Here is a 55,142-nt window from a genome sequence, read left to right as displayed (position 1 = left end):
AGCAGCTCCGGCTTCGCCAGCCAGGCCTCCACCGCCGCGATGCGCGCCTCCAGCGCCGCCTTGTCGCCGTAGCCGTCGGCGATCATCTTCCGCATCAGCGCCACGTTCGAGCGGAGGTAGGTCGCGACGCTCTTCTCGGAGAGGTCCACCGCGGCCGCCGCGGCGCTGCGCTCCGCGGCCGCGTCGGTCAGCTCGAACGCCTGCTCGACGGTGAGGTCCGGCAGGCCCTCCATCTCCAGGATGCGGCCGTTGAAGACGTTCTTCTTGTTCTTCTTCGGCACGGTGAGCAGGCCCTGCTTGATGGCCCAGTACGGGATCGCGTTCACCACGTCACGCAGCGTGATGCCCGGGTTGAGCTTGCCCTTGAACCGCACCAGCACGCTCTCCGGCATGTCGAGCGGCATGAAGCCGAGCGCCGCGCCGAACGCCACCAGGCCGGAGCCGGCCGGGAAGGAGATGCCGATGGGGAAGCGGGTGTGCGAGTCGCCGCCGGTGCCCACCGTGTCGGGGAGCAGCAGGCGGTTCAGCCACGAGTGGATCACGCCGTCGCCGGGGCGGAGCGCCACGCCGCCGCGCTGCTGGATGAAGGACGGCAGCGAGCCGTGCATCTTCACGTCGGCCGGCTTCGGGTACGCCGCGGTGTGGCAGAACGACTGCATCACCATGGGCGCCTGGAACTTCAGGCAGGCGAGCTCCTTCAGCTCGTCGGCGGTCATGGGGCCGGTGGTGTCCTGCGAGCCGACCGTGGTCATCCTCGGCTCGTAGTAGCCGCCGGGCAGCGCGCCGGCGATGCCGCACGCCTTGCCGACCATCTTCTGCGCGAGCGAGTAGCCCTGGCCGGCCTTCGGCTGCGGGTTCTTCGCGACCGCGAACAGGTCGATCTCCTTCAGCCCGAGCGCCTTGCGCGCCTTGTCGGTGAGCGCGCGCCCGATGATGAGCGGGATGCGACCGCCGGCGCGGAACTCGTCCGGCACGGTGACCGGCTCGAGCTTGAAGGTGGAGAGCACCTCGCCCTGCTCGGTGCGGACCTCGCCCTTCTTCGTGTCGATCACCACCACGTCGCCGGTCTTCAGCTTGGTGACGTCGGTGCGGATGGGCAGCGCGCCGGAGTCCTGCGCGGTGTTGAAGAAGATCGGGGCGATGACGCCGCCGATGATCACGCCGCCGCGGCGCTTGTTCGGCACGAACGGGATGTCCCCGCCGATGGCCCAGAGCACCGAGTTGCAGGCCGACTTGCGGGAGGAGCCGGTGCCCACCACGTCGCCCACGAACGCGACCTGGAAGCCCTGGGCGCGGAACTCCGCGATGGTCTTCAGGCCGCCCGGGAAGCGGGTCTTGCCCATGGCCAGCGCGTGGAGCGGGATGTCGGGGCGCGTGGAGGCGTCGCCGGCGGGCGAGAAGTCGTCGGTGTTGATCTCGCCGTCCACCTTGAAGACCTTGACCTTGATGGTCTCGGGCACGCCGGGGCGCGACGAGAACCACTCGGCCTTGGCCCACGCGTCCACCACCGACCTCGCGGCGGCGTTCGTCTTCGAGAGCGCCAGCACGTCGTCGAACGCGCCGTAGACGTAGGTGGTGTGCGAGAGCGCCTTCGCGGCCGCGGCGGCCAGCTCCGGGTCCTTCAGCGCGGCGACGAGCGGCGGCACGTTGTAGCCGCCCATCATGGTGCCGAGCAGCTCCACCGCCTGGGCGCGCGAGACGAGCGGGGACTTCTTCGCGCCGGAGACCACGTCGGCGAGGAACTTCGCCTTCACCTCGGCGGCCGGGTCCACGCCGGGCGACACGCGGTCGCGCAGCAGCCCGAGGAGGAACGCCTCCTGGCCCTTCGGCGGCGCCTCGAGGAGCTGGACCAGCCCCTTCGTCTGCTCGGGGTCGAGGGGCTTCGGCGGGATCCCCTGGGCCTTCCGCTCGGCCTCGTGCTTCAGGTACGCCTCGATCACAGGGCTCCTCCTTCGGAACTGGTGCGGGTGGAAAGATCGGAAAAAGCGATGCCGTATAGCACGACCGGATGCGGGTGTCAGCCGCGCCCACCCGCCGAACACCGCGGAAGCACGTCGCTTTTCGGGACCTGACCGGTCCACATTGGGGCCGGAGCGAGCGTGCGCCCGCTACCGGTCGCGGTCGGGCGCGCGCGGCTCCGGCGGCGGCGGCGCCGGCCGGGCGGTCGGCTCGTCGTCGTCGTCCAGCATCCGGTACTTCGGGCCCTCGGGATCGTCGTACTGCCCGCTCTTCACGGACCAGAGGAAGAACAGCCACGCCGCCAGCCCGAGCGACAGGGACAGGACGATGAGGAAGCCGATGGTGCCCATGCGCTCCCCCTCTTACAGGGCCCGCCGGAGCCGCGCCGAGTTGCCGACCACGAACAGCGAGCTGGCGGCCATGGCGCCCGCGGCGACGATGGGGTGGAGCAGGCCGGCCATGGCGAGCGGGATGGCGACCGCGTTGTAGAAGAACGCCCAGAACACGTTCTGCCGGATGACGGCGTAGGTCCGGCGCGAGAGGCGCACCAGGTCGGGGAGCAGCCGGAGGTCGTCGCGCACCAGCACCGCGTCGGCGCTCTCCATCGTGACGTCGGCGCCGCGGCCCATGGCGGCGCCCACCTCGGCCTGGGTCAGCGCCGGCGCGTCGTTGATCCCGTCGCCGGCGAACAGCACCCGCCGGCCGGCCCGCTGCCGCGCCGCCACCGCCTCGCGCTTCTCGACCGGCGACGCCTCGGCCACCGCCTCGACGCCGAGCGCCGCCGCCACGGCGCCGGTGGTGACGCGGCCGTCCCCGCTCACGATCGCGACGCGCAGCCCGAGCGCGCGCAGCGCGGCGATGGCGGCCGGCGCCTCCTCGCGGATCGGGTCCGCCACCGCGACGAGCGCGAGCGCGCGGCCGCCGCGGGCCAGGAACGCCACCGTGTCGCCGTGCGCCTCCAGCGCCCGCGCGCGCGCGTCCGCCTCCGGCGCGAGCGCCACCCCGCGCTCGGCCAGCAGCGCGCGGTTGCCCACCAGCACCTCGGCGCCGCCCACCTGGGCGATCACCCCGCGGCCGGGCACCGCGCGGAACCCGGCCGCCTCCGGCTCGGCGCCGGCCGGGAGCGCCCGCGCGGCCTCGGCCACCGCCCGCCCGACGTGGTGCTCGCTGCGCCGCTCCACCGCGGCGGCCAGCGCCAGCGCCTCGTCCGCGCCGACGGAGGGATCGAGCGGCACCAGCGCCCGGAGCGCCGGGCGGCCGCGCGTCACGGTCCCGGTCTTGTCGAGCAGGACGTCGGTGGCGCGACCCGCCCGCTCCACCACGTCCCCGCCCTTCACGAGCAGGCCGCGCGCGCTGGCCAGGCCGGTCGAGACGAGCACGGCGATGGGCGTGGCGAGGCCCAGCGCGCAGGGGCACGCGATCACCACCACCGAGATCCCGGTCATGAGCGCCCGCTCGACCGGCGCGCCGCGCGCCAGCCAGGCCGCCACCGTGAGCGCCGCCAGCACCAGCATGGCCGGCACGAACCCGCCCACGACCCGGTCCGCCACCGCCTGGATGCGCGGCTTCTGCGCCTGCGCCTCCTCCACCGCGCGGACGATCCCGGCGAGCACGGTGTCCTTGCCCACGCGCGTGACCTCGACCACCAGGGCGCCGTGCTGGTTGACGGTGCCGCCGATCACCGCCGCGCCCGCGCCCTTCGCCACCGGCCGCGACTCGCCGGTGACGAGCGACTCGTCCACCTCGGAGGCGCCCTCGCGCACCACGCCGTCGAGCGGGATCCGCTCGCCGGGGATCACCTCGATCCGGTCGCCCGGCCGGATCTCCGCCACCGGGACCGACCGCCGCTCCGCGCGGCCGCCGGGCCCGCGCTCCAGCCGGCGGGCCTCGCGCGGCGCCAGGCTGGCGAGCCGCGCCACCGCCTCGGAGGCGCGGCCCTTGGCGGCCGCCTCCACGTAGCGCCCCACCAGCACGAGCGTCGGGATCATGGCGGCGGTGTCGAAGTAGACCTCGCCCCCGCGCAGCATCCCGTGCACGCTGTAGGCGAGCGCGGCGAGGGAGCCGATCACCACCAGCGAGTCCATGTTGAAGCGCAGGTGGCGGAGCCCGCGCCAGGTGGCGCGCAGGAACGGGGCGCCGGAGTAGAAGACCACCGGCAGCGCGAGGCCGAGCGAGATCCACTCCATCAGCCGGCGCGTCGACGCGTCGATGCCCTGGAAGTACCCGGCGTACAGGGCCGCCTGGTAGATCATGAGCTGCGAGGCGAGGAACAGCGCCGTCCCGAGCCGGACGAGCAGGTCCTTCGCCTCGGCGCGCCGCGCCCGGAGCTGCTCCGCGTCCGACCACGGCTTGGGCTGGTAGCCGGCCGCCTGGATGCGCCCGAGCACGCGCTCCAGGCCGACCGCCGCGGGATCGAAGCGGATGCGCGCCCGGTGCGTGGCGTAGTTCACCCGGGCCGAGAGCACGCCCGGCGTGCGCTGCAGCAGCTTCTCGTTCAGCCAGACGCAGGACGCGCAGCGGATCCCGTCGATGGCCACGTCCAGCTCGGCCGCGCCGTGCCCCTCGCGCACCGCCTCGCGGAACGCGGCCAGGTCGAGCGCGGCCGCGGCCTGCGGGCCCACCTCGGTCCAGCGCCGGCTGTCGTAGTAGGCGCCCAGCCCCTCGCCCTGGATCAGCTCGAACACGCCGCGGCACCCGGCGCAGCAGAACACCTTCGGCGCCCCGGCCACCTCGGCGCGCACCGCCTCGCGCTCCGGGAACTCGAGCAGGCAGTGGTCACAGCGCATCGACGCCGAGCCCGCGCAGCAGGAAGAGGACGCCGAGCGCGATCACCAGCACGCCCCCGGCGCGGTAGAGGACGCCGCGCGCGCGCGCGCCGACGAGCGTCGCCGCCGCGCCGGCCAGCAGCAGCGCCGGGAGCGTCGCCACCCCGAACGCGAGCGCGAGCAGGAACCCCTGCCCCGCGCTGCCGGTGCCGGCCGCGCCCACGAACAGCGACCAGGAGAGCCCGCAGGGCAGCAGCCCCAGCACCAGGCCCACCGGGTAGAGCCGCCCCGCGCCGCCGCCCTCGAGCAGCCCGCGCGCCAGCGCCGCCACCCGCCCCGCCGCGCGCGCCTCGAGGCGCTTCACCGCCAGGCTCAGCCCCGCGGCGCCCAGCCCCATGGCGATCATGAGCGCGCCGGCGATCACCGAGGCCACCGCCGCCACGCCGGCGAGCCGCCCGGCCAGGTTCACGAACGAGCCGGTGAGCCCCATCACCGCGCCCACCAGCGCGTAGGTGGTGATGCGGCCGGCGTGGTACGCGAGCTGTCCCTGCAGCGCGCGCCCGGTCCCGCGCGGCCCCGCGGCGAGCGCGAACGCGCCCACCAGCGGCCCGCACATGCCCAGGCAGTGGCCGAAGCCGCCCAGGAGCCCGGTGGCGAGCGCGGTGGCGAGCGCGGCGGTCACTCGGCGGCCTTGAACCCCAGCTCGGCGGTGGCGCCCGGCGCGCCCGGGCGGGCGAGCGACACGGTCGCGGTCCAGTCGGTGCGTCCGCTCGGGCACCGGACCAGCACCGCCTTTCCCTGGTAGCGGCCCGGGCCGGCCGGCGCGAGCCGCGCCTCGGCCGGGAACATCTCCATGCCCTTCATGCCGAAGCGCACCGAGAGCTCGGCGCCGTCCACCGGCGCGCCGCCGGCGCGGACCTCGGCGGCGACCCCGAGCTCCGTGAGCGCGCGCGGCGGGCGCGGCGAGAGCTCCAGCGTCACCGCCGCGCCGCCGACCTCGACGGTGCACGGCCCCGCGGCGAGATCGCAGGCCGCCGCGGCGGCGGGCACGTCCACCGTGCGCGTCAGGCGAACGCGATCGGCGCCGCGGCGCACGTCGAAGCGGATCTCCCACGGCCCGGGCGCCGGGAAGGCGAGGTCCGCGGCGTAGCCGCCCCCGTCGCGCGGCCGCGCGGCGGCGGTCCACTGCCCGCGCCCGCTGTCGGGCCGGCCCACCGTGAGCGCGACCTCGGCGCCGTCCAGCGGACGCCCGGCGCCGTCGCGGATCGCGAAGGCGAGCGCGCCCGCCCCTGCCGCGGCAGGCGCCACCTCCACGCTCCAGCCGAGCGCCTCGCGCCCGCGCCGCTCGCGGTCGTACTCCAGCCCCTCCTCGTAGGGCTGGGCCACCACGGTGTCCTCGCGGACCAGGCTGCCGATCCAGATGGTGCCGCCCACCGCGCCGAGCGCGGCCAGGACGGCGAGGGCGATGACGGGCTTCACTTCACCTCCGGTGCAACGAGGGAGACGGCGGCGGAGGCGGCCTCGCCGGGCGCCTCGCCGTCCGGCCGCGGGCGCGCGACGACGCGGGCGGCGCTGCGCCCCTCCGGCAGCCCGCGCACCGCGGCGAGCACGCGGACCCGGCGACGCTCGCCGGCCGCGAGCGCGACGCGCGCCGGGCGGAGCTCGGCCTCGCCGCCGGCGCCCGGCTCGAGCGCCAGGTCCACCTCCACCGGCCGCCGGCCGCGGTTCTCGAGCCCGACCGAGAGCGTGTTCAGCACGCGGCCGTCGGGCGTGCGGCGGGGCGCGTAGGCCTCGTCGCCGAGCACGGTGAGCCCGAGCGGCGCCCGGCCGGCGACGGTGGCGACCAGCACCGCCAGCGTGACCGCCGTCACGCCGGCGAGCACCAGGGCGGCGGGGCGCGCCAGGCGCGGCCGCCCGCCCGGCTCGCCGTAGACGTAGCCGATGAGGTCCGGCGCGCGGCGCAGCTTGCGCATCACCGGCTCGCAGGCGTCGATGCAGGCCGCGCAGGCGATGCACTCCATCTGCAGCCCGTGCCGGATGTCGATGCCGGTGGGGCACACCCGCACGCAGGCGCCGCAGTCCACGCAGTCCTGGGCGCGCCGCGCGTCGTACGCGACCACCAGCGTGCTGCGGTCGAACAGCACCCCCTGCAGCTTCGCGTACGGGCAGGCGGTGGCGCAGAAGCGCTGGCGCAGGAACGCGAGGTCGAGGAACAGCACGGCGAAGCCGGCCGCCCACGAGCCGGCCACCACCGGGCCGAGGGCCCCGGCGGCGAGGCGCCGGAAGAACTCGGCGGGCGGCACGAAGTACCAGACCAGGTTGGCCGAGGCGACCGCCGACACGAGCGCCACCGCCGCGAACCCGAGCGGGCGGCGCCACCGGCGCGGGCGCTTGCGGCGCTCCGGCTCCACCCAGGCGGTGAGATCGCCGAGCAGCGTCTGCGGGCAGGACCAGCCGCACCACACGCGGCCGAACAGCAGCGTCACGAGCAGGAGCGCGGCGGTGAGCGCGAGCGTGGCGGCGAGCACCACGAACATCTCGTCCACCGCGTACGACGCGCCGAACGCGTGGAGGCGGCCCGCCGGCACGTCGAGGCGTAGCGCGCTCTCGCCGCCGACGGACACGAAGGGCAGCCCCAGCACGATGAGTGCCTGGGCTGCCCCCGCGATGCGCCGCCACCTCTGGAACCGCCTAGTCGTCGTCATCCTCGAGCATCTTGTACTTCGCCTCCTCCACCCGGTCCTTCCGCCTGCGCGAGTAGTAGAAGACGATGATCCCCAGCAGCGCCACGCACATCGTGCCGCCGAAGATCGCGTAGGCGAGCTCCTGGCTTCCCATCGGGCCTCCGCTACCGCGCCTTCTTCTTCTTCTGCGCGAGCCCCATCCAGATCGCCACCAGCGCCGGGACGGCGGTGAAGGCGATGGTCCAGAGCAGGTTCGCGCCGGCGCTGGCGCCGCCCGTCTCCAGGTCCTTCGCCTGCGACCAGCCGCCCAGCGCCGGGGAGTACGCCCAGTAGTAGTAGGCGCCGAAGACGATCAGGCCCCAGAACAGCGCCAGCCAGCCCACCGGCAGCGTGTGGGACGTGTCCTTCGCCTCGAACTTCGTCAGGTCGTCCAGCTCGTCGGACATGGTGGACCTCCTAGTGGCCGCCGGGGTGGCCCTCGGCCGCCTCGTGCGCCTTCTGGTTCCGGAGCCACGCGACGATCGCCCAGATGTCGTCGTCGGACAGGTCGCCGCCGAACGCGGCCATGCCGCCGTCCGGCACGCCGGGCCGTCCCAGCGCCTTCTTCGCGTCGCTGCCGCCCTTGATCATCGCGAAGTACGCCGCGTCGGGCAGGTCGGGCGAGACGCCCAGGAACTTGTCGTCGATGAGGTTCGGGGCCACGCCCTCCTGCCCCTGCGCCTCGTCGCCGTGGCAGGCGGAGCAGGCGTTCGCGTCGAACAGCGCCTTCCCCTTCGCGATCGCCGCCACGTCGGTGGCGAACGGGTTCGGCGCCTCGAGGTCGACCTCGCCGCCGCCGGCCGCGGCGCGGTTCACCGCCTTGCCCAGCGACACGGTGTACGCGACCAGCGCGTCCATCTCGGTCTTGCCCTCGACCGCCGCGGGCACCGCCGCGAGGTCCGCGTCGCCGTACGGCACGCCGAGCGTGCGCAGCCCGCGCATGCTGGCCTGGACCTTCGCGGCCTCGAGCGCGTTGCCGCCCAGGAACGCGTACCGCGGCATGTTGGAGCGCGGCACCACCTTCTGCGGGTCGGCGAAGTGGGCGTAGTGCCAGTCCTTCGACGGCTTGATCCAGCCCTCGAACGCGAGGTCCGGGCCGGTGCGCTTCGAGCCCCAAAGGAACGGGTGGTCGTAGGCGAACTCGCCCGCCAGCGAGTACTGGCCGGACGGCTCCGGCGCGCGGTTGCCCTTGTACCGGACCACCTCGCTCTTGAGCGGCCGGACGGTCTGCGTGTGGCAGTTCACGCAGCCCTCGCGCTGGTAGACGTCGCGCCCCGCCAGCTCGAGCGGCGAGAGCGGCTTCAGGCCCTCGACCTTCGGGTGCAGGTCGGGGCGGAGCATGGGGTACGCCATGGTGGCGATGGTGCCGGCGAGGACCACCACCGTCGCGAGCGCCGCGAACGCCACCGGCTTCCGGTAGATGCTGGATTCACTCATGGTCATCCCCTCCTACGCCGCCACCGTGGTCGGGGCCGCGCCGGCCTGCGCCTGCGCCACCTTCCCCTTCCGGATGGTCATGAGCACGTTGTAGACGAACACCACCATGCCCGCGGCGAAGATGATCCCGGCCAGCGTGCGCGTGTGCCAGTACGGATAGTTCCCGATCACCCCGTCCATGAACGTGTACTGGAGCTTGCCGGCCTCGTCGGTGGCCTTCCACATCCAGCCCTGCCGGATGCCGGTGATCCACATGGTGATCGAGAACAGGAGCTGGCCGACGAGCACCAGCCAGAAGTGCACGTTGGCGAGCTTCTCCGAGTACAGCTCGGTCCCGTTGATGCGCGGCACGACGTGGTAGATCGACGCGCAGATGATCATGGTCACCCAGCCCATCGTGCCCATGTGCACGTGGCCGGGGACCCAGTCGGTGTAGTGGATGAGCTGCGACACGACGCGGAGCCCCTGCGTCGGCCCCTGCACCGTCTGCAGGCCGTAGAACGTGATGCCCAGGATGAAGAACTTGGTCAGGTAGTTCGACCGCATCTTCGTCCAGTCCTGGCCCACCGTGTAGTAGCCGTTCACGACCGAGCCCCACGACGGCGCGATGAGGAACATCGTGAACACGATGGCGAGCGTCTGGATCCAGTCCGGCAGCGGCGTGTAGACGAGGTGGTGCGCGCCGGTCCACAGGTACGCGAAGATCAGCGACCAGAACGCGACGATGGAGAGCCGGTGGCTGTAGATGGGCAGCCCGGTGGACTTCGGGAGGAAGTAGTAGAACATCGCCAGGATCGGCGTGGTGAGCAGGAAGCCGACCGCGTTGTGCCCGTACCACCACTGCACGTTGGCGGAGTTCACGCCGGCGAACAGCGGGTAGCTCTTGCCCAGGCTCACCGGCACCGCGAGGTTGTTGACGACGTAGAGGATCGCGATGGTGATGACGGTCGCCACGATGTACCAGAGCGACACGTACATCTGCTCCTCGCGCCGCTTCAGGATCGTCCCGAAGACGTTCACCGCCAGCATCACCCACAGCACCACGATGGCGAGGTCGAGCGGCCACTCCAGCTCGGCGTACTCGAGCGACTGGGTCTGGCCGAGCAGCAGCGTGACCGCGGCGGCGAGGATGCCGGCGTTGAACAGCCAGAGCTGCACGCGCGCCAGGCGCGGGAACAGCAGCGGCCGCTTACAGAGCCGCATGGTGATGTAATAGAAGAGGCCGAAGATGGCGCCCGCGCCCAGGCCGAAGATCAGGCCGTTGGTGTGCACCGGGCGCAGCCGGCCGTAGGTCAGGTACGGCGCGAAGTTCGCGGCGGGCGCCCACAGCTGCACGCTGATGAGGAGCCCGAGCAGGATCCCGACGACCCCCCAGAACATCGCCGAGAGGATGAACCCCTGGACGGTCTGGTAGTCGTACCGATAGTCGTTCATGTGCCCATTCCTTCCCGAGAAACGGGAAATGATCGCGCGCAAGATACAGGAGAGGGCGTCCGATCGGCAAAAATGGGGAGCCTCTACCCTTCCTGGTGCCGTTCATGAAACCACAAAGGCCGGCGAGAACATCCGCGGCCCAAGGTCTCGCCCCCGCGCGATCCCTCGACGGGCACGGCTCGCCCGTCCGGGCGAGAGCCGGCGGGGGAGCGGAACGGTTCGGGACGGGGTCGCGGCCCCGGGCGGCCTACGCCGCCCGGACGTCCACGCGGTTGTCGTAGAAGGTGGAGCCGCCCGCCTCGTCGGTGAGCCGCTGCGAGGTGAGCGCATTCACGTTCCGTGCGCCCGGAGCGTGCGCCAGCCAGAACACGCCCTCCGCCACCGCCACGCCCGCCGGGACGCCGTCGGCGACGCGCAGCACGAACGCCGCCTCGCCGAGACCGTTGAAGGCCACCACCCGCTGCCCGTCGGCGAGCCCGCGCGCGGCGGCCTCGGACGGCGCGAGCTGGAGCTGCATGCCGCCGGCCTTGGCGCGCAGCTCGGGCCGCTCCTGGAAGGTGGAGTTAAGCGTGTACAGCGCGGGCGCGGTGACGAGCCTGAGCGGCAGCGGGTCGCGGTCGGCGTGGGCAGGGAGCGGCCGCGGCACCGGCTCGCGCAGCGCCGGGTTCACGAGCTCGATGCGGCCGGAGGCGGTGCGCCAGCGCGGGCCGGGCGGCGGCGCGATGCGGACCGCCTTCCCCTCCGCGAGGCGCGAGCGGTCCACCGCGTCCCACCACGCCGAGCGCTGCGCGAGCAGCTGGTCCGCCATCTCGGCGGCGCTGGTCCGGAACACCGGCTCGTCGAAGCCCATGGCGGCGGCGAGGAGCTGGAAGACCTCCCAGTTCGGCTTCGCCTCGCCCAGCGGCGGGATCACCGCGGCGGCGCGCTGGACCGTGTAGTGGCCGTAGGAGCGGTAGACGTCGAGGTGCTCGAGCGAGGTGGTCGCCGGCAGCACCACGTCCGCGTGGCGCGCGGTGTCGGTGAGGAAGCGCTCGTGCACCACCAGGAACAGGTCCTCGCGCGAGAGGCCGCGCAGCACCGCGTTCTGGTCCGGCGCGACGGCGGCCGGGTTCGAGCACCACACGTACATCGAGCGGATGGGCGGATCGCGCAGCTCGTTCAGCGCCCAGCCCAGGCGGTTCATGTTCACCTCGCGCACCGGGCGCGCGAGCAGGTCCTCGCGGCGCACCGGGGACAGGTCGAACGCCTGCGACGAGGCGGCCGAGGTGAGGCAGCCGCCGCCCTCGCGGCCGAACGCGCCCAGCACCGCCGCGAGCGCGACCACGCTCCGGACCGTCATGGCGCCGTTGCCGTAGCGCGAGGGGCCGCCGCCGATCCGGAAGAACGGCGCGCGCGCCCGCGCCAGCGTCCGCGCCAGCGCCACGATCGCCTCCGGCGCGAGCCCCGTCGCGGCCGCGACCGCGTCCGGCGGGCACTCTGCCAGCGCGACCGCCTTCAGCTCCGGCCAGCCGGCCGCCTCGCTCGCCAGGAACGCCTCGTCGGCCAGCCCCTCGCGCGCGAGCACGTGGACGAGGCCGAGCGCGAGCATGCCGTCGGAGCCGGGCCGGACCAGGATCACCTCGTCCGCCAGGGCGGCGGTGTCGTTCCGGTAGGTGTCCACCAGCAGCACCCTGGCGCCGCGCCGCCGCGCCTCCCGGGCCCGCTGGGCGAAGTGGATGCTGGTGGCGACCGCGTTGATGCCCCACAGCACCACCAGGTCCGAGCCGAGCACCGTGTCCGGGTCCGGCCCGGGGGTGGCGCCCATCACCGCGGTCCAGCCGGCGTCCTGGGCCGGCGTGCAGATGGTGCGGGCCAGCTTCGTCGCGCCCAGGCGATGGAAGAACGGGTAGCCGGCGTTGCGCTGCACCAGGCCCATCGAGCCCGCGTACGAGTAGGGCAGGATCGCCTCGCCGCCGTCGGCGGCCAGGATCTCCTTCCAGCGCGAGGCCACCCGCGCGACGGCCTCGTCCCAGGTCGCGCGCCGGAACGCCCCGGCGCCCTTCGGCCCGGTCCGGATCAGAGGATGGGTGAGCCGGTCGGGCGAGTGCACCGTCCGGTCGTAGCCGTTCATCTTCGGGCAGAGGGTGCCCTGCGAGTACGGGTGCTCCGGGTCGCCCCGGACCTTCGCCGCGCGCCCGTCCTCGACCTCGACGAGCAGGCCGCAGGCGTCGGGACAGTCGAACGGGCAGACGGAGCGTGCGAGCGTGGGCATGGCGTGCGCGAGGATAATCGACGCCCGCCGGCGGCGCGACCCGTCCTGCGGCCCGTCGTGCGACGGGGCCGCGGATCGCGCGCCGGGCGCGGGGGCGCCCACCTCCGTCCCCCGCGCCCGACGCAGCCGCCTCAGAACCTCCCGGCCACGAGCGAGAACGTCTCCTGCCGCGACTGGTCACGCCGGCGGAGGTCCATCGTGAAGGACTGCCCGTCCCGCACCGGCTTGCGCATCGCCGCCGTGCGCGCCGCGTAGTCCGGCGCGGTCGCCACGTCCACGATGCCCCACACCAGGCCGACGCCGGCGCCGATCAGCGCGCCCCAGGCCAGCGTGCGGCCCCAGTCGTAGTTGTCGTTCCCGTCGATCCCCATGTTGTAGAGGATGATCCCGCCCGCCACCGCGGAGCCGGCCACGCCGCCCGCGATGGTGTCGCGCGCCACCGTGCCTACCGGGTTGGCGTGCCGCCGGACGTACACGTCGTCCGCCCTCGCTGCCTGGGCGCCCACCGCCACCGCCACCACCGCCACCAGGGCCCTCAGGTATCTCATCGCCTTCCCCCCTCCTGTCCCGGCGGACCTCCCGTCCGGGTTCGGATCAAGCTGGGGCCCGGGACCAGCGGGGGACAAGGGGGCGGCGCCGGCCCTCGGCCGGGTTGACGGGCGCCGGATCGCGTGGTTCACATCCGGGCGTCCATGCGAGCCCTCGTCACCGGCGCCGGCGGCTTCCTCGGCATGGCGCTGGTGCGCGCGCTGGCCGCCCGCGGCGACCGCGTGCGCGCGCTGGTCCGCCGCCCGTCGGAGGCGCTCGCCCAGGCCGGCGCCGAGGTGATGGTCGGGGACGCCACCGATCCCCGCGCGCTCCGCGCCGCCGTGGCCGGGCAGGAGCTGGTGTTCCACCTCGCCGGCGTGCGGCGCGCCGCCGATCCGGAGGAGTTCCTGCGGGTGAACGCCGGCTCGACCCGGCTCGCGCTGGAGGCGTGCGTGGAGCGCGCGCCCGGGCTCCGGCGCTTCGTGCTCGCCGGCTCGCGCGCCGCCTGCGCGCCGTCGCGCGAGCCCATCCGCGAGGACGCGCCGCTCGCGCCGGTGGAGCCGTACGGCGCGTCCAAGGCCGAGGCGGAGCGCGTGGCGCTGTCGTTCGCGGCGCAGCTCCCGGTGGCGATCGCCCGCCCGCCCCGGATCATGGGCCCCGGCGACCGCGAGAACCTGCTGTTCTTCCGGATCGCGCGGGCCAGGCTCGCGCTCGACCTGGGCGACCGCCCGCTGTCCTGGATCGACGTGGACGACTGCGCCCGCGCGCTGCTGCTGCTCGGCGATCGGGACGCGGCGCGCGGGGAGGCGTTCTTCCTGGCGGCGCCGGAGCCGGTCACCGCGCGAGGGCTGATGGAGGAGGCGGCGCGGGCGCTCGGGGTGCGGGCGCGCCGGCTGCCGGTCCCGGAGGCGCTGCTGCGCGGGATCGGGCGCGCCGGTGACGCGGCGGGCCGCGCGCTCGGGAGACGGCTGCCGGTCGGATCGAAGCTCGTGGCGCAGGTGCTCGCGCCGGGCTGGGTGTGCGATGCGTCGAAGGCGCGCGAGCGGCTCGGCTTCGAGGCGACGACTTCACTCGCCGCGTCGATGGCCCGCGCGGCCGCCTGGTACCGCGCCGCCGGCTGGCTGTAGGCCGCCGAAGCCCCCGCTACGCCCTTGCCAACCGGGTCGTCCATTGCGTATGCCTCGCGGGTCATGGCGGATCCCGGCAAGGCCGCGTTCTTCGACATCGATGGGACGCTCGTGCGCACGAACATCGTGCACGCGTTCGCGTTCTACGCGATGAACCAGGGGACGATCCTCGGCACCGCCTGGCAGACCGCCCGCACCCTCCTGTCCGTGCCCCTCTTCATGGCCGCGGACCGGGTGAACCGGAAGGCGTTCAACGAGCTGTTCTACGGCTACTACCGCGGCCAGAGCGAGGACCGGCTCGAGACGCTCGCGGCCGAGCTGTTCGAGGACGTGCTGAGGCCGGCGGTCCACCCCGGCTCGCGGCGCCTGGTGGACGAGGCGCGGCGCGCGGGGTGCCGGGTGGTGTTCGTCACCGGCGCGCTCGACTTCACGGTGCGGCGCCTCGCCGACCACCTCGGCGCCGACGACCTCATCGCGAACCGGATGCGCTTCGTGCAGGGCGTGGCCACCGGGCGCGTGATGCCGCCCATCATCGAGGGCGCGCACAAGGCGCTCGTGATCCGCGACTGGTGCGTGCGGAACGGCGTCGCGCTCGAGAAGAGCTTCGCCTACTCGGACTCGTTCTCCGACTATCCCATGCTCGCGGTGGTGGGCCACCCCGCGGCGGTCAACCCGGACGCGCGGCTCGCCCGCGTCGCCCGGGCGTACGAGTGGCCCGTCCTGCGCACCACGGAGGGTTGAGACACCATGCGCGAGCCGCGGAGCCTCTCCCGCTTCTACGAGGCGACCGAGCAGATCGTCACCATCGACCGCGACTCGCCGCCGCGCGTGCTCTTCTCCGGCGAGGACCTGCTGGTGGAGGACCTGCCGGTCGGGACCCGGGTGATCTACCCGAAGCCGCCGGTGGAGGGGCTGCCCAACGTGAAGGCGGCCATCCGGAGCGCCATCAACCGGCCGGAGGGGTGCGAGCCGCTCCACGCCATGCTGCGGCCCGGCATGAAGGTCACCATCGCGCTCGACGACATCTCGCTGCCGCTGCCGCCCATGCGCACGCCCGACGTGCGCCAGCAGGTCCTCGAGGTGATCCTGCCGCTGCTGGCGGAGTCCGGCGTGGACGACGTGCACCTCGTCGTCGCGGTGGCGCTGCACCGCCACATGACCGAGGCGGAGATGAAGCGGATGGTGGGCGCGGAGATCTTCGACGCGTTCTACCCGGACCGCTACTACAACCACGACGCCGAGGATCCCGACGGCCTGGTGACGCTCGGCACCACCGAGCACGGCGAGAAGGTCATCATCAACCGGCGCGCCGCCGAGTCCGACCTGCTCATCTACGTGAACGTGAACTTCGTGCCCATGGACGGCGGGCACAAGTCGGTCGGCACCGGGCTCACCAACTACGAGGGCGTGAAGGCGCACCACACGCCGCACCACATCCGCAAGAGCCACTCGTACATGGACCCCGAGCGCTCCGAGATGCACCGCTCGGTGGACCGCATCGGGCGCTACATCGACCGGTCGCTGAAGGTCTTCCACGTCGAGACCACCGTCAACAACCGCATGTTCGACGGCCCGCTCGACTTCCTCATGAAGCGCGAGGAGGCGTACGGCGAGACCGACCGGCTGAAGCTCGCCGCGATGCGCGCCGCGCTGAAGGGGCTGCCCGCCGCGGCCAAGCGGAAGATCTTCCAGGCCGTGCCCGCCGCCTACGACATCATCGCGGTGGCCGCCGGCGTCACCGAGCCCACCCACGCGAAGATCCTGAAGGCGAGCTGGGCCCAGTACGCGGTGGACGTGGACTACCAGGCCGACGTGCTGGTGTACGGGATCCCGTTCGTCTCCCCGTACAACGTGAACTCGATCCTGAACCCGCTGCTGGTCCAGGTGATGGCCTGCGGCTACTTCTTCAACTTCTACCGCGGCAAGCCGCTGCTCAAGCCGGGCGGCACGCTCATCCTCACGCACCCGTGCTCCGACGTGTTCGACCCGGTGGCGCACCCGAGCTACATCGAGTTCTTCCACCGGCTGCTGCCCGAGACGCGCGACGCGAAGGTGCTCGAGGCGAAGTACGAGCGCGAGTTCGCCGAGAACCCGACCTACGTGCACCTGTACCGGACCGGCCACGCGTACCACGGGGCCCACCCGTTCTTCATGTGGTACTGGGGCGAGAACGGGCGCCAGCACATGGGGCGCATCATCGCGGTGGGCGCGGACAACGCGCAGGTGCCGCGGCTGATGGGCTGGGACACGGCCGAGACGCTCTCCGAGGCCATCGACATGGCGCGCTCCGAGCACGGCCGGGGCGCCCAGGTCACGATGATGCACCACCCGCCCATCGTCATGACGCAGAACCTGGGCTGAGCGATGAGCGGCCACGGCAAGAGGACGCGCGGCCCCCACGGTCACCCGCACCCGGCCCGCCCCGGCGGCGCGCCGGCGGGCCCGCCCCCGCTGGACGTGGCGCGGCTGCTGGCGGGGCGCCGCGTGCTCGTCACCGGTGCCACCGGCTTCGTGGGCAAGGTCGCGCTGTCGATGCTGCTCGACCGCTACCCCGAGGTCGGGCGCGTGTTCGTGCTGGTCCGCCCGGGCGCGGGCGGCACCGCCGAGGGCCGCTTCTTCGACAAGGTGGCGCCGAGCCGCCCGTTCGACCCGCTCCGCGCGCGCCACGGGGCCGGCTTCGAGGCGTTCCTGCGCGAGAAGTGCGTGCCGCTCGCCGGCGACGTGTCGGATCCGCTGCTCGGGCTGTCCGAGGCCGACCTGGCCCGGCTCGACGGGCTCGACCTGGTGATCAACTCCGCCGGGCTGGTGGACTTCGACGCCTCGCTGGAGCTCGCGCTCGGCGTCAACGTGGACGGCGCGCGCCACGCGGCGGAGCTGTGCCGCCGCACCGGCGCCGGCCTGGTGCACGTCTCGACCTGCTTCGTGGCCGGCAACCGCGACGGGGTGGTGTTCGAGGACGAGGAGATCGCCGGCTACTTCCCGCGCCGGGAGGGCGTGGAGGGCCGCCCGCGCGCCGCCGCGCTGGACGGCGCCGACTTCTCGCTCGACACCGAGCTCGCCGACGCCGCCCGGCGCATCGCCGAGGTCCGCGCGCTCGCCGACGACCGCGTGCGCCAGTCGGAGTTCCGCGAGCGCGCGCTCGGGCGGCTCCGCGAGGAGGGGCGCGCCGCCGCCGACGAGAAGGCGCTCCGGCTCGCCATCGGGCGCGAGAAGCGGCTCTGGGTCTCGCAGCAGCTGGTCGAGATCGGGCGGACCCGCGCGCTGCACTGGGGCTGGCCCAACACCTACACGTACACGAAGTCGCTCGGCGAGCAGGCCATCGAGGCGGCCGGCGTGCCGTACGCCATCGTGCGCCCGTCGATCGTGGAGAGCGCGCTGCGCTACCCGTTCCCCGGCTGGAACGAGGGCTTCACCACCAGCGCGCCGCTCGCGTTCATGGGGCTGAAGGGGCACCGCTCCTTCCCGGCCGCCGAGAAGGCCATCCTGGACGTCGTCCCGGTGGACCTGGTCTGCGCCGGGATCGTCGCGGCCGCGGCCGAGCTGCAGGAGCGCCGCGGCACGGCGGGCGCCGCGCGAGGCCGCGTGTACCACCTCGCCTCCGGCGACGTGAACCCGCTCTGGGCCCGGCGCGCGGTGGAGCTGACCGCGCTGTACCGGCGCCGCTTCTACCGCGAGCGCGAGGAGGGCAACCGCACCTGGAACCGGCTGCTGTCGCGCATCGAGCCCTACCCCGTGACCCGCGCGCAGTACGAGGCGTTCTCGGCGCCGGCGCTGGCGGCGCTGGCGCGCGGCGCCGGCAAGCTGCTCCGCGAGCGGGCGCCGGCCTGGGGCGCGCCGCGCCTGAGCGCCCTGGCGCACCGGGCCGGCGAGGCGCTCGACGAGCTGACCAGCCAGCTCGAGAAGACCGAGGCGATCTGGGCGATGTACCTGCCCTTCACCTGGGACAACCGCTACGTGTTCCGCTGCGCCGGGATGCGCGAGCTGCGCGAGCGGCTCTCGCCCGACGACCGCGCGCGCATCCCCTGGGATCCCGAGGCGCTCGACTGGCGCGCCTACTGGCTCGACGTCCACCTGAAGGGCATGGAGGAGTGGGTGTTCCCCGGCCTGGAGGAGGAGGCGGAGAAGCGGGTCCACGCGCCGAAGGCGCACCGCGACCTGCTCGAGCTGCTCGACTCCGCCTGCGAGCGCTGGCGGGACCGCACCGCGCTGCGCCTGGAGGGCGCCGCGAAGGACCGCCTCACCTACGGCGAGCTGCACGCGCTCTCCGGCCGGGTGGCGGCGTTCCTGGCCGCCGCCGGCGTGGTGAAGGGCGACCGGGTCCTGCTCGCGAGCGAGAACCGGCCGGAGTGGGCGGTCGCGTACTTCGGCGTCCTGCGGGCCGGCGCCGCGGTGGTTCCGGTGGACCCGAAGCTCTCCGAGCCGGAGCTGGCCAACCTCTGGAGGAGCGCCGGCGCGCGCCTCGCGCTCCTCTCCGACGACGCCGCCGACGCGCTGCCCGGCCTGGCCGCGCTCGCGGCCGCGGCGGTGCCCGAGGCGCGGGTGGTCGCGCTCGGGGAGGCGCTGCGCGGCGGCCCGGCGGTGCCGTCGATCCGCCTCTCGCCGGACGACCTCGCCTCGCTCATCTTCACGAGCGGCACCACCGGCACGCCCAAGGGCGTGATGCTCTCGCACCGGAACTTCGCCTCGCTGGTCGCGAAGCTGGTCACCGTGTTCGACCTCGGCCCCGGCGACGGGATGCTGTCGGTGCTCCCGCTGCACCACACGTTCGAGTTCACCTGCGGCCTGCTCGTGCCGCTCTCGCGCGGCGCCGAGGTGGAGTACCTCGACGAGCTCACCGCCGACCGGATCGGCGACGCGCTCGGCTCCGGCCGCGTCACCGCCATGATCGGCGTGCCGGCGCTGTGGGCGCTGCTGCACCGGCGCATCACGCAGGAGCTGGCCGCGAAGCCCGGCGTGGTGGAGCAGGCGTTCCGCGGGCTCATGAAGGGCAACGCGGCGCTGCGCGACTCGGCGCTCGCGTGGAACCTGGGCAAGGCGCTGTTCTGGCCGGTGCACCGCCGCTTCGGCGGGCGGCTGCGGCTGCTGGTGTCCGGCGGCTCGGCGCTCGACCCGCAGGTCCAGGACGCGTTCCGCGCGCTCGGCTTCGACATGTACGAGGGCTACGGCCTGACCGAGGCCGCGCCGGTGCTGGCGGTCTCGAAGCCCGGCGGCGACGCGCCCGAGGGCAGCGTGGGGCCGGCGCTCCCCGGGATCGAGCTGCGCATCGCCGACCCCGACGCGAGCGGCGTGGGCGAGGTGCTGGCCCGCGGGCCGAACGTGATGCTGGGCTACTGGCGCGGCGCCGCGCCGGGCGGGCAGCCGGCGGGCGTGGACCCGGCGCTCAGCGGGCAGGTGCTCGAGGGCGGCTGGCTCCGCACCGGCGACCTCGGCAAGCTCGACGCCGACGGCAACCTCACGCTGGTCGGGCGCAAGAAGGACGTCATCATCGACGCGAACGGGAAGAACGTCTACCCGGACGAGGTCGAGGAGCGCTACCGCGACGACGCGCTGGTGAAGGAGCTGTGCGTGGTCGGGCTGCCCGACGGCGCGGCCGAGAAGGTCGCGATGATCGTGGTGCCGGAGTACGGCGACCGCGACCGCGGCGAGGTCCGCGCGGAGCTGGAGGCGCACGTGCGCGCGGTCTCGGCGTCGCTGCCGTTCCCCCAGCGCGTCAAGGTGTGGCACGTCTTCGAGGGCGACCTCCCGAAGACGTCCACCCGCAAGGTGAAGCGGCCGCTGGTGCGCGAGGAGCTGCTGCGGCTCGAGGCCGCCGCCGCCCGGGGCCGGCGCGCCCGCGAGGAGGCGCGCGACGCGCAGGGCGAGGGCTGGGTGCTCGACCTGCTGGCCGAGGTGTGCCGGCGCCCGCGCGCCGAGATCGGGCCGGGCTCGCGCCTGCAGGCGGAGCTCGGGGTGGACTCGCTCATGCTCACCGAGCTGTCCGCGGCGCTGGAGGAGGCGGGCGTGCCGCCGGCCGCGCTGGAGGGGCTGCACGCGGTGCAGACCGCGGGCGAGCTGGCCCGCGCGGTGGGCGGGGCGACCCGGCGCGGCCAGGAGCGGGCGCCGGCGCGCGAGGCGCCCGGCGAGAAGGCGCCCCGCGCGGCGAGGGACGACGGCGAGATCCCGGTGCCCGCCACGGTGGCACGGCTCGGGCGGCGGGTCCTCTCCGCCGGCCAGCGCGCGCTCTACCGCGACCTCTACCAGGCGCGGGTGGTCGGCGCGGCGCACGTGCCGCACGACCGCAACGTTCTGGTGGTCGCGAACCACGCCAGCCACCTCGACATGGGCCTGGTGAAGGTGGCGCTCGGCGACGAGGGGCGGCGCCTCGCGGCGCTGGCCGCGAAGGACTACTTCTTCGACACGCCGGTGAAGCGCGCCTACTTCGAGAACTTCACCAACCTCATCCCCATGGAGCGCGACGGCGCGCTGAAGGCCAGCCTGCGCGCGGCCGCCGAGGCGCTCCGGCGCGGCTACCACCTGCTCATCTTCCCGGAGGGCACCCGCACCCGCGACGGCGCGATGCGGGCGTTCTACCCGACCGCCGGCTACCTCGCGCTGCAGTGCGACGTGGACGTGCTCCCGGTGTACCTGGCCGGCACGCACGAGGCGCTTCCCCCGGGCCGGGCGCTGCCGCGCCGCGCCGACCTCGAGGTCCGCTTCGGCGAGCCCATCCGCGTGGACGACCTGCGCGCGCGCACCGCCGGGCTGTCGCGGAGCGACGCCTACCGGGCCGCCACCCAGGTGATGGAGGCGGCGGTGAAGGGCCTGCGCCAGGCGTGGCTGGAGGAGCACGGGGCGGCGCCGTCCGCCCCCGCCTCCGAGAAGGTCGCGCCCGGTTCCGCTGCGCCCGCCGCGCGCGCGGGGACGCCCGCGCCCGCCGAGCCCGCCGCCCCCGCCGCCGGCCCGGCGCCACGCCACCACCCCGGCCGGCCGGAGGACGCGTGAACCTGCTCGTCACCGGCGGCACCGGCTTCCTCGGCGCCGCGCTCGTCCCGCTGCTCGCCCGGGCCGGCCACCGGCTGCGGCTGCTGCAGCGCTCGGCGGCGCCGGAGGCCGAGGCGCTCGGCGCCGACGTGCGCCGGGCCGGGCTCGAGGACGCCGAGGCGGTCCGGGCCGCGCTCGACGGGGTGGACGCGGTGTTCCACCTGGCCGGCCAGGTGGACTTCGATCCCGCCGAGCCCGCGCGCCTGTACGAGCTGCACGTGCAAGGCACCCGGCGGCTCCTCGAGGCGTGCGTCGCCGCGGGCGTGCGGCGGGTGATCCTCGCCTCCACCTCGGGCACCATCGCGGTCTCGAAGGAGGAGCGGGTCGCCACCGAGGCCGACCCCTACCCCATCGCCGCGGTGGCGGGCTGGCCCTACTACCTCTCCAAGATCTTCCAGGAGAAGGCCGCGCTGCGGATCCACCGCGACACCGGCCTGCCGGTGGTGGTGCTGAACCCGTCGCTGCTGCTCGGACCGGGGGACGCCCGCCTCTCCTCCACCGACGTGGTGTTCAAGTTCCTGGAGCGGCGCATCCCGGCCATGCCCACCGGCGGCCTCTCCTTCGTGGACGTGCGCGACGCGGCGCGCGCGTTCGCGGCGGCGCTGGAGCGCGGGCGGCCCGGCGAGCGCTACCTGCTCGGCGGCGCGAACCTCACCTTCCGCGACTTCTTCGGCCGGCTGGAGCGGCTCTCGGGCGTGGCGGCGCCGCGGGTGGCGCTGCCCGGCGGCCTGAACGTCGCCGGGGCGCGGCTCCTGGAGAAGCTCTCCGGGTGGCGCGGCGCCGAGGCGCCCATCGACGCGCCGTCGGTCGAGATGGGCGAGCACTTCTGGTACTGCGACTCGCGCAAGGCGGAGGAGGCGCTCGGGTTCTCGGCCCGCGATCCGCAGGAGACGCTGTTCGAGACCGTCCGCTGGCTGGAGCAGCACGTGCGCGCGCGCAAGGCGCCGGAGACGGTGGCGGAGCTGCTCCGCGGGCGGTGATCGCGCGCGCCGCGCGCGGGCTACATCGTGCCGCCGCTCACGTCGCGCACCTTGCGGATGGCGGCCACCCCGCAGCGCTCGCCGCAGGCGGCGCAGATCTCGTAGGTCACCTCCTTCACCACCAGGACGTCCGGGTGCTCCTCGGCGGGCGCGAGCCGGGCGCCGCACCCCGGGCACGTCAGCTCGGTCACGCGCTGGCGGCGGGGCAGCACCAGCGAGCGGCGGCGATCCGGCGGGCAGCGGCTGCACTCCACCCCGTACAGCCAGCCGGTCTCCTGCGCGGGCGGCACCTCGTCCAGATCGACGCCGCAGTACTGGCACAGCTCGGTGGCCATCCCGGTCGTCTAATGCAGCGTCCTCGCGCCGGCCAGCGTCCCGGCCGCGAGGCGCGGCCGCCGGCCGCACGCAGACGGGCGAGCCCGCCGGGCCGGCCGCGGCGACGCGCGGATTCCGCTGCGGCGCCGCCACCAGCCGCTAGATTCCTCCCCCCTCGACATCGTCAACAGGAGGCATCACCATGACCCAGGTCAAGGCCTGGGCTGCGCCGGCCGCCGGCGCGCCCCTCGTCCCCCACACCATCGAGCGCCGCGACGTCGGCGAGCGCGACGTCCTCATCGACATCGCCTACTGCGGCGTCTGCCACTCGGACATCCACCAGGCGCGCGACGAGTGGGGCGGCGCCGCCTTCCCCATGGTGCCCGGCCACGAGATCGTCGGCCGCGTCGCCCGCGTCGGCGCGAAGGTCACGCGCTTCCGGCCCGGCGATCACGCCGGGGTCGGCTGCCTGGTGGACTCGTGCCGCACCTGCGATCCGTGCCGGCGCGATCTCGAGCAGTTCTGCGAGCGCGGTCCGGCCTGGACCTACAACAGCACCGAGATGGACCGCCGCACGCCCACGCACGGCGGCTACTCGAAGCAGGTGGTCGTGACCGAGGACTTCGCGCTGAAGGTGGCGCCCTCGCTCGACCTCGCCGCCGCCGCGCCGCTGCTCTGCGCCGGCATCACCACCTACTCGCCGCTCCGCCACTGGAAGGTGGGCCCGGGCCAGCAGGTCGGCGTGGTGGGCCTGGGCGGCCTCGGCCACATGGCGGTGAAGCTCGCCGCCGCCATGGGCGCGGAGGTGACCATGCTCAGCACCTCCCCGCGCAAGGAGGCCGACGCGCGCCGCCTGGGCGCGAGCGGCTTCGCGCTCACGAGCGACGACGCCACCTTCCGCCGCCTGCGCAACCGCTTCGACTTCATCCTCGACACCATCTCGGCGCCGCACGACTACGACCGGTACCTCGGCATGGTGAAGGTGGACGGGGCCATGGTGCTGGTGGGCGTGCCGCCCGAGCGCATCCCGCTGCACGCGCACTCGCTCATCGGCGGCCGCCGCACGCTGGCCGGCTCGCTCATCGGCGGCATCGCCGAGACCCAGGAGATGCTGGACTTCTGCGCCGGGAAGCAGGTCGTCTCGGACGTGGAGGTCATCCCCATCCAGAAGATCAACGAGGCCTACGAGCGGATGATCCGCGGCGACGTGCGGTACCGGTTCGTCATCGACCTCGCGTCGCTGTAGCCGCGCGGGCGCGCGCACCGGCGCCCGCGGGGCCCCGGTGCGCCGGCGGCCGGCCGTCACGCTCGGTGACCGTCACGCTCCGTGGTGTATGCACGTGTGCTCCGCGAGAATGTTCGCGGCCGCGCGCGCGAATCCTTGCGCAAAGACGGTCAGTAAACTAGGTTCTCGACCTCCCGGCGCGCAGGGGCTCTGCGAGTTGCAGGCAACCCCCCAGCCACTTCTTGCTCCCCCTGCGCCCGGGGCTTTTCCCCCGCCTCCGTCACGCAGGCCTCGAACGCGCGCTTCCCTCCGGAGGCGCTCGCGAGCGCCTCGGCGGTCTCCATCGCGGATCGCTAGCTCGGCCGGGCTCCCGCGCTCCCGGCCTTGCCGCCGGCGACCACCGCCAGGCCCGCGTCCTGGGGGCGCGCGAGCGCGCCCGCCGCGCGCGGCGGCTGCGCGGTGCGCGCGACGCGATCGCCCTGGCCCTCCAGGTGGAAGAAGGAGATGAGCTGCTGCAGCGCCTCCGCCTGGGAGGCCATCTCCTCTGCGGTGGCGCCGAGCTCCTCGGCGGCGGACGCGGTCCGCTGGGTGACCTGATCGACGAGCGCCATCGCCTTCGACACCTGGCCGACGCCGGAGGACTGCTCCTGGGACGCCGCCGCCACCTCGTGGACCAGCGCCGCCGTCCTGCGGATCGCGGGCACGAGCCGCTCGATGAGCTCGCCCGAGCGCTCGGCGGCCGCGACGCTGGAGCCGGCCAGCCCGCCGATGTCCTGCGCGGCCTTCTGCGAGCGCTCGGCGAGCTTCCGGACCTCTGCCGCCACCACCGCGAACCCCCGGCCGTGCGCTCCCGCGCGCGCGGCCTCGATGGCCGCGTTCAGCGCGAGCAGGTTCGTCTGGTAGGCGATCTCCTCGATGATCGAGATCCTCTCCACGATCGCCTTCATCGCGGCGACGGTCTGCCGGACCGACTTCCCGCCCTCCTCCGCGTTCGCGGCGCTCTCCTTCGAGGCCGCCTCCGTCGCGCGGGAGCTCTCCGCGTTCTGCTCGATCGACGCGCTCATCTGCTCGAGCGACGCGGTCGTCTCCTCCACGCTGCTGGCCTGCTCGCCGGTGCCCTGCGACAGGGCCTGGGACGTCGCCGAGACCTGCTGCGAGGCGCCGGCGAGCGCCTCGGCGCCGCTCCGGACCTCGCCGATCACCTGCGCCAGCTTCTGCGTCATCGCGCCCAGCGCCGCCTGGAGCTGACCGACCTCGTCGCGACGTCCGGCCGCGACGGTCGCGGTCAGATCGCCGCGCGAGATCGCCGCCGCGACCCGGATCGCCTCCCGGAGCGGAGCGGCGATGCTCCGCGCGAGGACCACGGAGAGGAGCACGAAGACGGCGGCGGCCACCACGATCGTGCCGAACACCACCCGCCTGACGAGGGCCGTGTCGCGGAGGGCGGACGCCTCGCTCCTCGAGAAGGCGCGCCGCTGCTCGTCGCGGAGCTCGAGGATGACCTGCTTCACCGCGCGCCACGCCGGGGTCTCCTTGCCGACGAGGACCGCGACGGCCTCGTCGCGACGGCCGGCCTCGGAGAGGCTCATCACCTCCTGCTTGAGCGCGTGGTCCGCGGCCCAGAGGCGGTCCACCTCCTGCAGCCGCGGCTTCAGCTCGGGAGGCGCGAGCTTCCGCGCTTGCTCGAGGGTCGTCGAGAACGCCTCGTGCGCGTCCCGGTAGTTCTTCTTCGCGGTGCGGTCCTGGGGGTCGAGCAGGACGTTGCGGGTCGCCTGCCCGGTCTGCAGGCCCGCCGAGTACATGGACTCGAAGCCGACCAGGAGCTCGAGGTCGCTCCCGGCCATGCGGGCGATGGTGGCGTCGCTCGCGCGCCCCTGCATCAGCGCGGCGGAGGCCACGGCGAGGAGGGCGAGGGAGCCCACGACCACGAGGAGGGCGAGCTTGGTGCGGATCCTGAGGTTGGCGAGCATGTCGGTATCCCGTGAGGAGCCTCGTCGTGCGGTCCACCGGCCCCCGCGCATGCCGTCATGCAGGAAGCGTGTCGACGCCCCAGCTCGGCGACCGGAGCGCCCCAGGGCGACCGGCGATGTGCGCCGCCGGACCCGGTGTGAGCGGCCGCCGGCGACCCGGCGACGGCTGCGTTCCTCCCGGGCGCGGCCGGTTGCCGCAGGGCAGGGCCTCGATACGTCCGGTGAAGGGCCGTCCGCGCGCCGAAGCGCGATCCCGTCGCGCCGTCCGTCACCCGAGCGCATCACCGGGCGCCGGATCTCGTCGCTCCGATGCGCGGCGGAGCGACGCGCTCACCCAGGTGGCGACGGCCCGGGTGCTTCACGACCTGCGCGCGGCGCATCCACTCACGGTGCGCGGCTCCTCGTCCCTCCCGCCGTCGAGCCGCCGGTCCCGCCGCTCGTGGTCGGGGGCTCGAGCCCGCCATCGGCGCGGCTCGAGACGAGCAGCATCATCGGGCGCCGGCGCTCGTCCTTCCAGTCCGGGTGTGCCTCCAGGAGCTCCGGAGGCGGCTCGGGCTCGACCAGCCGCTCGAGGCGGAACCCGGCGTCGATCACCGAGTCCACCCAGGTCGCGACGGTCCGGTGGTGCTTCACGACCGCCGCCCCCATCCACGTGGTCGTGCGCGGACCCTCGTCCTGGTAGCCGTCCACCGGCCAGTGCCGCCGCGCGCCGTCCGGGCCCAGGCACCAGTCCTGCTCGGCGCGGGCGGTGAAGATCGGGTGCTCGACCGAGAACACCAGGGCGCCTCCCGGGCGAAGGCACGCGCGGACGTTCGCGAGGACCTTCGCGAGGTCGGCCACGTAGTGGAGCGCCAGGGAGCTGATCACCACGTCGAACGTCGCGGGCGCGAGTTCGACGTCCTCGATCGCCGACCTCACGTACGTGAGCCGGGCGTCGGAGCCCAGCGCCCGGGCGCGCTCGAGCATCTTCTCGGAGACGTCGACGCCGACCACGGCGCTCGCGCCCTGCTCCAACGCATGGCGGCAGTGCCACCCGAAGCCGCAGCCGAGGTCGAGCACCCGCTTGCCCCGGAGGTCCGGCAGCAGCGCCCGGAAGGCGGACCACTCGCCGGCCTCGGCCAGACCTCCGACGGACCGGGCCAGCTGGCTGTAGTTCGTGAACACGACGGCGTCGTCGTACCTGTTCTCGGCCATGGGTCTGCTCCGTGCTCGCGCGCCTCGCCGAGCGCCGCCGGATCGCTCCCAGACGGACGAAGGGCGCCCGACCCTGTCCTGGTCGAACGCCCTTCGGAACCGGCTGAAGCTGAACGCCTCTCCTCGAGAGGCACCGGGCGGATTCGAACCGCCGAATACGGGTTTTGCAGACCCGGGCCTTACCACTTGGCGACGGTGCCGTAGGGTCAGCCTTTTATAGGAGCCCCGGTGCGCCGTCAACGCGGGCGGCGAACGGCGTCCCGGCGGCGTCGCCCCGGGCCGGACCCCGGGCGTCCGGGCGGGCGCGGACCTCGGCGCGGGCGACCCGCAGGCCGCGGGCGCGGAGCGCGGCGGTCAGGCCGGGAAGCTCGGCCTGGGCGGCGCGCGCGAGCGCGGCGGCGGGGCGGAGGGTGAGCTCGATGCCTCCGGCGCCGGCGCGCAGGTCCACGCCGAGCGCGGACCCGAACGCGAGCGTGAGCGCCGACCCGTCGGCCCGCTGCGCCGCCTCGATGGCGGCGGGCAGCGCGCGCACGGCGGCCCGGAGGGCGGCGACGTCCGCGGGGGCGGCGGGCGCGGGCGCGCCGGGGAGCGTGGGCGCGGCCGTCGGCGCCTGGGGGGCGGCGTCCGCGAACGCCCCGGCGCCGGCCCCGTGCGCACGGTCGGGCGCGGCACGGGACGCAGGCGACGGTGCGCGGGCCGATCCCCCGGCGCGCGGCTCGTCACCGTCCGACTCCCCCGCGCCTCGGTGCGCCGCGTCCGCGCGCCCGCGCTCCGCCCGCACCGCCTGCGCGGCGCCGGCCCGACCGCGCGCGTCGGCCCGCCTCGCGCGCTGCAGCGCCTCGTCGAACCGCTGACCGGCGGCGCGCGCGTCGCACCGTCCCGCCGCCTCCCGCGCCTCGGCGCGCCCTCGCTCCGCGGCGGCGATCACCGGCCGCTCCGCGCGCCGGCCGCGCCCCGGACGTGCTCGTTCGTGGACATGCCCGGCGCCGGTGCAGCCCCGGTGCCGGCCGCGCCGTGCGCAACCGCCCTTCGTCTCCGGGGAAACCGCCGGCGGCGTGGCCCGCCCGGTCCGCCCGGTCCGCCCGGCGACCGCCGCCGTCCGCGGCCCGGACGGGCGCTCGCAGATCCATCTCGAGGACGGCGCGTTCACCCCTGCGAACCACCCGGAGGAACGCCATGACCCGACGCCGCGCCCTGCCCTTCCGCCTCCTCGCCCTCGGGACCGCCCTCGCGCTCCTGCTCCCGCCGGCCGCCGCCTCGGCGCGGCGCGGCGACCCGCGCCCCGAGCCGTATCCGGCCGTGGTCCAGCGCGTCGCGGGGATGGTCTCGGATCCCGACGCCCGGCGCGCCGCGCAGGCGCACGGCCTCGACCTCGTCAACGTCACCTGGGAGGACACCGGCCGCTGGCAGGGCTCGTCGCTCGGCCCGAACATCAGCGACGTGACGCTGGAGGTCGTGTCCGAGGACGGGGACGCCCGCAAGCTCGCGCTCATGCCGGTCCTCCGCTTCCCGAACTTCACCGACCGCACCGCCGACGTGCCGCTCGACCGGATCTGGCTGCGGGTGGGCAACGCGCGCGAGAACGGGCGTGAGCGCGTCGTCACGCTCCGCGAGCTGCTCGCCGATCCGGCGCGCTGGCTGTCCTCGCCGCGCGACGGCGCCATCCGCGGCGGCTCGCTGCTCGCGCCGCGCGACACGCACGCGCTCGTGTCGGCGCAGGCGGCGTTCCTGCCGGTGCCGCGCCAGGGCCGCGCGACGTTCCACCCTGTGATCTTCAACTACCAGTCGACCGCGGGCGATCCCGCGGTGCTCACCATCTTGGTGACGCGCCAGGGCACCTCGGTCACCGTGGTGGACAACGCGCGCGACACCGTGTCGGGCGGCGCGAGCTGGGGCCAGCGGCTGTTCTTCAACGCGGGCGGCGAGCGCGCCCCGCTCATCGCCGAGCGCCTCTCCGACGTGCGCGGGCGCGGCACCACCCTGAACGGCGAGGCCGCGTCCGACCTGGGCGACGACGCGAACGTGCTCATGCTGGTGCAGGTGCCGCTCCGCCGCCGCGAGCCGCCGCGCCGCGCCGAGGCCTACGGGCAGGCGCCCATGGCCGCCGCGCCGGCGCCGCAGGCGAAGTCGATGGCCGCGCCGGAGCGGGACCTCGAGACGGCGGTGCTTGGCCACGGCGCGCTGGACGGCCCGTACACCGAGCTCGCCGGGCTCGCCGTCGAGCGCGACCCGCGCTTCCCGGTGCGCGTGACGGTGCAGTTCTACCAGGCGACCGCGAGCGGCCGGATCGGCGACGCCGAGGTGGCGCGCCTCGCCGCGCAGCTCCGCCGGGTCTACGAGAAGGGCGACTACGTCGGGTCGCTGGTGGTGCCCGGCCCCGGCGACGCGCGGCGCCCCACCGCGTGGACGCCGGCGCCCCCGCCGCCCCGCTGCGGCGGCTGGGAGCAGGACTTCCCCGGCCTCGCCGAGCGCTGCCGCCGCTACGGCACGCCGCGCCCGGCCATCGGCATCCGCTGACCGGGCCTGCGGGCCCGGCGCCGTCGAGCCGCCTCCGCTCGCCCTCGACACGCTCGGGGGCGAGCGGCCCGCGTACGGGCTCAGCTCCGGTAGTCGGCGTTCTCGGTGACGTACTCGTGGGAGAGATCGCCGCCGAGCACGTCGCAGGCGCCGGTGCCCATCCCCAGGTCGATCTCGATCTCCACCCGGCGCTCGTGCGGCGGGTGGTCGATCGGGGGCCGGAAGGAGACGCCGTCGGGGGGCGGCGCGCTCGCGTACAGCTCCGCCGCCTTCATGTGCGCCACCAGCCGCCGCTCCTTCTCCGGGTCCAGCCGCATGGCGCCGCCCTCGAGCACCACCTCGCCGCCCACCCGCATCACCGCGCGCGCCGGCTCGAGCGCGATCCCGGCCGCGCCGGCCACCTTGCCCACCGCGCACAGCAGCCGGCCGACGTTCGGGTCGTTCCCGTTCACCGCGGCCTTGAGCAGCGGCGAGTTGACCACCGCCTTGCCCACCAGGTGCGCCGCCGCGTCCGACGGCGCCCCGCGGACCGCCACCCGCACCACGTGGTGCACGCCCTCGCCGTTCCGGACCACGTCCTCGGCGAGGTCGCCGCACACCTGCGCCAGCGCCGCGGCGAAGTCGGCGGCGGGCGGCGCCGGGCGCTTGCGCGACGAGAGCAGCACCACGGTGTCGGAGGTGCTGGTGTCGGAGTCCACCGAGATGCGGTTGAAGCTGCCCTCCACCGCCCGGTCGAGCGCGGCGCGGAGCGCGTCGCGGGGGACGTCGAGATCGGTGAGGAGGTAGACCAGCATGGTGGCCAGGTTCGGCTCGACCATCCCGGCCCCCTTCGCGAAGCCCACGATGCTCCCGCCGCCCACCTCGGCCCGGCGCAGCTTCGGGTACAGGTCGGTGGTCATGATCGCCTCGGCGGCGGGCAGCGCCGAGCCGCCCTGCAGCGCCGCCGCCGCGGCGGGCAGCGCCTCCACCATCCGGTCCACCGGCAGCCGCCATCCGATGACGCCGGTCGAGGACGGCAGGACCTCCTCCGGCGCGAGCCCGAGCAGCCGCGCCGCCTCGGCGCAGACGCGCTCGGCGGCCTCGACGCCGTCCGGCGCGCACACGTTCGCCACCTTGTTGTTGATCACCACCGCGCCGAGCGCCGCGCCGTCCAGCCGGCGGCGCCCCACCCGCACCGGCGCGCCCGGGAACGCGTTGCGCGTGAACTTCGCCGCGAACGCCGGCGTGGGCCGGTCGAGGGCGACGAGCGTGAGGCGCATGCGGCCGGGCTTCGGGACCTCCACCGGCACGAACTCGAACGCGCAGGTGCCGATGCGGAAGCCCTCCGGCAGCGCGGACCGGGACTCCAGCCAGGCCCGGTGCTCGGCCCGGGTCGCGAACGTGAGGGAGGTGGACGCCATGCGCGCCTCTTTACCACGCCCGGCGGGGCGCGGCTGCGCGCCGGGGCGGCCCGCCGCGGAGCCGCCGCGCGACGCTGGACGGCCGGGGGCCGGCCGACTAGAAACCCGCGATGGCTGCGCCCCCGGTGCTCTGGCTCCTGCTCTGCGCCCAGCTCGCCGCGGGCGGCGGGCCGGCGGTGGTGCGCGAGATCTCGGTCACCGGCAACCGGCGCACCGCCACCGCCTACGTCCGGCAGGCGCTCGAGCTCGACGTGGGCGATCGGTTCGACGGCGACGCCGCCGCGCTCGAGCAGCGCCTGCTCAACCTCCGGCTGTTCAAGGGCGTCCGGGTGACCCCGCGCCCCGCCGGCGAGGGCGGCGTGGCGCTGGAGGTGGACGTCCAGGAGCGCTGGACCCTCCTGCCCATCCCCATGTTCACCTCGTCCGGAGGAGAGACGGGCGGCGGCCTGCTGCTCCTGGAGTCGAACCTGTTCGGATGGGGGAAGCAGCTCATGGCCGGCGGGACGCTCTCGACCCGCGGCGCGGCCGGGATGGCCGGCTACTGGGATCGCGAGGTGGCCGGCACCCGCTGGACCGCCGACGCGTTCGCGATGCGCCAGGACGCGCGGCGCGAGCGGACCGACGGCGGCGGCGACGTGGTCTACGCCTACCGCGACGCCCGCACCGACCTGACGGCCGCCCTCGGCCGCCGGCTCACCGATCGGCTGGCCGTGAGCGCCGGCTGGTTCGGCGTGTGGGCGGACGCGAGCGCCGAGGACGGCTGGGCGCCGCCCGCGCGCGTCGGGCCCGCCCGCGGCCTGGTGGCGGCGGTGGCGTACGACGCGAGCGACTTCCACCTCTTCTACGAGCGGGGCGTCACCGCGCGCCTGCGCTACCGGCACGCCGACGCGGCGCTCGCGGGCGGGCGCGACCTGCGCCAGGCCGACGCGCGCGCGACCTGGGGCGGCGCGAACCGGCTCGGCCACGCGTGGTCGCTCGCGGTGGCGGGCCAGGGCGTCGAGGGCGACGCCGCGGTGGACGCGCTCCGCCTGGGCGGCACGCCGGGCGCGCGCGGCTTCCCCACGGGCGGGCTGTGGGCGGAGCGCGCCGGCACCGCGGCCCTGGAGTACGCGGTGCCGATCTGGCGGCCGCGCTGGGGCGTCGCGACCGGCGTGGCGCTGCTCGACGCCTGCCTCGCCCGCTGGCGGGGCGACACGACGCGGTACCTCGCCCCGGGGGTGGGCCTGCGGCTGCACGTCGCCGACGTCGCGCTGCCCGCGCTCGGCCTGGACGTGGCGTGGTCCACCACCGCCCCGGCGCCGATGGCGAGCTTCGTGGTGGGCTTCCGCATGTGAGGGCGCCGCCCGGCGTCTCCTGCGCACCTCCACCTTCACCGAGCGCGCGCCCCCCGTGGCTCGCGCCCTCGCGAAGCCCCGGGCGCCGGATACAATGCGCGGCCGTGTCCACCGTCAACGCGCTCGCGCGCGAGATCTCGGCCAAGATCGTCTATTACGGCCCCGGCCTGTCCGGGAAGACGACCAGCCTGCAGCAGATCCACGCGAGCGTGCGGCCGGAGAGCCGCGGCCAGCTCGTCAGCCTCTCCACCGAGGGTGATCGGACGCTGTTCTTCGACTTCCTGCCGCTCAAGTCCGAGCAGGTGCGCGGGCTCACGCTGCGCCTGCAGCTCTACACGGTGCCCGGCCAGGTCTTCTACGACGCCACCCGCAAGCTGGTGCTGAACGGCGCCGACGGCGTGGTGTTCGTGGCCGACTCGCAGGCGTCGGTGCTCGACTCGAACCTGGAGTCGTTCGCGAACCTCGAGTCGAACCTGGCGGAGATGGGCATCGACCTGCCCGCGTTCCCGCACGTCATCCAGTACAACAAGCGCGACCTGCCCGGCGTGCTGCCGGTGGCCGAGCTGCGTCGCCAGCTCAACCTGCTCGGCGCGCCGGACTTCGAGACGGTGGCGAGCCGCGGCGAGGGGCTGCTCGCGGCGCTGAAGGAGATCACGCGCCGGGTGGTGAAGGACCTCGACGCGCGCCACCCGCACCGCGCCGCCCCGCGCCAGATCCTGTCCGGCGGCGGCTCGGAGCTGGCCTCCCGGATCTCCGCCGCGGCCGAGGCGCCCGCCGCGCCCGCCGGCAACCCGCCCGCGCCCCGTGCCGACGCGTCCGCCCCCGAGGCGTACCGGGATCGCGGCCAGCTCCTGGGCCTGTCCTTCGCGCGGATGTTCCCGGGGCGCGGCGCCGCGCTCGCCGACGTGGAGCACGACCTCCGCGAGCGCTCCTACGGGCCGGCGGCGCGCCGCGCCGCGGAGGCGATCGCGGAGCTGCTCGCCGGGCTGCGGGTGGACGAGGCCGCGCCGGCGGCGCGCGCCACGCTGCTCGGGCTGGACGGGCGCGAGTTCCTGCGCCTGGGCCGGATCGCGGCGAAGCCGGACGCCTCCGTCACCGAGCCGGAGGCGCTGTTCGCGCTCCACCTGCTCGTCGCCGCGATGGTGAAGCTCGAGCGGATCTGAGCGCCCCGCTCGCCGCGGTCGGGTCAGCCGATCCGGCGGAGCGCGCCCAGCACCACCGCGAAATGGAGCGCGGCCGCCGCGACCACCATCGCGTGGAAGACCTCGTGGTAGCCGAACACGCCCGGGAACGGGTTGGGCCGCTTGGTGGCGTAGACCACCGCGCCGAGGCTGTACACGAGGCCGCCGAGGCCGAGCAGCACCAGCCCGCCGGTGCCGGCGGCCCGGGCCACCGCCGGCAGGAGCGGCAGGATGAGCCAGCCGAGCAGCACGTACAGCGCCGCGCTGAGCCACCGAGGCGCCCGCGGCCAGAGCACCGCGCGGAAGATCCCGAGCACCGCGCCGGTCCACACCAGCGCCAGCACCAGCGTGCCCTTCTCGCCGAGCAGCAGGCACATGGGCGTGTAGGTGCCGGCGATGAGCAGGAAGATGGCCGAGTGGTCGAGGCGCCGCATCAGCAGCCGCGGCCCCGGCGGCCACATGGGCCGGTGGTAGAGCGCGCTCACCGCAAACAGCGTGAAGAGCGAGGCACCGTAGACGTGGGCGGCGACGCTGGCCCGGCCCGGCGGGGCCGTGAGCGCCACCGCCACCCAGGCGGCGAGCGAGATGGAGGCGGCGATCTCGTGCGAGACGCCACGCAGCAGCGGCTTCCCGCCGCGTACCGTCGGGTCGATCACCTGTTCCATGAGCCGTCTCCCTCCGGAACAGGAGTAGGCCGCTCGCGTCATGCGCGTGTCACGGCCGCGCGCCGCACCCCACCGACGCTACGCCGGACCGGGGGTGCCGACACGGCGCGGCACGCGGGCGGGAGCCGGGGCCCCGTCGCGCAGGTCCACCAGCCCCAGCCGGACGAGCTTCCGCAGCGCCTTCAGGGTCTCGACCTCGCGCAGCGGGCAGGACAGGGCGACGCTCGCCACGTCCCACGCGCCGTTCACCCGGGACGCGACCTCGCGGTCGATGCTCCCGAGCCGCCGCCCCGCGGGCGAGTCCAGCGAGGCGGGGCCGCCGAGCAGGACCGGCACCGCCACCGGCGACAGCTCCTCGTAGAGCGCCGCCACCTGCTCGCGCTCGGCCTCGCGCAGCAGCGCCCGCACGCGGCGGTCCGACGGATCCGCGGCGAGCAGGCTCCTGAACACGATGGCGGCCTCGTCGAACTGGCGCTCGCCCACGAGCAGCTGCGCCTTGTCGATGAGCGAGGAGACCGGGTCGGCGTGCGGGGCCACGCCCTCCACGTGGGCCAGCCCGAGCTCCCGGAGCGCCTCGACGCGCCGGAGCGCCGCGGGGCGCGAGAGGTGGAGCCCGAGGCGCGCCTCGGCGATCGACACCCGGCGCCGGGCCGCCTCCAGCAGGGCGCGCTGCCCGGGCGTGCGCGGCGCGCCGGCGCCGTCGGCGCACAGCAGCGCCGACTCGGACGGATAGCGGCGGTCGAGGTCGGGCCACTCGTCGAGCCGGCGCAGCCCCTCCAGCGTCATCTGGCCCAGGGAGAGGTCGAGCGGCACGCCGTCCTCGAACCCGGCCGCGCCGTCCACCAGCGCGAACCGGCCGCCGGGCGGCGCCAGGAAGAGGTCCACGATGCGGTCGGCGCAGGCCTCCGGCCAGAGCGCCTCGGGCGGCTCGGCGTGGTGCCAGCCGGCGAGCGTGCCGAGCCCCGCGTGCTCGCCGGGCGGGCGGGCGGCCGCCCGGATGCGACGATCCTGCACCTCCAGCCAGAAGCGCGCGCCGTCGCCGGAGTCGATCTCGAGCACGCCGGCGCGGCGGCCCTGATCGAGCCACTGGAAGAGGTCCGGAAGCGGGAAGGTGGCGAGATCGCCCTGGAGCACCGGCGGATTCTGGCACGGCCCGCCGGACGGGGCGAGCCCGCCGCCGCCCGCCGTGGCCGGGGCGGCAGTGGGGGCCTCCCCCGGCGCGCGGCTTGGCCCGTTTCGCGGCGCGGTCCAGCTTTCCCGGCGCGCGTACGAGCGGCCGTCGGGCCGCGGAGCGAGGGCGGGGCATGCGAGGGTTCTGGCTGGCGGTGGGGCTGGTGGCGGGCGCGGCGCTGGCCGCCTTGACGGCGTGCGGCTCGGGGTCGTCGAAGGCGAAGGCGTCGGACCCGGTCCCGGTGTGCGACGGGAGCTGCCCGGTGGCGCCGGGCTGTCCGCCGCTCCCGTGCCCCGCGCCGCCGCCGCCCCCGCCGCCGCCGGTCGATCCGCCCGCCGCGGCGGGCGGGTTCACCTTCTACGGCGAGGCGCAGGGGCTCACGGCCGACGTGAGCGACGCGTCGGCGGACGAGGGCGGGAACGTGTACGTGGCGGGCGGGTCGGCGCTGTTCGTGAAGCGCCGCGACGACCGCGACTTCGTCCGCGTCGACCCGGCCGCGGCCGGCCTCACCGCGAGCTGCCACGACCCCGCGGAGATCGCGGTGGAGGCGCCGCAGAGCCCGGCCGTGCCATGCCCCATCATCTCGGTGGCGGGCGCGGCCGCGGGCGTGGCGGTGGTGGGCTACCGGGGCGTGGGCTCGGACTACGACTACGACGCCGAGTGGGCGCGGCGCTCCGGCGGCGCCGACGTGGTCGCCTTCGACGGGACCCGGGTGACGCTGCAGCGCCACGTGTTCATCGCCTCGCCCCCGGGCGTCATCTGCGAGCACTGGGACAACACGAACTACCCCCAGGTCCCGTGGAACTCCGTCTGCGGCGAGACCTGGTCCGACTCGACCTGGGTGTCCGGGCGGCGCGGCAAGGGCCGGGTGGTGCACCGGATCGTGGTGAACCACGACGCGACCCGGCCGCTCTCGCAGGGCGACGTCTACCTCGGCGCGTCGCACGCGGTGCTCTCGATCCTGGCCGCCCACCCGGAGCAGCGCGGCTGGCTCGACTACATCAAGGGCGACGCGGCGTTCGCCGACAGCTTCGCGGTCTTCGAGCACGAGCACCCCGCCATCACCGGCAGCGACGGCCGCTTCCTCACCGGCGAGTCCACCGGCCTCGCGCTCGACCCGGTGGCGAACGTGCCCTGGTTCTCGAACGAGGTCCGGACCGCGAGCCTGCCGGACTACGCGACCATGAACCGCCCGAGCTGGAACGGGTGGTGGGGCAGCATGGCGCCGGTGACGCCGCACGCGACGTTCTTCGGCGGGGATCCGGCGGACGACACGTACTGGGACAACGTCTCCGGGCTCACGTTCTGCGGCGACGGGACGCTGTGGGTCGCCTCGGCCGGCAAGGGCATCGCGCGCGTGGGCATCGACCGGGCGAAGACCGTCACGGACCCGGCGAACGCGTTCTCGGTGCAGCGCATCGACCTGCCCGCCGGCACCGGCAACCAGGCCAGCGCCATCGCCTGCGATCCGTCGGACGGGTCGATCTGGGTCGGCTTCGGGTGGGGCGGCTTCGGGCGCTACAAGGACGGCGCGTGGCAGGCCTCCGGGACGGTGCCGCAGGGCGCGCCGAAGATGGCCTGGAACCCGGTGCGGAGCATCCAGTTCGACCGCTGGGCGTCGCCGCGCATCGTGTACATCGCGCACGGGCCCAGCCTGAAGTACGGGGCCGGCGGCGTGACGGTGTACGCGGGCCCGTGACGGCCGCGCTCCATCCCGCCGCGACCCGCGCCGCCCTGCCGCGCGCCCCGCCGGCGCGCGGCGGGCGCGCGTTCACGCGTAGTCGCGCACGATCACCTGGCCCGGGCGCGGCTCGGCGGTGAGCAGGCCGAGCGCGTCGGTGAGGATCCACTTCTGCAGCGCGGCGTCGGCGGGCCGGCCCAGCGAGTGGCCGGCGACGAAGCCGCGCGGGCACAGCGCCCGCGGCGGCCTGGCCTGCAGCGTCTCCTCCGGCTCGACCGTGATCACCACCGTCGGGATGCCCACCAGCTCGATGCTGCGCTGCACGGTGACCACCGTGCGGTGGCACAGGCGTCAGCCGCCGGTGAGCAGCACCGCGCCCGGCCGCTCGCGGTCGATCTCGCGGACCAGCGCCGGGATGGTCCGCTCGCGCAGCTCGCGGAGCGCCTGGCTGTAGCCGAGCGAGAAGTGGCGGGCGGTGAGCCCGCCCACCCGCCCGTCCCGCGCCAGCTCCCGCACGCGATCGATCGGGAACACGCAGTTCAGGTCCGCGTCCACGCAGGCGTGGTCGTAGTGCGTGTCGTCGTAGCGGAGGTCCTTCGCCTCCGCGTCGCCCGGGATGGCCCGCCAGGTGGTGTCGCCGCCGGTGTCGAACGGCCGGTCGCCGGCGAGCCGCACCGCCGCGGTGGAGACGAGGCAGACGGTGGCCTCCTCCAGCTTGCCGGCGAACGGCGTGAACGGCACGCAGTAGCGGGACAGCTCGAGCGGCTTCGGGACGGCGTCGTCCGCCATGGCGGGCCTCCTCGGCTACTTCAGCTTGTCGAGCGCCTGCATGATCTTGTCGGTGGGCGGCTGCTCGCCGATGTCGTGGATGTCCACGTAGGCGACCTTGCCCTGCCGGTCGATCACGAAGATGGCGCGCTCGGGGTGGCCGTCGTCGCCGCGCAGCACGCCGTAGGTCGCGCTCACGTGCCCGTGCGGCCAGTGGTCGGAGAGCAGCGGGTACGACAGGCCGCCCATCGACTTCGCCCACGCCTCGTTGGTGAACACCTGGTCGGTGGAGATGCCCAGGACCTGGGCATTGCGCCGCTCGAACTCGGAGAGATCCTCCTCGTACGACGGCATCTGCACCGTTCAGACGGGGGTGAACGCGGCCGGGTAGAACGCCAGCACCACGTTCTTCTTGCCGCGATAGTCGGAGAGCTTCACCTTGCGTCGAGCCGCGCCCTTGCCGGCGGTGTCGCCCGTCGCGATCAGCTCGAAGTCGGGCGCCTCGTCGCCCACCTCGACCTTCCAGATCGGCTTCGCCATCTGCTGCTCCTTCCCGTGGGGGATCGGAGGCTGATCATGTTCACGGCGGGGCGCTGGGGCCATCACTGTGGGTCGAGAACGACCGGGGCCAGACCCGAAAAGGACGCTGCTGGGGTGGGACCCCTTTGCTAACAGTTCGCGCCATGGATCTCCTGACGCGCTTTGCCGGCAACGTGCGGCGCCTCCGCTCGAAGAAGAACCTTTCGCAGAAGGCGCTGGCCGACAAGGTCGGGATCTCCGTGTCGTACGTCTCGATGCTGGAGCGCGGGCAGCGCTCGCCGCCGCTCGAGACCATCGAGAAGATGGCGAAGGCCCTCGGCGTCCCCCCGGCCGCGCTGCTCGGCGGGCGCTAGACCCGGCCCCGCCCGACACCCCGATCCCCGGCCCATCCCTCCCCGCCTCGCCGCGGGCGCTGCCGCTCGACCGTCAACGTCCCAGCGTCGGCGCGCCCGGCCTCCACTCGGCCGGCGCCTTCTCGCCCGTCTCCAGCGCCTCGAGCACGCGGACGATCTCCGAGATCGAGCGGCCCACCCTGAGGTTGTGGAACGCGGCGTACTGCACCACCCCCTCAGGATCGACGACGAACGTGGCCCGCGCCGCCACGCCCTCCCGCTCCAGCAGCGCGCCGTACGCGCGCGACACCACCCGGTCCGGATCGGCCGCGAGCGGGAACGCCACCTCGCCCAGCTTCTCCTCGATCCACCGGCGGTGCGTGTCGAGGTCGTCCACCGAGATGCCGATCGCCTCGGCGCCGAGCGCGCGCAGCTCCGGCATGCGCTTCGAGAGCTCCAGCACCTCCGTCGGGCAGACGGCGGTGAAGTCGCGCGGGTAGAACAGCAGCACCGTCCAGCGACCGGCGAGCGCCGACAGCGAGACCTCCACCGGCGCGCCCCGTCCGCGCACCGCCGGCAGCTTGAAGTCCGGCGCCCTGTCGAGGATCCTCGCCACGTTCCCTCCCGCCCGGCGTCCCGAGGAGCGCTACCTTCGGCCCCGCCGGGCGGCGCGTCAACCCTGGAGGTCACGGTGATCGCTCCCCTGCTCGCGCTCGCGCTCGGCACCTTCAGCATCGTCGCCGCCGATCCGGCCACCGGCCAGATCGGCGTGGCGGTGCAGTCCAAGTTCCCGGCGGTGGGCGCGCTCGTCCCCGCCGCGCGCGCCGGCGTCGGCGGCGTCGCGACGCAGGCGCTCGCGAACGAGGCCTGGCGCGCGGAGGCGCTGCGGCTGCTGGCCGCGGGCGTGCCCGCGGAGGAGGTGGTGAAGCGGCTCGTGGCGGCGGACCCGCAGGCCGCCGACCGGCAGATCGGGCTGGTGGACGCGAAGGGCGACGCGGCCGCGTACACCGGCGCGCGGTGCTTCGACCACGCCAGCCACGTCACCGGCCCGGGCTTCTCGGTGCAGGGGAACATCCTCGCCGGCCGCGCGGTCCCGGAGGCGATGGCCCGCGCCTACCAGGCGGCGCGCGACGCCGGCAAGCCGCTCGCCGAGCGCCTCCTGGCGGCGCTCGCGGCCGGGCAGGCGGCGGGCGGCGACCGGCGCGGCATGGAGAGCGCCGCGTTGCTGGTGGTGAAGCCGGGCGGCGGGTACGGCGGCTCCGGCGACGTCTGGGTGGACCTGCGCGTCGACGACCATCCGCAGCCCATCGCCGAGCTCGCCCGGCTCTACCGCGACGTGCACCAGTTCTACTTCGGCGAGACGGTGCGGGCGGTCCCGCTCGACGCGAAGGTGGCGCGCGAGGTGCGCGGGGCGCTGCTGCGGCTCGGCTTCCTGAAGGCGCCGGCCGCGCCGGGCGGCGGCGCCTGGGACGCGGCCAGCCAGCAGGCGCTGGAGGACTTCCAGGGCTGGGAGAACCTGGAGGGCCGCACCCGCAAGGACGGCACCATCGACGAGGTGGTGCTCGCCCACCTGCGCAAGGTGGCCGCCCGAAAGCGCTGATCCGGCGGGGCGTTGAAGATCCGCCGGCCCCGGCGCGTCGCTCCGAGGCGGGACCCTCGACGTGGCGGGCGTGCCCGGGCGTGGAATCGCTTCCGCCGGCGGGAGGTTCCAACCTTCACGCGGCGCGGCATGGAGCCGCCGAAGGCGGGAGGAGCGGCTTCGATGGATCGGTTCGGACGGCGGCAGTTCCTGAAGGGTGCGGCGTTGCTGGGCGCGGCCGGGGCGGCCGGCCTGGTGCCCGCCGCCTCGAGCGCCGCCGAGCCCCGCCTCCCGGACACCGATCCGGTGACGTTCGAGGTGCCCGGCCTCGATCCCGCCCACGACGGCCTGCGGATCGCGCAGCTCTCCGACCTGCACGTCGGCCCGCGCACGCCGTCCGCCACGGTCCGCGCCGCCATCGAGGACGCGAACGCGTTCGCGCCCGACCTGGTGGTGCTGACCGGCGACTACCTCTCGCACAGCCGCCGCGAGCTCGCCGCGATGCGCGACCTGCTCGGCGGCCTGGTCGCCCCCACCATCGCGGTGCTCGGCAACCACGACGTCTGGGTGGATCCGGACGGCGCGGCCGGCGCGCTGAAGGGGCACGGCTACGAGGTGCTCGAGAACGGCTGGACCTCGATCCGGCTGCGCGGCGCGCCGCTGCACGTGGTCGGCGTGGGGGATCACCTCACCCGCCGCGACGACGTGCAACGCGCCGTGAAGGGGCTGCCGGCCGGCGCGGCGCCGCTGGTGCTGGCGCACGGACCGCGCACGGCGGACAAGCTCCGCCACCTGGAGCGCCCCATGGTCTGCCTCTCCGGCCACACGCACGGGGGCCAGATCAACATCCCCATCCTCACGCCGCTGTTCCTCGCCAGCGTGGCGCGCGAGCCGTACGTGCGCGGGCGCTACCAGCTCGGCGCCGTTCAGCTGTACGTGAACCGCGGGATCGGCATGTCGGGCATCCGGGTGCGCGTGAACGCGAGCCCGGAGGTCACGCTCGCCACCCTGCGCCGCGCCGAGCCGGCGTAGCCGCGCCGCGGGGCCCCACGGAGCACGGGCGCGCCGGGCCGGATCTCGCGTAGGCTGCCGGCATGGGAGCCTCGATGCCCGCCGCGCCTGCCCCGACCGAACCCCGAGCGCTCGACGAGGCCGTCGCCCGCCTGCGCGAGGCCGCGCCGGGCTGGGCCGCGGCCTCGCTCGCCGCGCGGGCGGCCCTCGCGCGCGACATGCTGGAGGGCGTGGGGCGCACCGCGCGCCGCGCCGTGGAGGCGGCCTGCGCGGCGAAGGGGCTGCCGCCCGACGCGCCGCAGGCCGGCGAGGAGTGGCTCTCGGGTCCCTACGTGACGGCGCGCATCCTGCGCCAGCTGGAGCGGTCGCTGAGGCTGCTCGCGCGCAACGGCAACACGCCGGTGGGCAAGCTCTCGGAGACGGTGGACGGCCGCCTCTCGGTGCAGGTGTTCCCGCTCACCCGCCAGGACAAGCTGCTCCTCGCCGGCGTCCGCGCCGAGGCCCACCTGGTGGAGGGCATGACCGAGGAGCGGCTGCACGAGACGCGCGCCCGGTTCCACAAGGCGCCCGACCACCAGGGCAAGCTGTGCCTGGTGCTGGGCGCCGGGAACATCAACTCCATCCCGGCGGTGGACGTGGCCGGGAAGCTGTTCAACGAGGGGAAGGTCTGCGTCCTGAAGATGAACCCGGTGAACGCCTACCTCGGGCCCATCCTCGAGGACGCGTTCTCCCCGGCCATCGCCCGCGGCCTGCTCGCGATCGTGTACGGCGGCGCCGACGTGGGCAGCTACCTCGCGCACCACCGCGGCGTCGACGAGGTGCACATCACCGGCTCCGACCGGACGCACGACGCCATCGTGTGGGGGCCGCCCGGTCCCGAGCGCGACGCGCGGCGGGCCAGCGGGACCCCGCTGCTCGCGAAGGAGATCACGAGCGAGCTCGGCAACGTCTCGCCGGTGCTGGTGGTGCCGGGCCCGTGGGACGCGGGCACCCTGCGCTTCCAGGCGGAGAGCGTCGCCGGCATGGTGACGTACAACGCGTCGTTCAACTGCAACGCCGCCAAGATGCTGGTGCTCCCGCGCGGCTGGCGGCGGCGCGATGCGTTCCTCGCCGCGGTCGAGCACTTCATGGCGCTCTCGCCGGCGCGCCGGGCCTGGTACCCGGGCGCCGCCGACCGCTACCGCGCGCTCACGGAGGGCCGCGCGGCGGTGCGGAAGGTGGGCCAGGGCGAGGGCGCGCTGCCGTGGACGCTCGTGACCGGGCTCGACGCGGACTCCGAGGACCCGGCCTTCGTCACCGAGCCGTTCTGCTCGATCCTGTCCGAGACGGCGGTCGGCTCCGAGGATCCGGTGGACTTCCTGGAGCAGGCCGTGGCGTTCTCGAACGACCGGCTCTGGGGGACGCTGGCGGCGCACATCGTCGTCCACCCCCGCACCCTGGCCGACCCGTCGCTCGAGGCCGCGCTCCAGCGCGCCATCCGGCGGCTCCGCTACGGCACCGTCGCGGTGAACACCTGGGCCGGCTACGGCTACGGCCTCGGCACCGCGCCCTGGGGCGCGTTCCCGGGCTCGACGCTCGAGGACGTGCAGAGCGGGCGCGGCTTCGTGCACAACACCGTCATGCTGGAGGGCGTGGAGAAGGTCGTCGTCTGGCACCCGGCGCGGACGTTCCCGAAGCCGCCCTACTTCCCCAGCCACGCGACCACCGACGCGCTCGGCCGCAGCCTGGTCCGCCTCGAGACCCGCGGCCGCTGGCGCGACCTCCCCGCCGTCGTGCTGGCGGGGATCCGCGGCTGAGCACCGCACGGGGTCGGGGAGACCCGCATCGACACACGGTGCGAGTTCTGGTTTGCTCCGGGTGACGGTCGCCGTCTCCGACCGTCTCCGGGGGAGAGCGTTGAGAGGCTACCTGCTCACGTGGCTCGCGCGGCAGTACCGCGACAGCGACCTGCGGGCGTTCGTGCGCGAGCACCCGCAGGACTGGCTGGTCTGGGAGGCGGGCCCGTGGCGGCCGCCCTCGCGCCGGCGCGAGACGCTGCGCACCGAGGAGGTGCGCTTCGCCGCGACGGCGAAGGAGCCGATCGCCATCGTGCTGGAGCCTGCCGCCGACGGCGCGCCGCTGCGGGTGGGCCGGGCCGCCGGCAACGACATCGTGATCGACGACCCGACCCTGTCACGCGTGCACCTCGAGCTGGTGCGCGACGGCGAGGCGCGCTGGCGGGTGGGCGACGTGGGCTCGTCGAACGGCACGCGCCTCGCGGGCGTGCGGATCGGGCGCGAGCCCGTGCCGCTGCCGGTGGGCGTGGTGCTCGAGGCGGGCGCCGCGCGGCTCAGCCTCTACGACGCCGCGGCCCTGTTCCTGCGCCTGCGCGGCGCCGCCTGATCGCTCACCAGATCTCGCAGCGCTCCGCCGCCGGCCGGGCCATGGGCGTCCCCTCGGCGCAGGCGAACGCGCGCGCGAACTCCGGCAGGTTGGAGAGCGGGCCGTTGACGCGGAACTGCGGCGGCGAGTGCGGGTCCACCACCGCGCGCCGGCGCGCCTCCTGCTCCCGGTACTTCGAGCACCAGGACTGGGCGTAGCCCACGAAGAACTGCTGCTCCGGGGTGAAACCGAGCAGGGCGCGATCGCCGGCCGGCTGCGCGCGCCGGGCCGCCTGCATCGCCGCGAACGCGAGCTTCAGGCCGCCGAGGTCGGCGATGTTCTCGCCCAGCGTGAGCTTGCCGTCGAGCCGCACGCCCGGGAGCGCCTCGTAGGCGCCGTACTGCTTCACCAGGCACGCGGCGCGCCGGTCGAACTCGGCCCCCACCGCCGGCGTCCACCAGTCGCGCAGGTTCCCGAGCGCGTCGTACTGGCGCCCCTCGTCGTCGAACCCGTGCGTCAGCTCGTGCCCCAGCACCATCCCGATGGCGCCGTAGTTCACCGTCTCGGGCGCCTCGCGGTTGAAGAACGGCGGCTGCAGGATGCCGGCCGGGAACACCATCTCGTTCATCGCCGCGTTGTAGTAGGCGTTCACGGTGGGCGGGCTCATGAACCACTCGCCGCGATCGACCGGCTTGCCGATCTTGGCGAGCTGCCGGTTCGTCTCGAACCGGCCCGCCGCCAGCACGTTCGCGAAGAACGAGCCGCGGTCGACGCGCATCGTGGAGTAGTCGCGCCGGGCGTCCGGGTAGCCGACCTTGTTCACCACGCGGGCGAGCTTCTCGCGCGCGCGCTCGCGCGTGGGCGCGTCCATCCACGAGAGCGAGCCCAGGTCGGCCTCCATCGCCTTCTCGATCTCGGCCACGAGGCGCGTGGTCCGGTCCTTCCCCTCCGCGCCGAAGTGGCGCCGGACGTACGCCTGCCCGACCGCGAACCCGAGCGCCTCGTCGGTCGCGCCCACGCAGTGCTTCCAGCGCGGCTGCAGCTCCTTCGCGCCGGAGAAGCTCGCGCTCTGGAACGCGAAGCGCTCCTGGACCAGCGCCGCCGGGACCGCGCGGAACGCGGCCATGTCGTCGAGCAGGCGCCAGCGCAGGTACGCCTTCCAGGCGTCGAGCGGGGCCGACGCGAACTGCTTGCCGACCTCGGCCACGAACGCCGGCGTGGTCACGCTCACCGCGTCGAGCCCGGGCTGGCCCAGCTCGGCGAAGAAGCGGGCCCAGGGGAAGTCCGGCGCGAGCCGCTCCAGCCCGGCGCGGTCCACGCGGTTGTAGATCCGCGACGGGTCGCGCAGCTCGGCGCGGGTCCAGTGCGTGCGCGCCAGCGCGGTCTCGAGCTGCTCGACGGCGGCGGCGCCTGCCTCGGCCTGCGCCGGCGGCAGCCCGGCCAGCCCGAGCATCTTCCGCAGGTGGGCGGCCCACGCCCTGCGGATCTCCGGGTTCTTGCCGGCGTCGGACAGGTAGTACTCGCGGTCCGGCAGCGAGAGCCCGCCCTGGTTCACGATCAGGATCACCTGCGTCGCGTCCTTCGCGTCCTGGTCGGCGAGCAGCCCGAACGGCGCGGCCATCCCGGCGCCGTGCAGGCGCGCCAGCTCGGCGGCGAGCGCCGGCCGATCCGCGATCGCGTCGATCCGCGCCCACCCCGCCTTCAGGTCGGCGAGGCCGCGCGCCTCGATGCCCCGCTCGTCCATGCAGGAGCCGAAGTAGTCGCCCACCTTCCCCGCGAACGCGTCGGCCGGGTCGGCGCGCCCGGCCGCGGCGGCCTCCAGGATGCGGCGGAGCTGGGCGGTGTTGCGCTCGTCCAGCTCGGCGAACCCGCGGCTCCAGGCCGAGCGGTCGGCGGGGATCTCGGTCCGCGCGATCCAGCCGCCGCAGGCGAACCGGTAGAAGTCCAGGCACGCGTCGGCGGAGCGGTCGAGCGCCGCCTCGTCGAGCGGCGGCAGCGGGGCGGCCGCCGCGGGCGCGGGCGGCGCCGGCGGGGCGGTGCGGCACGCGGCGACGGCGATGAGGGCGGCGAAGGAGAGGATGCGACGCACGTCGGCCTCCGGGGCGGGCGGGGCGGCGGACGCCGCCCGGCCGCGGCAATATGGCCCCGCGCGCGCGGCCCCTCAAGCGAAACGCGGCCCCGCGTTCACGGTGCGCGCGGCGTCCGGGACGCCAGCCGCGCCGCGCGGCGCGCTCCCGCCTCGCGCTCGCGCCGGCGCTCGTCGTCGGTGTCGGTCCGCAGGGGCGGGGCCCGGGTGGGCTGCCCGTCCGGCCCCAGCGCCACGAAGGTGAGGTACGCGTCGCAGCACTTCTTCCGCTCGCCGGTGAGCGGGTCCTCCGTCTGCACCTCCACGCCGACCTCCATGGAGGACCCGAACACCGCGTTCACCTGTGCGTGCAGGATGGCCATCTGGCCGATGCGGATGGGGGCGAGGAAGGAGAGCTGATCGATGGAGGCCGTCACGACCGGGACGCGCGCGTGGCGCATGGCGGCCATGGCCGCGGTCAGGTCGGTCCACTGCATGACCGTGCCGCCGAACGCGGTCCCGAGCGTGTTCGCGTCGAACGGCATCACCAGGTGCGTGACCTCGACGCGCGAGTCGGCGGCGGGCTTGGGAGCGGGCATGCGCCACCCTTAGCACGGGCCGGGGCGCCCCTCCCGCGCTGTCGTGGGTTCGTCGTAAGATGCGCGCCCTTCCCCGGAGCCGATCCATGCCGCTCGAGGTCACCCTCATCGACTACGCCCGCGATCCGCTGCAGAAGCTCTACGGCGCGTACCGCACCTGCTACACGCCGAAGACGCCGGGCGAGGTCTGGGGCGAGATCCGCGACGGCTCCATCTCCGCGGACCGGATCCGCGACTTCATCGGCGAGCGCCTCAAGACCGGCCACGCCTCGCCGCTCGAGCAGGTGGTGTTCTGGTTCGGCATCTCCGGGGTCTCGCGCGCGCTCTCGCACCAGTTCGTCCGGCACCGGATCGGCATCAGCTTCGAGCAGCAGTCGCAGCGCTACGTGAAGTACAAGGAGGAGCGGCTCGACTACGTCATGCCGAAGACCTGGCAGAAGGTCGCCGGGATGGCGGACGAGTACGACCGCCTCATGCGCGAGATCACCCGCGTGTACGAGGACGCGCTCGCGAAGGGCATCCCGGCCGAGGACGCGCGCTTCGTCCTCCCGAACGCCACGCCCACCAACTTCCAGGTGATGGTGAACTTCACCGAGCTGCTGCACATCGCCGACCTGCGGCTGTGCTGGCGCGCCCAGTGGGAGATCCGCCACATGGTCGCGCTCATGCGGCGCGAGGTGATGAAGGCGGTCCCCGAGATCGGCGGGTACCTGCAGCCGAAGTGCGGCGACAAGCGCATGGGGTACTGCGACGAGCCGGTGAAGGAGTGGGAGGCGTGCCCGCTCGGGAAGGTGCGCCCGCACAAGGAGCAGCTCCTGCAGGTGTTCCGCGAGTACCGCGCCGGGAACCTGGTCCCGCTGGCGGAGGAGCACATCCGCGCCGTCGAGGACGCGGGCAACGAGGAGTGACGTCGCGCCGCGTCCGCTTGGGGCCCGGCGCGCGGATGACCGCGGCGCCGCCCCCGCGCGCGAGCGGCTCCGGTAGAATCCGCGCCGGAGCCACCATGAAACCCTTCGTGAACCTCGCGGCGCTGGCGCTCGCGCTCGCCGCCCCCGCCGCCGCGCACGCCCAGCTCTCCGCCGTCACCGACCGCGTGCAGGGCCTGCCCGCGGGCCTGGCGGTGCCCTCGCTGGGCGCGGCCGTCGCGGAGGAGCCCGCCGACCTGTCCGCGAACCCGGCGGCGATCGGCTTCCTCGGCGGCCTGGGGCTCCAGTACTTCCACGAGTCCGGGCTGCGGCCCGGCGCGCGGGGCGACGGCCTGTACGCGGGCGACCGCCTGGGCCCGCTCGGCGTGGGGTACTCGGTGGAGTGGCTCCGGCCCGGCCTCGACGCGGGCGGCGAGCGCTGGCGGCGCAGCCGGCTGGGGCTCACGCTCGGCGACGGCCGCGCGCTCTCGCTGGGCGTCGCCTGGACCTGGATCGCCTCGCGGAACGACGCGATCGAGCAGGCCGGCGGCTGGGACCTCGGGCTGACGCTCCGGCCCACGCGGTGGCTCTCGATCGGCGCCGCCATGCTGGGCCGCGACGCCCGGCTGGGCGGCGCGGACGTGCCGGTCCGCTACGACCTCGGGCTCGCGACCCGGCTCTGGCACGACCGCCTCACGCTCTCCGCCGACCTGCTCGCGAACGACGAGGCGCGCGACGCGTTCCGCTCCGATCACCTCGCGTTCGGCGCCGCGGCCGAGCTGTGGCGCGGGGTGGCGCTCGGCCTCCAGGTGCAGCTCCCGGTGCGCGACCTCCCCGGCGACGCCGGCGATCCGCTCGGGCTCGTCTCGCTCACCTGGAACGCGCCGCACTCCGGCGTCACGTTCGCCGGGGCCGGCGTGGGCGGGCGCGGCGGGTGGCTGGGGGGCGCGCGCCTCTCGGAGGAGCGCTACCGCTCCGGCGGCCCCGCGGTCGTCATGCCCACCGTGGACGTGGACCGCGAGCTCCAGCGCCGGCGCGTGCTCGTGTTCGACGTGGGCGACCGGGACCCCTACGCCACGCTGGTCACGCGGCTGGAGGCGGCGCGCGACGATCCGGAGGTCGGGGCGCTGCTGGTGCGCATCGGCGGCCTGTCGCTGGGCGGCGGGCGGGTCGAGGAGCTGCGCGCGCTGCTCGCCGCGGTGCGCGCGCGCAAGCCGGTGCTCGCGTACCTGGAGGGCGGCGGGACCCGCGAGTACTGGCTCGCCACCGCCGCCACCGCCATCGCGGCGCCGCCCGGCGCGCCGCTCATCGTGAACGGCATCTCCACCTCCCAGCTCTTCCTGCGCGGCGGGCTGGCGCGGCTCGGGATCGCGTTCGACGTGGTGAAGGCCGGCGCGTACAAGAGCGCCGCCGAGCCGCTGGTGCGCGACGCGCCCTCGCCCGAGGCGCGCGAGGCCACCGAGGCGGTCCTGGACGACGTGTTCGGGCGCTTCGTGGCCCAGGTCGCCGAGGCGCGGCGGCTGCCCCCGGAGCGCGTGCGCGCGCTGGTGGACCAGGGGCTCTTCACCGCCGAGGAGGCGAAGGAGGCGGGGCTCGTGGACGCGGTGGCCTGGCCCGACGAGCTCGAGCGCTGGGGGCGCGCCGTCGCCGGGCGCCGGCTGTTCGAGCGCGGCGCGTACCGGCCGGAGCCGGAGCGGCTCGCGCAGCGCTGGGGCCGGCCCGCGGTGATCCAGGTGGTGCGCGTGGAGGGGATCATCGCCCGCGGGAGGAGCCGTGCCGACCCGCTCGGCGCCGACGGCGTGGCGGGCGCCGAGACCATCGCCGCCGAGATCCACCGCGCCGCCGACGACGCCGCGGTCCGGGCCATCGTGCTGCGGATCGAGTCCGGCGGGGGCGATGGGCTCGCCTCCGACCTGATCTGGCGCGAGGCGGTCCGCGCGCGGCGCAAGGGCAAGCCGGTGATCGCCTCGATGGGCGACCTGGCGGCGAGCGGCGGGTACCTGGTGGCGGTCGGCGCCGACGCGATCCTGGCCGAGCGCTCCACGCTCACGGGCTCGATCGGCGTGTTCGCGGCGAAGCCCGACCTCTCCGGCCTGCTCGCGAAGCTGTCGATCCACCCCGAGGCCTACCAGCGCGGCGAGAACGCCCGCCTGGTCTCGGTGCTAAAGCCCTGGACCCCCGCCGAGCGCGCCGTCCTCGAGAAGCAGATCGGGGCCTTCTACCGCCAGTTCGTGGCCCGCGTGGCCGAGGGGCGGCGGCTCACCACGGCGGAGGTCGAGGCGGTCGCCGGCGGCCGGGTCTGGACCGGACAGCAGGCGCTGGAGCGGAAGCTCGTGGATCGCATCGGCACGCTCGCCGACGCCATCCGGCTGGCGCGCGAGCGGATCGGGCTCGCGCCGGACGACGTGGTGGAGGTGCGGCGGGAGGACGGCGGCGGCGCGCTCGCCCGCGTGGCCGGCCGCGCGCTCACCGCGGCGCCCGAGCCGCCGCTCGCCGGGCTCGCGCGCGCGTTCCCGGAGCTGTCCGCGCTGGCGCTGCTGACCGAGATCGGGCCGGTGCTCGCGATCCCGGAGGAGTGGGTGGCCCCGGAGGCGGGCCCGTGATCGCGGGACCCTACCGGGCGCGGTCAGGGCTTTCGCTCCAGGATCTTTTTTGCTATGGATTCTCTTGTCTCCCCTCTGCGAGCGACCTACGTTTCGAGGCGGCGGGGTGACCGACCCCTGGTCGACCGGCTCCTGGCACCACGAAGACGAGCCGCCGCCGCGCGATGACCGCGCGGCGCGCCAGCGACGGGACCGGGGGCAGGCGGTTCGCGGAACGACGACTCCTTCCGAGCCCGCGAACGGCGCCGTTCCAGACGCGACGTAGAGACCGCTGGGGGGCGACCAACGCCCCGCGGTCGGAGCAGACGACAGCATGAACGAGCATGAGCAGACCCCGACCCCGGGTGAAGGCGGGGCCCCGCAGTCCACCAGCAGCCAGAGCCAGCCCGCCGCCCCGGCGGACGCCGCCGACGGCGGACCCTCGGGTCCGGGCGGCGCGCCCGGCCAGGCCGGACGGCGCCGGCGCCGCCGGCGGGGACGCCGCGGCCGCGGCGGTCAGCCGCAGGCGCAGGGCGGCGCCCCCACGCCGATGGGCGCCGGCGGGCAGCCCGGTGCGCCGGCCCCCGCGAACGGGACCGCGCCGCAGGGCCAGCCCGCCCCGGCCGCGCAGGCCGAGGCGACCGAGGAGGTCGAGGGCGTGCTGCAGTTCGAGGGCAAGGGCAACGGCTGGCTCCGCGACGCGAAGCGCAGCTACCTGCCCCAGCCGTTCGACGTCGAGGTCCCGCGCTGGCTCATCGACCGCACCCACCTGCAGCCGGGCATGCTGGTGAAGGGCCTCGCCACGGTCCGCAACATGAAGCGGGTGCTCTCGCGGATCGACACGCTGGAGGGCACCGATCCGATGGCGGTGGTGCGGCGCACGCACTTCCAGAACCTGACCGCCACCGACCCCACCGAGCGCCTGGTGATGGAGACCCGCTCCGACGAGCTGATCGGGCGGGTCCTCGATCTCATCTCGCCCATCGGCCTGGGCGCCCGCGGCCTCATCACCTCGCCGCCCAAGGCCGGCAAGACCATCATGCTGCAGCGGATCGCGCAGGCCATCATCGCGAACCGCCCGGACGTGCACCTCACGGTGCTCCTCGTGGACGAGCGTCCCGAGGAGGTCACCGACATGAAGCGCAACATCAAGGGCGAGGTGATCGGCTCCTCCAACGACCGCCCGACGGAGGAGCACATCCACGTCGCCGAGATGGTGCTGGAGCGCTCGAAGCGCCTGGTCGAGGGCGGCAGGGACGTGGTGGTCCTGCTCGACTCGATCACCCGCCTGTCGCGCGCCTACAACAAGGAGGTCGAGTCCTCCGGCCGCACGCTCACCGGCGGCGTGGACTCGCGCGCGCTGGAGCGCCCGAAGCGGCTGTTCGGCTCGGCGCGCAAGGCCGAGGAGGGCGGGTCGCTCACCATCATCGCGACCGCGCTCATCGACACCGGCTCGCGCATGGACGAGGTGATCTTCGAGGAGTTCAAGGGCACCGGCAACATGGAGGTGGTGCTCTCGCGGCAGCTCGCCGAGCGGCGCATCTTCCCGGCCATCGACATCGGCGCGTCCGGGACCCGCAAGGAGGAGAAGCTCTTCTCGTCGAAGGACATCGAGAAGGTGCGGCGCCTCCGCGGCGCGCTCGCCTCGCTGAAGCCGGTCGAGGCCATGGAGCGGCTGCTGAAGAAGCTCTCCGAGTTCGACTCGAACGACGAGTTCCTGCAGAGCTTCTGAACGGGGCTGCGGAGCTTCTGAACGGGGCTGCGCCCCGCCCCGCGGAGCGGAGCTCCGCGGGGCCCCACCCTGCTGCGGAAGGCCCGAGAGGTGCGCCCCCGGCGGCGCGGCCGGCGCTCGCCGTCGCCGCGCCCGCCTGCTCCCTCACCCTCCGTGCACGCACACGCCGGGCCGTGCGGGGCCGGATCGCGGCCGGTACAATCGGCCCCCATGGATCCGCACCTTGCCCCGCCCGCCCCGCCCTGCTCTACTCGCGCGATGAACGCGGACCGGGTCTTCATCGTCGACGACGACGAGCTGATCCTGAAGGCGCTCGCGCGCGTGCTGGAGCTTTCGGGGTACGAGACCCGCTGCTTCCTGCGGCCGGCCGATGCGCTCGCCGCCATCGAGGCCGAGGCCCCGGTGGTGGTGATCTCCGACTACATGATGCCGAGCATGGACGGGGTCGCCTTCCTGAAGGCGGCGCGCGCCCGCTTCCCCGCCGCGGTCCGCATCCTCTGCACCGCCGCCGAGGACTTCCGCGTGGCGCTGCAGGCCGTGAACGCGGGCGAGGTCTTCCGGATCATCTCGAAGCCGTGGCACCAGCAGGAGCTGCTCACCACCGTGAGCCAGGCCGCCGAGGCGGCGCGGCTGCGCATCGAGAACGAGCGGCTCACCGCCGAGGTGCACCGGCAGAACGGGCAGCTGAAGGAGATCAACACCCGGCTCGAGCAGATGGTGCAGCAGCGCACCCAGGCGCTGCTGGAGGGGCTCATCGCCGCGCTCGACTACCGCGACGCCGAGACCCAGTGGCACTCGCGGCGCGTCTCGCTCTACGCGCGGCGCCTGGCGCAGCAGCTCGGCATGGAGGAGCCGGCGCTCACCGTCATCGAGCACGGCGCCCTGCTGCACGACATCGGCAAGATCGGCGTGCGCGACCGCGTGCTGCTGAAGCCGGGGCCGCTCACCGGCGAGGAGTGGACCGAGATGAAGCGCCACCCGGAGCTCGGGTGGGCGCTCCTGCAGCGGGTGGACTACCTGCGGCCCGCCTCGGCGATCGTCCTGCAGCACCAGGAGAAGTGGGACGGCAGCGGCTATCCCTCCGGGCTGGGCGGCGAGGAGATCGTCATCGGCGCGCGCATCTTCCACGTGGTGGACACGCTCGACGCCATCACCAGCGACCGCCCGTACCGCCGCTCGCGCCCGTTCGCGGAGGCGCGCGAGGAGATCGTCCGCTGCCGCGGGACGCAGTTCGATCCGCGCGTGGTGGACGCGTTCGTGGCGGTGCCGCCGGAGGACTGGGAGCGCATCCGGCTCGACGTCGAGACGGTGGCGGTGCTCTCCGCCGACCTGGCCGAGAGCCCGCCGCACCTCGAGGACCTGGATCTCGCCGGCGCGCGCGCCTGAGCGGCGCCGCTACTCCAGCGCCACCCCGAGCAGCTCCGCGGTCTCGCCCGCGCGCACCTCGACGGTCGCGCCGGCGCGGAAGCCGTCCTCGGTCCGGAACTCGACCCGGTGGCGCCCCACGGTCACCTCCAGCGTGCGCACCTCGCCCGCGCCGAGCGGCGGGCGCTGCGCCTCGCCGTCCAGCAGCAGCGTGGCCGCCACCCGCGCCTGCACCGAGATCCGCCCGGTGGCGGGCCGGCCCGGCGCCGTGCGGCCCTGGGGCGCGGCGGGCGCCGCGGAGACGGACGGGATCGCGGGCGCCGCCGCCACGGGCGCGCCGGGGGCCTGGGGCCGGCGCGGGCCGGTGAACGCCAGCACGGCCGCGACCGCCACCAGCGCGCCGAACCCGGCGGCGGCCGCGGTGCGGCCGGTCACGAGCGCCGGGCGGGACGGGGCGGGCGCGGCGAGCGCCTCGGGCAGGCGGAAGAACGGCGGCGCCGCGAGCCCGCCGTCGGCGCCGTCCGCACCGCCCCCGGACGCCGGCGGCTCGTCGGGGCGGACCGCGATCACCTGGGTGCGCTCGGGCGGCGACGTCTCGCGCGCCGGGGCCGGCGCGGCGCGGAGCTTCTCGAGCCGGTCGAGCTCCGCCCGCAGCTCGCCGGGGAACGAGATCGCCATGGTCCGGGCCAGCGCCGGCGGATCCCCGGGCGGCTCGTCGGGCGGCACGCCGTGCGTGAACGCGAGCAGCGCGTCGCGCAGGTCGCTCGCCCACTCGAAGCGCTGCGCCGGGTCGCGCGCCAGCGCGCGCAGCACGATGGCGTCCAGCTCGGGCGGCAGCCCGGGGCGGGTCCGGGACGGCGGCGGCACCTCGGCGCGGCGCACCCGCTCCAGCACCGAGAGCTCGGACTTGCCGCTGAACAACCGCGCGCCGGTGAGCATCTCGTGCAGCACCACGCCGAGCGAGAACACGTCGGAGCGGTGGTCCACCGGCTGCCCGCGCACCATCTCCGGGCTCATGTAGCCGAACTTGCCCCGCAGCACCGTGTCCTGCCGGCGCGTGCGCAGCGCCGCCTGGGCGATCCCGAAGTCGATGATGCGCACCGAGCCGTCGAAGCCGAGCAGCACGTTCGCGGGCGAGACGTCGCGGTGGACCACGCGCAGCGGCGAGCCGAGCGCGTCGCGCTTGCGGTGCGCGTGGTCGAGCGCGTCGGCTACCCGCGCCGCCACGTGGGCCGCGAGCGGCACCGGCATCGGCTCGCCGCGCGCGCGCAGCCGGTCGAGGAGCGCCCGCAGGTCCTTGCCGGGCAGGTAGTCCATCGCGATGTAGTAGCCCTCGCCGTGCATCCCCAGCTCGTGGATGGGGACGATGGCCGGGTGGTCGAGCTGGACCACGAGCCTCGCCTCGTCGAGGAACATCGTGATGAACTCGGCGTCCTCGGCGAGCGTGGGGAGGATCCGCTTCAGCGCGTACAGGCGCCCGGCCGGCTCGCCGCGGCGGATCGCGACGTACACCTCGGCCATGCCGCCGACCGCGATGCGGTCGAGGAGGAGGAACCGGCCGTAGGGTATGGGCTTCCGCATGCAGGGGGCCCGGGGGTCCGGCTATGATACCCCGATGGCGACCACCTGCTACGGCTGCGGGGCGACGCTGCGCATCGACGGACCGGTGGGACGCCGGTCCACCTGCCCCGAGTGCGACGCGGATCTGCACACCTGCATGTGCTGCCGCCACTACGACGAGGCGGCGGCGCACCAGTGCCGGGAGCCGCACGCCGACCACGTCGTGGAGAAGGACGCCTCGAACGCCTGCGACCTGTTCCAGCTCGGAGACGGCGCCTCGCGCCGGCGCACCGGCCGCTCCGAGGCCGCGCGCAACGCGCTCGGCGCGCTGTTCGGCGAGGCGCCCCGCGCGACCGAGGATCCCCGCGACGCGCTCGAGGCGCTGTTCCGGAAGAAGTAGACGGGCCCCGCGCGGCGGGCACCGCCGTCAGGAGGTCTCGGCCGCGATCCAGGCGAGGTAGGCGTCGCTCCCCGCCTCCACCGGCAGCACCAGCACCTCCGGCACCTGGTACGGATGCAGCTCGAGGACGCGCGCCCGGAGCGCGTCCACGCGGGCGGCGCGGGTCTTCAGCACCAGGAGCGCCTCGCCCTCGTCGTGCACGCTCCCCTCCCACCGGTAGATCGACCGGATGGCCGGCACGACGTTGCCGCAGGCCGCGAGCCGCTCCTCGACGAGCGCCCGCGCCAGCCGCGCGGCGACGTCCGCGTCGGGCGCGGTCACCAGCACCACCCGCGCCTCCGTCATCCCGCCCTCCCGTCGCCGGCGCGCCGCGTCACAGCCCCGCCGCGCGCGACACCAGCTCGCGCATGATCTCGGACGTGCCGCCGGCGATGGTCATGGCCCGCACGTCGCGCCAGGCGCGGGC

At 75.0% G+C, this 55,142-nt stretch carries 47 protein-coding genes and 1 tRNA gene (2 of these 48 only partly in view); 20 read left to right on the top strand and 28 right to left on the bottom strand.

The genetic code is table 11. The annotated features are described in order from the left end of the window. The 12 genes from acnB to ANAEK_RS06130 all read right to left on the bottom strand — a co-directional run. On the bottom strand, positions 1-1,940 hold the 5' portion of the coding sequence (gene acnB / locus ANAEK_RS06180) for a bifunctional aconitate hydratase 2/2-methylisocitrate dehydratase (RefSeq protein ID WP_012525296.1). Its footprint begins 610 nt before the window's first position; only the first 1,940 of its 2,550 coding nucleotides appear in the window; it begins with the start codon at positions 1,938-1,940; the stop codon falls past the left edge of the window. Between the two features lie 168 nt (positions 1,941-2,108). Then, positions 2,109-2,309, bottom strand: coding sequence for a cbb3-type cytochrome oxidase assembly protein CcoS (gene ccoS / locus ANAEK_RS06175; protein WP_012525295.1), 201 nt, complete (start codon positions 2,307-2,309; stop codon positions 2,109-2,111). Positions 2,310-2,321: 12 nt separating this feature from the next. Beyond that, positions 2,322-4,745, bottom strand: a complete 2,424-nt coding sequence (locus tag ANAEK_RS06170; RefSeq protein WP_012525294.1) for a heavy metal translocating P-type ATPase — start codon at positions 4,743-4,745, stop codon at positions 2,322-2,324. Further along, positions 4,735-5,406: a sulfite exporter TauE/SafE family protein gene (locus ANAEK_RS06165; RefSeq protein WP_012525293.1), complete on the bottom strand. Its 672-nt coding sequence runs from the start codon at positions 5,404-5,406 to the stop codon at positions 4,735-4,737. The genes ANAEK_RS06170 and ANAEK_RS06165 overlap by 11 nt, the downstream gene beginning before the upstream one ends. Continuing rightward, positions 5,403-6,203: a FixH family protein gene (locus ANAEK_RS06160; protein WP_012525292.1), complete on the bottom strand. Its 801-nt coding sequence runs from the start codon at positions 6,201-6,203 to the stop codon at positions 5,403-5,405. Before ANAEK_RS06160 ends, ANAEK_RS06165 begins: the two co-directional genes overlap by 4 nt. Further along, a complete protein-coding gene (locus ANAEK_RS06155; protein WP_012525291.1) occupies positions 6,200-7,429 on the bottom strand; it encodes a 4Fe-4S dicluster domain-containing protein in 1,230 nt (409 codons plus the stop codon). Before ANAEK_RS06155 ends, ANAEK_RS06160 begins: the two co-directional genes overlap by 4 nt. Then, positions 7,416-7,562, bottom strand: coding sequence for an LPXTG cell wall anchor domain-containing protein (locus ANAEK_RS22740; protein ID WP_012525290.1), 147 nt, complete (start codon positions 7,560-7,562; stop codon positions 7,416-7,418). Before ANAEK_RS22740 ends, ANAEK_RS06155 begins: the two co-directional genes overlap by 14 nt. Positions 7,563-7,572: 10 nt before the next feature. Next, positions 7,573-7,854 carry a hypothetical protein gene (locus tag ANAEK_RS06150; RefSeq protein WP_012525289.1) on the bottom strand — a complete coding sequence of 94 codons (282 nt, stop codon included), beginning with the start codon at positions 7,852-7,854 and terminating at the stop codon, positions 7,573-7,575. A 10-nt stretch (positions 7,855-7,864) separates the two neighbouring features. After that, positions 7,865-8,884: a cbb3-type cytochrome c oxidase subunit II gene (locus ANAEK_RS06145; protein WP_012525288.1), complete on the bottom strand. Its 1,020-nt coding sequence runs from the start codon at positions 8,882-8,884 to the stop codon at positions 7,865-7,867. A 12-nt stretch (positions 8,885-8,896) separates the two neighbouring features. Further along, positions 8,897-10,318, bottom strand: a complete 1,422-nt coding sequence (locus tag ANAEK_RS06140) for a cbb3-type cytochrome c oxidase subunit I (protein WP_012525287.1) — start codon at positions 10,316-10,318, stop codon at positions 8,897-8,899. A gap of 247 nt (positions 10,319-10,565) precedes the next feature. Then, positions 10,566-12,569 carry a molybdopterin oxidoreductase family protein gene (locus tag ANAEK_RS06135; RefSeq protein ID WP_012525286.1) on the bottom strand — a complete coding sequence of 668 codons (2,004 nt, stop codon included), beginning with the start codon at positions 12,567-12,569 and terminating at the stop codon, positions 10,566-10,568. A 131-nt stretch (positions 12,570-12,700) separates the two neighbouring features. Beyond that, positions 12,701-13,117 carry a hypothetical protein gene (locus ANAEK_RS06130; protein WP_012525285.1) on the bottom strand — a complete coding sequence of 139 codons (417 nt, stop codon included), beginning with the start codon at positions 13,115-13,117 and terminating at the stop codon, positions 12,701-12,703. A 144-nt stretch (positions 13,118-13,261) separates the two neighbouring features. Between ANAEK_RS06130 and ANAEK_RS06125 the strand changes: the two genes are divergently transcribed. The 5 genes from ANAEK_RS06125 to ANAEK_RS06105 all read left to right on the top strand — a co-directional run bounded on the left by ANAEK_RS06125 (position 13,262) and on the right by ANAEK_RS06105 (position 22,224). Further along, the gene (locus ANAEK_RS06125; RefSeq protein ID WP_012525284.1) at positions 13,262-14,224 is read left to right on the top strand and encodes an NAD(P)-dependent oxidoreductase; all 963 of its coding nucleotides are present in this window, start codon (positions 13,262-13,264) and stop codon (positions 14,222-14,224) included. A gap of 63 nt (positions 14,225-14,287) precedes the next feature. After that, entirely contained in the window at positions 14,288-14,965 is a 678-nt protein-coding gene (locus tag ANAEK_RS06120; RefSeq protein ID WP_012525283.1) for an HAD family phosphatase, read from the top strand. Between the two features lie 6 nt (positions 14,966-14,971). Beyond that, positions 14,972-16,585 carry a lactate racemase domain-containing protein gene (locus tag ANAEK_RS06115; RefSeq protein WP_012525282.1) on the top strand — a complete coding sequence of 538 codons (1,614 nt, stop codon included), beginning with the start codon at positions 14,972-14,974 and terminating at the stop codon, positions 16,583-16,585. Positions 16,586-16,588: 3 nt separating this feature from the next. Next, positions 16,589-21,205 carry an AMP-binding protein gene (locus tag ANAEK_RS06110; protein ID WP_012525281.1) on the top strand — a complete coding sequence of 1,539 codons (4,617 nt, stop codon included), beginning with the start codon at positions 16,589-16,591 and terminating at the stop codon, positions 21,203-21,205. After that, positions 21,202-22,224 carry an NAD-dependent epimerase/dehydratase family protein gene (locus ANAEK_RS06105; RefSeq protein ID WP_012525280.1) on the top strand — a complete coding sequence of 341 codons (1,023 nt, stop codon included), beginning with the start codon at positions 21,202-21,204 and terminating at the stop codon, positions 22,222-22,224. Before ANAEK_RS06110 ends, ANAEK_RS06105 begins: the two co-directional genes overlap by 4 nt. Before the next feature lie 20 nt (positions 22,225-22,244). Here ANAEK_RS06105 and ANAEK_RS06100 read toward each other — a convergent pair whose 3' ends face one another. Then, positions 22,245-22,559, bottom strand: a complete 315-nt coding sequence (locus ANAEK_RS06100; protein WP_012525279.1) for a hypothetical protein — start codon at positions 22,557-22,559, stop codon at positions 22,245-22,247. Positions 22,560-22,741: 182 nt separating this feature from the next. Between ANAEK_RS06100 and ANAEK_RS06095 the strand changes: the two genes are divergently transcribed. Then, positions 22,742-23,785, top strand: a complete 1,044-nt coding sequence (locus tag ANAEK_RS06095; RefSeq protein WP_012525278.1) for an NAD(P)-dependent alcohol dehydrogenase — start codon at positions 22,742-22,744, stop codon at positions 23,783-23,785. 332 nt (positions 23,786-24,117) lie between these two features. Here the strand turns inward: ANAEK_RS06095 and ANAEK_RS06090 are convergent, their stop codons facing one another. The 4 genes from ANAEK_RS06090 to ANAEK_RS06075 form a co-directional block, all read right to left on the bottom strand. Next, positions 24,118-25,734 (bottom strand): methyl-accepting chemotaxis protein, encoded by a 1,617-nt coding sequence (locus ANAEK_RS06090; RefSeq protein WP_012525277.1) that lies wholly within the window; start codon positions 25,732-25,734, stop codon positions 24,118-24,120. Between the two features lie 384 nt (positions 25,735-26,118). Further along, positions 26,119-26,928 (bottom strand): bifunctional 2-polyprenyl-6-hydroxyphenol methylase/3-demethylubiquinol 3-O-methyltransferase UbiG, encoded by an 810-nt coding sequence (locus ANAEK_RS06085; RefSeq protein WP_012525276.1) that lies wholly within the window; start codon positions 26,926-26,928, stop codon positions 26,119-26,121. A gap of 128 nt (positions 26,929-27,056) precedes the next feature. Next, positions 27,057-27,128, bottom strand: a tRNA-Cys gene (locus tag ANAEK_RS06080). A gap of 14 nt (positions 27,129-27,142) precedes the next feature. Next, positions 27,143-27,856 (bottom strand): hypothetical protein, encoded by a 714-nt coding sequence (locus tag ANAEK_RS06075; protein WP_012525275.1) that lies wholly within the window; start codon positions 27,854-27,856, stop codon positions 27,143-27,145. A 248-nt stretch (positions 27,857-28,104) separates the two neighbouring features. On the opposite strand from ANAEK_RS06075, the gene ANAEK_RS06070 reads away from it, so the two are divergent. Beyond that, positions 28,105-29,445, top strand: coding sequence for a hypothetical protein (locus tag ANAEK_RS06070; protein ID WP_012525274.1), 1,341 nt, complete (start codon positions 28,105-28,107; stop codon positions 29,443-29,445). 80 nt (positions 29,446-29,525) lie between these two features. On the opposite strand, the gene ANAEK_RS06065 is transcribed toward ANAEK_RS06070, so the two are convergent. Then, entirely contained in the window at positions 29,526-30,845 is a 1,320-nt protein-coding gene (locus ANAEK_RS06065) for a bifunctional ornithine acetyltransferase/N-acetylglutamate synthase (RefSeq protein WP_012525273.1), read from the bottom strand. 110 nt (positions 30,846-30,955) lie between these two features. Between ANAEK_RS06065 and ANAEK_RS06060 the strand changes: the two genes are divergently transcribed. Both ANAEK_RS06060 and ANAEK_RS06055 read left to right on the top strand, forming a co-directional pair. Then, positions 30,956-32,179 (top strand): POTRA domain-containing protein, encoded by a 1,224-nt coding sequence (locus ANAEK_RS06060; protein WP_012525272.1) that lies wholly within the window; start codon positions 30,956-30,958, stop codon positions 32,177-32,179. Positions 32,180-32,283: 104 nt separating this feature from the next. Then, entirely contained in the window at positions 32,284-33,342 is a 1,059-nt protein-coding gene (locus ANAEK_RS06055; protein WP_012525271.1) for an ATP/GTP-binding protein, read from the top strand. Positions 33,343-33,365: 23 nt separating this feature from the next. On the opposite strand, the gene ANAEK_RS06050 is transcribed toward ANAEK_RS06055, so the two are convergent. Together ANAEK_RS06050 and ANAEK_RS06045 are read right to left on the bottom strand one after the other, a co-directional pair. Next, positions 33,366-34,025 (bottom strand): hemolysin III family protein, encoded by a 660-nt coding sequence (locus tag ANAEK_RS06050; RefSeq protein ID WP_012525270.1) that lies wholly within the window; start codon positions 34,023-34,025, stop codon positions 33,366-33,368. A gap of 78 nt (positions 34,026-34,103) precedes the next feature. Further along, entirely contained in the window at positions 34,104-35,159 is a 1,056-nt protein-coding gene (locus tag ANAEK_RS06045; protein WP_012525269.1) for a DUF4388 domain-containing protein, read from the bottom strand. 170 nt (positions 35,160-35,329) lie between these two features. On the opposite strand from ANAEK_RS06045, the gene ANAEK_RS06040 reads away from it, so the two are divergent. Continuing rightward, positions 35,330-36,895, top strand: coding sequence for a hypothetical protein (locus ANAEK_RS06040; RefSeq protein WP_012525268.1), 1,566 nt, complete (start codon positions 35,330-35,332; stop codon positions 36,893-36,895). Positions 36,896-36,967: 72 nt separating this feature from the next. On the opposite strand, the gene ANAEK_RS23525 is transcribed toward ANAEK_RS06040, so the two are convergent. Together ANAEK_RS23525 and ANAEK_RS23275 are read right to left on the bottom strand one after the other, a co-directional pair. Beyond that, positions 36,968-37,666: a selenoprotein B gene (locus tag ANAEK_RS23525; RefSeq protein WP_255344376.1), complete on the bottom strand. Its 699-nt coding sequence runs from the start codon at positions 37,664-37,666 to the stop codon at positions 36,968-36,970. A 15-nt stretch (positions 37,667-37,681) separates the two neighbouring features. After that, a complete protein-coding gene (locus ANAEK_RS23275; RefSeq protein WP_012525265.1) occupies positions 37,682-38,185 on the bottom strand; it encodes a peroxiredoxin in 504 nt (167 codons plus the stop codon). Positions 38,186-38,328: 143 nt separating this feature from the next. Here ANAEK_RS23275 and ANAEK_RS06015 point away from each other — a divergent pair, with 143 nt between their 5' ends. Then, entirely contained in the window at positions 38,329-38,538 is a 210-nt protein-coding gene (locus ANAEK_RS06015) for a helix-turn-helix domain-containing protein (RefSeq protein WP_011420204.1), read from the top strand. Positions 38,539-38,611: 73 nt separating this feature from the next. Here ANAEK_RS06015 and ANAEK_RS06010 read toward each other — a convergent pair whose 3' ends face one another. Beyond that, positions 38,612-39,133 carry a peroxiredoxin gene (locus ANAEK_RS06010; protein ID WP_012525264.1) on the bottom strand — a complete coding sequence of 174 codons (522 nt, stop codon included), beginning with the start codon at positions 39,131-39,133 and terminating at the stop codon, positions 38,612-38,614. 75 nt (positions 39,134-39,208) lie between these two features. On the opposite strand from ANAEK_RS06010, the gene ANAEK_RS06005 reads away from it, so the two are divergent. From ANAEK_RS06005 to ANAEK_RS05990, 4 genes are all read left to right on the top strand, one after another. After that, on the top strand, positions 39,209-40,117 hold the full coding sequence (locus ANAEK_RS06005) for a DUF1028 domain-containing protein (protein WP_012525263.1): 909 nt from the start codon (positions 39,209-39,211) through the stop codon (positions 40,115-40,117). A gap of 162 nt (positions 40,118-40,279) precedes the next feature. Next, positions 40,280-41,128, top strand: coding sequence for a metallophosphoesterase (locus ANAEK_RS06000; RefSeq protein WP_012525262.1), 849 nt, complete (start codon positions 40,280-40,282; stop codon positions 41,126-41,128). Positions 41,129-41,190: 62 nt separating this feature from the next. Next, a complete protein-coding gene (locus tag ANAEK_RS05995) occupies positions 41,191-42,903 on the top strand; it encodes an aldehyde dehydrogenase family protein (RefSeq protein WP_232288380.1) in 1,713 nt (570 codons plus the stop codon). A 100-nt stretch (positions 42,904-43,003) separates the two neighbouring features. Further along, on the top strand, positions 43,004-43,489 hold the full coding sequence (locus tag ANAEK_RS05990) for an FHA domain-containing protein (RefSeq protein ID WP_012525260.1): 486 nt from the start codon (positions 43,004-43,006) through the stop codon (positions 43,487-43,489). A gap of 4 nt (positions 43,490-43,493) precedes the next feature. Here the strand turns inward: ANAEK_RS05990 and ANAEK_RS05985 are convergent, their stop codons facing one another. Both ANAEK_RS05985 and ANAEK_RS05980 read right to left on the bottom strand, forming a co-directional pair. Beyond that, complete coding sequence (locus ANAEK_RS05985) at positions 43,494-45,557, bottom strand: M13 family metallopeptidase (RefSeq protein WP_012525259.1); 2,064 nt, start codon at positions 45,555-45,557, stop codon at positions 43,494-43,496. Between the two features lie 95 nt (positions 45,558-45,652). Continuing rightward, the gene (locus tag ANAEK_RS05980; RefSeq protein ID WP_012525258.1) at positions 45,653-46,132 is read right to left on the bottom strand and encodes an acyl-CoA thioesterase; all 480 of its coding nucleotides are present in this window, start codon (positions 46,130-46,132) and stop codon (positions 45,653-45,655) included. Between the two features lie 86 nt (positions 46,133-46,218). On the opposite strand from ANAEK_RS05980, the gene thyX reads away from it, so the two are divergent. The 4 genes from thyX to ANAEK_RS05960 all read left to right on the top strand — a co-directional run bounded on the left by thyX (position 46,219) and on the right by ANAEK_RS05960 (position 52,737). Continuing rightward, entirely contained in the window at positions 46,219-47,040 is an 822-nt protein-coding gene (gene thyX, locus ANAEK_RS05975) for an FAD-dependent thymidylate synthase (protein ID WP_012525257.1), read from the top strand. 95 nt (positions 47,041-47,135) lie between these two features. Next, the gene (gene sppA, locus ANAEK_RS05970) at positions 47,136-49,640 is read left to right on the top strand and encodes a signal peptide peptidase SppA (protein ID WP_012525256.1); all 2,505 of its coding nucleotides are present in this window, start codon (positions 47,136-47,138) and stop codon (positions 49,638-49,640) included. A gap of 313 nt (positions 49,641-49,953) precedes the next feature. After that, positions 49,954-51,351 carry a transcription termination factor Rho gene (rho, locus tag ANAEK_RS05965; protein WP_232288379.1) on the top strand — a complete coding sequence of 466 codons (1,398 nt, stop codon included), beginning with the start codon at positions 49,954-49,956 and terminating at the stop codon, positions 51,349-51,351. A gap of 258 nt (positions 51,352-51,609) precedes the next feature. Then, a complete protein-coding gene (locus tag ANAEK_RS05960; protein WP_012525254.1) occupies positions 51,610-52,737 on the top strand; it encodes an HD domain-containing phosphohydrolase in 1,128 nt (375 codons plus the stop codon). A 9-nt stretch (positions 52,738-52,746) separates the two neighbouring features. Here ANAEK_RS05960 and ANAEK_RS05955 read toward each other — a convergent pair whose 3' ends face one another. Next, positions 52,747-54,297, bottom strand: coding sequence for a serine/threonine-protein kinase (locus tag ANAEK_RS05955; RefSeq protein WP_012525253.1), 1,551 nt, complete (start codon positions 54,295-54,297; stop codon positions 52,747-52,749). 34 nt (positions 54,298-54,331) lie between these two features. On the opposite strand from ANAEK_RS05955, the gene ANAEK_RS05950 reads away from it, so the two are divergent. Continuing rightward, a complete protein-coding gene (locus ANAEK_RS05950) occupies positions 54,332-54,676 on the top strand; it encodes a hypothetical protein (protein WP_012525252.1) in 345 nt (114 codons plus the stop codon). A 27-nt stretch (positions 54,677-54,703) separates the two neighbouring features. On the opposite strand, the gene cutA is transcribed toward ANAEK_RS05950, so the two are convergent. Both cutA and ANAEK_RS05940 read right to left on the bottom strand, forming a co-directional pair. Continuing rightward, complete coding sequence (gene cutA / locus ANAEK_RS05945; protein WP_012525251.1) at positions 54,704-55,021, bottom strand: divalent-cation tolerance protein CutA; 318 nt, start codon at positions 55,019-55,021, stop codon at positions 54,704-54,706. Between the two features lie 28 nt (positions 55,022-55,049). Beyond that, positions 55,050-55,142, bottom strand: the end of a protein-coding gene (locus tag ANAEK_RS05940; RefSeq protein WP_012525250.1) for an acyl-CoA dehydrogenase family protein. It continues 1,065 nt past the right edge of the window; 93 of the gene's 1,158 nt are visible here — the last part of the coding sequence; its start codon lies beyond the right edge, outside the window; the stop codon is at positions 55,050-55,052.

The organism is Anaeromyxobacter sp. K (assembly GCF_000020805.1).
Lineage (GTDB): Bacteria > Myxococcota > Myxococcia > Myxococcales > Anaeromyxobacteraceae > Anaeromyxobacter > Anaeromyxobacter dehalogenans.
This window is presented reverse-complemented; position numbering and strand designations above follow the sequence as displayed.

What these genes read in the sequence shown, in the direction of transcription:
- ccoS (WP_012525295.1), bottom strand. Translation starts at nt 2,309, where the DNA reads ATGGGCACCATCGGCTTCCTCATCGTCCTGTCCCTGTCGCTCGGGCTG.
- ANAEK_RS06170 (WP_012525294.1), bottom strand. Translation starts at nt 4,745, where the DNA reads ATGCGCTGTGACCACTGCCTGCTCGAGTTCCCGGAGCGCGAGGCGGTG.
- ANAEK_RS06155 (WP_012525291.1), bottom strand. Translation starts at nt 7,429, where the DNA reads ATGACGACGACTAGGCGGTTCCAGAGGTGGCGGCGCATCGCGGGGGCA.
- ANAEK_RS22740 (WP_012525290.1), bottom strand. Translation starts at nt 7,562, where the DNA reads ATGGGAAGCCAGGAGCTCGCCTACGCGATCTTCGGCGGCACGATGTGC.
- ANAEK_RS06150 (WP_012525289.1), bottom strand. Translation starts at nt 7,854, where the DNA reads ATGTCCGACGAGCTGGACGACCTGACGAAGTTCGAGGCGAAGGACACG.
- ANAEK_RS06145 (WP_012525288.1), bottom strand. Translation starts at nt 8,884, where the DNA reads ATGAGTGAATCCAGCATCTACCGGAAGCCGGTGGCGTTCGCGGCGCTC.
- ANAEK_RS06140 (WP_012525287.1), bottom strand. Translation starts at nt 10,318, where the DNA reads ATGAACGACTATCGGTACGACTACCAGACCGTCCAGGGGTTCATCCTC.
- ANAEK_RS06135 (WP_012525286.1), bottom strand. Translation starts at nt 12,569, where the DNA reads ATGCCCACGCTCGCACGCTCCGTCTGCCCGTTCGACTGTCCCGACGCC.
- ANAEK_RS06130 (WP_012525285.1), bottom strand. Translation starts at nt 13,117, where the DNA reads ATGAGATACCTGAGGGCCCTGGTGGCGGTGGTGGCGGTGGCGGTGGGC.
- ANAEK_RS06125 (WP_012525284.1), top strand. Translation starts at nt 13,262, where the DNA reads ATGCGAGCCCTCGTCACCGGCGCCGGCGGCTTCCTCGGCATGGCGCTG.
- ANAEK_RS06120 (WP_012525283.1), top strand. Translation starts at nt 14,288, where the DNA reads ATGGCGGATCCCGGCAAGGCCGCGTTCTTCGACATCGATGGGACGCTC.
- ANAEK_RS06115 (WP_012525282.1), top strand. Translation starts at nt 14,972, where the DNA reads ATGCGCGAGCCGCGGAGCCTCTCCCGCTTCTACGAGGCGACCGAGCAG.
- ANAEK_RS06110 (WP_012525281.1), top strand. Translation starts at nt 16,589, where the DNA reads ATGAGCGGCCACGGCAAGAGGACGCGCGGCCCCCACGGTCACCCGCAC.
- ANAEK_RS06100 (WP_012525279.1), bottom strand. Translation starts at nt 22,559, where the DNA reads ATGGCCACCGAGCTGTGCCAGTACTGCGGCGTCGATCTGGACGAGGTG.
- ANAEK_RS06095 (WP_012525278.1), top strand. Translation starts at nt 22,742, where the DNA reads ATGACCCAGGTCAAGGCCTGGGCTGCGCCGGCCGCCGGCGCGCCCCTC.
- ANAEK_RS06090 (WP_012525277.1), bottom strand. Translation starts at nt 25,734, where the DNA reads ATGCTCGCCAACCTCAGGATCCGCACCAAGCTCGCCCTCCTCGTGGTC.
- ANAEK_RS06085 (WP_012525276.1), bottom strand. Translation starts at nt 26,928, where the DNA reads ATGGCCGAGAACAGGTACGACGACGCCGTCGTGTTCACGAACTACAGC.
- ANAEK_RS06070 (WP_012525274.1), top strand. Translation starts at nt 28,105, where the DNA reads ATGACCCGACGCCGCGCCCTGCCCTTCCGCCTCCTCGCCCTCGGGACC.
- ANAEK_RS06065 (WP_012525273.1), bottom strand. Translation starts at nt 30,845, where the DNA reads ATGGCGTCCACCTCCCTCACGTTCGCGACCCGGGCCGAGCACCGGGCC.
- ANAEK_RS06060 (WP_012525272.1), top strand. Translation starts at nt 30,956, where the DNA reads ATGGCTGCGCCCCCGGTGCTCTGGCTCCTGCTCTGCGCCCAGCTCGCC.
- ANAEK_RS06050 (WP_012525270.1), bottom strand. Translation starts at nt 34,025, where the DNA reads ATGGAACAGGTGATCGACCCGACGGTACGCGGCGGGAAGCCGCTGCTG.
- ANAEK_RS06040 (WP_012525268.1), top strand. Translation starts at nt 35,330, where the DNA reads ATGCGAGGGTTCTGGCTGGCGGTGGGGCTGGTGGCGGGCGCGGCGCTG.
- ANAEK_RS06015 (WP_011420204.1), top strand. Translation starts at nt 38,329, where the DNA reads ATGGATCTCCTGACGCGCTTTGCCGGCAACGTGCGGCGCCTCCGCTCG.
- ANAEK_RS06000 (WP_012525262.1), top strand. Translation starts at nt 40,280, where the DNA reads ATGGATCGGTTCGGACGGCGGCAGTTCCTGAAGGGTGCGGCGTTGCTG.
- ANAEK_RS05995 (WP_232288380.1), top strand. Translation starts at nt 41,191, where the DNA reads ATGGGAGCCTCGATGCCCGCCGCGCCTGCCCCGACCGAACCCCGAGCG.
- ANAEK_RS05980 (WP_012525258.1), bottom strand. Translation starts at nt 46,132, where the DNA reads ATGCCCGCTCCCAAGCCCGCCGCCGACTCGCGCGTCGAGGTCACGCAC.
- thyX (WP_012525257.1), top strand. Translation starts at nt 46,219, where the DNA reads ATGCCGCTCGAGGTCACCCTCATCGACTACGCCCGCGATCCGCTGCAG.
- sppA (WP_012525256.1), top strand. Translation starts at nt 47,136, where the DNA reads ATGAAACCCTTCGTGAACCTCGCGGCGCTGGCGCTCGCGCTCGCCGCC.
- rho (WP_232288379.1), top strand. Translation starts at nt 49,954, where the DNA reads ATGAACGAGCATGAGCAGACCCCGACCCCGGGTGAAGGCGGGGCCCCG.
- ANAEK_RS05960 (WP_012525254.1), top strand. Translation starts at nt 51,610, where the DNA reads ATGAACGCGGACCGGGTCTTCATCGTCGACGACGACGAGCTGATCCTG.
- ANAEK_RS05955 (WP_012525253.1), bottom strand. Translation starts at nt 54,297, where the DNA reads ATGCGGAAGCCCATACCCTACGGCCGGTTCCTCCTCCTCGACCGCATC.
- ANAEK_RS05950 (WP_012525252.1), top strand. Translation starts at nt 54,332, where the DNA reads ATGGCGACCACCTGCTACGGCTGCGGGGCGACGCTGCGCATCGACGGA.
- cutA (WP_012525251.1), bottom strand. Translation starts at nt 55,021, where the DNA reads ATGACGGAGGCGCGGGTGGTGCTGGTGACCGCGCCCGACGCGGACGTC.